Annotated in this window: 36 protein-coding genes; 15 read left to right on the top strand and 21 right to left on the bottom strand. The window is 68.9% G+C overall.

The annotated features are described in order from the left end of the window. Positions 1–125: 125 nt before the first annotated feature. From QH470_RS11695 to QH470_RS11640, 12 genes are all read right to left on the bottom strand, one after another. Positions 126–1,187 (bottom strand): alpha/beta hydrolase, encoded by a 1,062-nt coding sequence (locus QH470_RS11695; protein WP_280272338.1) that lies wholly within the window; start codon positions 1,185–1,187, stop codon positions 126–128. A gap of 277 nt (positions 1,188–1,464) precedes the next feature. Continuing rightward, positions 1,465–2,361: an alpha/beta hydrolase gene (locus tag QH470_RS11690; protein ID WP_280272340.1), complete on the bottom strand. Its 897-nt coding sequence runs from the start codon at positions 2,359–2,361 to the stop codon at positions 1,465–1,467. Positions 2,362–2,719: 358 nt separating this feature from the next. Continuing rightward, positions 2,720–3,799, bottom strand: a complete 1,080-nt coding sequence (locus tag QH470_RS11685; RefSeq protein WP_425302653.1) for an alpha/beta hydrolase — start codon at positions 3,797–3,799, stop codon at positions 2,720–2,722. Positions 3,800–4,146: 347 nt separating this feature from the next. Continuing rightward, positions 4,147–5,235 carry an alpha/beta hydrolase gene (locus QH470_RS11680; RefSeq protein WP_400180545.1) on the bottom strand — a complete coding sequence of 363 codons (1,089 nt, stop codon included), beginning with the start codon at positions 5,233–5,235 and terminating at the stop codon, positions 4,147–4,149. 188 nt (positions 5,236–5,423) lie between these two features. After that, on the bottom strand, positions 5,424–7,340 hold the full coding sequence (locus tag QH470_RS11675; RefSeq protein WP_280272339.1) for an arabinofuranosyltransferase AftB family protein: 1,917 nt from the start codon (positions 7,338–7,340) through the stop codon (positions 5,424–5,426). A gap of 52 nt (positions 7,341–7,392) precedes the next feature. Next, positions 7,393–8,325, bottom strand: a complete 933-nt coding sequence (locus tag QH470_RS11670; RefSeq protein WP_280272335.1) for a decaprenyl-phosphate phosphoribosyltransferase — start codon at positions 8,323–8,325, stop codon at positions 7,393–7,395. Between the two features lies 1 nt (position 8,326). Continuing rightward, complete coding sequence (locus tag QH470_RS11665) at positions 8,327–8,920, bottom strand: phosphatase PAP2 family protein (protein ID WP_280272334.1); 594 nt, start codon at positions 8,918–8,920, stop codon at positions 8,327–8,329. Next, positions 8,917–10,854 carry a glycosyltransferase gene (locus QH470_RS11660; RefSeq protein WP_280272333.1) on the bottom strand — a complete coding sequence of 646 codons (1,938 nt, stop codon included), beginning with the start codon at positions 10,852–10,854 and terminating at the stop codon, positions 8,917–8,919. Before QH470_RS11660 ends, QH470_RS11665 begins: the two co-directional genes overlap by 4 nt. After that, complete coding sequence (gene glf / locus QH470_RS11655; RefSeq protein WP_280272332.1) at positions 10,851–12,053, bottom strand: UDP-galactopyranose mutase; 1,203 nt, start codon at positions 12,051–12,053, stop codon at positions 10,851–10,853. Before glf ends, QH470_RS11660 begins: the two co-directional genes overlap by 4 nt. Positions 12,054–12,098: 45 nt before the next feature. Next, positions 12,099–12,548 carry a hypothetical protein gene (locus tag QH470_RS11650; protein ID WP_280272331.1) on the bottom strand — a complete coding sequence of 150 codons (450 nt, stop codon included), beginning with the start codon at positions 12,546–12,548 and terminating at the stop codon, positions 12,099–12,101. A 194-nt stretch (positions 12,549–12,742) separates the two neighbouring features. Beyond that, the gene (locus QH470_RS11645) at positions 12,743–13,528 is read right to left on the bottom strand and encodes a MerR family transcriptional regulator (protein ID WP_280272330.1); all 786 of its coding nucleotides are present in this window, start codon (positions 13,526–13,528) and stop codon (positions 12,743–12,745) included. A gap of 58 nt (positions 13,529–13,586) precedes the next feature. After that, entirely contained in the window at positions 13,587–15,089 is a 1,503-nt protein-coding gene (locus QH470_RS11640) for a SpoIID/LytB domain-containing protein (RefSeq protein WP_280272329.1), read from the bottom strand. Positions 15,090–15,314: 225 nt separating this feature from the next. On the opposite strand from QH470_RS11640, the gene QH470_RS11635 reads away from it, so the two are divergent. Then, positions 15,315–17,624, top strand: a complete 2,310-nt coding sequence (locus QH470_RS11635) for an N-acetylmuramoyl-L-alanine amidase (protein WP_280272328.1) — start codon at positions 15,315–15,317, stop codon at positions 17,622–17,624. A gap of 54 nt (positions 17,625–17,678) precedes the next feature. Then, the gene (locus QH470_RS11630) at positions 17,679–18,140 is read left to right on the top strand and encodes an AAA family ATPase (protein ID WP_280272327.1); all 462 of its coding nucleotides are present in this window, start codon (positions 17,679–17,681) and stop codon (positions 18,138–18,140) included. Between the two features lie 11 nt (positions 18,141–18,151). On the opposite strand, the gene QH470_RS11625 is transcribed toward QH470_RS11630, so the two are convergent. Further along, a complete protein-coding gene (locus QH470_RS11625) occupies positions 18,152–18,994 on the bottom strand; it encodes an HAD family hydrolase (protein ID WP_280272326.1) in 843 nt (280 codons plus the stop codon). 184 nt (positions 18,995–19,178) lie between these two features. On the opposite strand from QH470_RS11625, the gene QH470_RS11620 reads away from it, so the two are divergent. The 6 genes from QH470_RS11620 to QH470_RS11595 are packed head-to-tail and all read left to right on the top strand — an operon-like array spanning position 19,179 to position 26,981. Continuing rightward, complete coding sequence (locus QH470_RS11620) at positions 19,179–20,159, top strand: ABC transporter permease (protein WP_280272325.1); 981 nt, start codon at positions 19,179–19,181, stop codon at positions 20,157–20,159. Next, the gene (locus QH470_RS11615) at positions 20,156–21,106 is read left to right on the top strand and encodes an ABC transporter permease (protein WP_280272324.1); all 951 of its coding nucleotides are present in this window, start codon (positions 20,156–20,158) and stop codon (positions 21,104–21,106) included. The genes QH470_RS11620 and QH470_RS11615 overlap by 4 nt, the downstream gene beginning before the upstream one ends. After that, positions 21,103–22,938, top strand: a complete 1,836-nt coding sequence (locus tag QH470_RS11610) for an ABC transporter ATP-binding protein (RefSeq protein WP_280272323.1) — start codon at positions 21,103–21,105, stop codon at positions 22,936–22,938. The genes QH470_RS11615 and QH470_RS11610 overlap by 4 nt, the downstream gene beginning before the upstream one ends. A gap of 10 nt (positions 22,939–22,948) precedes the next feature. Next, complete coding sequence (locus QH470_RS11605; protein ID WP_280272322.1) at positions 22,949–24,625, top strand: ABC transporter family substrate-binding protein; 1,677 nt, start codon at positions 22,949–22,951, stop codon at positions 24,623–24,625. 29 nt (positions 24,626–24,654) lie between these two features. Beyond that, a complete protein-coding gene (locus QH470_RS11600; RefSeq protein ID WP_280272321.1) occupies positions 24,655–26,325 on the top strand; it encodes an ABC transporter family substrate-binding protein in 1,671 nt (556 codons plus the stop codon). Positions 26,326–26,381: 56 nt separating this feature from the next. After that, on the top strand, positions 26,382–26,981 hold the full coding sequence (locus QH470_RS11595; RefSeq protein ID WP_425302654.1) for a hypothetical protein: 600 nt from the start codon (positions 26,382–26,384) through the stop codon (positions 26,979–26,981). A gap of 15 nt (positions 26,982–26,996) precedes the next feature. On the opposite strand, the gene QH470_RS11590 is transcribed toward QH470_RS11595, so the two are convergent. Further along, positions 26,997–28,007, bottom strand: coding sequence for an agmatine deiminase family protein (locus QH470_RS11590; protein WP_280272319.1), 1,011 nt, complete (start codon positions 28,005–28,007; stop codon positions 26,997–26,999). A 247-nt stretch (positions 28,008–28,254) separates the two neighbouring features. Then, positions 28,255–28,857 (bottom strand): TetR/AcrR family transcriptional regulator, encoded by a 603-nt coding sequence (locus QH470_RS11585; protein WP_280272318.1) that lies wholly within the window; start codon positions 28,855–28,857, stop codon positions 28,255–28,257. Positions 28,858–29,004: 147 nt separating this feature from the next. Between QH470_RS11585 and QH470_RS11580 the strand changes: the two genes are divergently transcribed. Beyond that, positions 29,005–30,363 carry an MFS transporter gene (locus tag QH470_RS11580; protein WP_280272317.1) on the top strand — a complete coding sequence of 453 codons (1,359 nt, stop codon included), beginning with the start codon at positions 29,005–29,007 and terminating at the stop codon, positions 30,361–30,363. Positions 30,364–30,386: 23 nt separating this feature from the next. Here QH470_RS11580 and QH470_RS11575 read toward each other — a convergent pair whose 3' ends face one another. Continuing rightward, the gene (locus QH470_RS11575) at positions 30,387–31,139 is read right to left on the bottom strand and encodes a lysophospholipid acyltransferase family protein (RefSeq protein ID WP_280272316.1); all 753 of its coding nucleotides are present in this window, start codon (positions 31,137–31,139) and stop codon (positions 30,387–30,389) included. Between the two features lie 35 nt (positions 31,140–31,174). Then, on the bottom strand, positions 31,175–31,957 hold the full coding sequence (locus QH470_RS11570; protein WP_280272315.1) for a lysophospholipid acyltransferase family protein: 783 nt from the start codon (positions 31,955–31,957) through the stop codon (positions 31,175–31,177). Between the two features lie 69 nt (positions 31,958–32,026). On the opposite strand from QH470_RS11570, the gene QH470_RS11565 reads away from it, so the two are divergent. Next, positions 32,027–32,905 carry a hypothetical protein gene (locus QH470_RS11565; RefSeq protein ID WP_280272314.1) on the top strand — a complete coding sequence of 293 codons (879 nt, stop codon included), beginning with the start codon at positions 32,027–32,029 and terminating at the stop codon, positions 32,903–32,905. A 45-nt stretch (positions 32,906–32,950) separates the two neighbouring features. Further along, complete coding sequence (locus tag QH470_RS11560; RefSeq protein WP_280272313.1) at positions 32,951–34,489, top strand: Rieske 2Fe-2S domain-containing protein; 1,539 nt, start codon at positions 32,951–32,953, stop codon at positions 34,487–34,489. A 55-nt stretch (positions 34,490–34,544) separates the two neighbouring features. On the opposite strand, the gene QH470_RS11555 is transcribed toward QH470_RS11560, so the two are convergent. From QH470_RS11555 to serS, 4 genes are all read right to left on the bottom strand, one after another. Continuing rightward, positions 34,545–35,585 carry a Gfo/Idh/MocA family protein gene (locus QH470_RS11555; protein ID WP_280272312.1) on the bottom strand — a complete coding sequence of 347 codons (1,041 nt, stop codon included), beginning with the start codon at positions 35,583–35,585 and terminating at the stop codon, positions 34,545–34,547. A gap of 32 nt (positions 35,586–35,617) precedes the next feature. Next, a complete protein-coding gene (locus QH470_RS11550) occupies positions 35,618–36,577 on the bottom strand; it encodes a DMT family transporter (protein ID WP_280272311.1) in 960 nt (319 codons plus the stop codon). Between the two features lie 5 nt (positions 36,578–36,582). Further along, the gene (locus tag QH470_RS11545; RefSeq protein ID WP_280272310.1) at positions 36,583–38,370 is read right to left on the bottom strand and encodes a putative bifunctional diguanylate cyclase/phosphodiesterase; all 1,788 of its coding nucleotides are present in this window, start codon (positions 38,368–38,370) and stop codon (positions 36,583–36,585) included. Positions 38,371–38,582: 212 nt separating this feature from the next. Beyond that, positions 38,583–39,845 (bottom strand): serine--tRNA ligase, encoded by a 1,263-nt coding sequence (gene serS / locus QH470_RS11540; protein ID WP_280272309.1) that lies wholly within the window; start codon positions 39,843–39,845, stop codon positions 38,583–38,585. 100 nt (positions 39,846–39,945) lie between these two features. Between serS and QH470_RS11535 the strand changes: the two genes are divergently transcribed. The 4 genes from QH470_RS11535 to QH470_RS11520 all read left to right on the top strand — a co-directional run bounded on the left by QH470_RS11535 (position 39,946) and on the right by QH470_RS11520 (position 42,881). Next, positions 39,946–41,085 carry a septum formation family protein gene (locus QH470_RS11535; protein ID WP_280272308.1) on the top strand — a complete coding sequence of 380 codons (1,140 nt, stop codon included), beginning with the start codon at positions 39,946–39,948 and terminating at the stop codon, positions 41,083–41,085. A gap of 26 nt (positions 41,086–41,111) precedes the next feature. Then, positions 41,112–41,465: a metallopeptidase family protein gene (locus QH470_RS11530; RefSeq protein ID WP_280272307.1), complete on the top strand. Its 354-nt coding sequence runs from the start codon at positions 41,112–41,114 to the stop codon at positions 41,463–41,465. Between the two features lie 168 nt (positions 41,466–41,633). After that, positions 41,634–41,957, top strand: coding sequence for a PE domain-containing protein (locus QH470_RS11525; protein ID WP_280272306.1), 324 nt, complete (start codon positions 41,634–41,636; stop codon positions 41,955–41,957). A 57-nt stretch (positions 41,958–42,014) separates the two neighbouring features. Beyond that, positions 42,015–42,881, top strand: a complete 867-nt coding sequence (locus QH470_RS11520) for a PPE domain-containing protein (RefSeq protein WP_280272305.1) — start codon at positions 42,015–42,017, stop codon at positions 42,879–42,881. Positions 42,882–43,027 lie beyond the last annotated feature (146 nt).

Here is a 43,027-nt window from a genome sequence, read left to right as displayed (position 1 = left end):
CGCGCCCGGGGGGGGGGCGCCCCCCCCCCCCCCCCCGCCCCCCCCCCCCCCCCCCCCCCCCCCCCGCGGGGGGGGCCCGGGCCCCCCCCCCCCCCCCCCCCCCCCGAGGCGGTATGTCGTGCCGGTTATCCGGCGTTCAGTGCGGCCAGGATGCCCGGACGCGCCTTCCACAGCTCGTCTTCCCAGTACTTCCAGGAGTGCGTGCCGCTGGCCGGGAAATCGTAGGTGGCCGGGATGCCCAGCGAGTTCAGCCGGGACTGGAAGGAACGGCTGCTCACCATCGAGATCGCCTCGAGGGCCATCGCGTTGCCGGTGTTGAACAGGCCGACCGCCGAACCCGGGCTGTCGTGCGGGCCGGGCAGGCCGCTGCCGGAGGAGATGAACATCGGCAGGCCACGCAGCTGCGGGGCGAAGACCATCGGGTCCGAGCGCAGCCACTGCGGGCTCCACGGCGCGGCCATCGAGTCCACGTTGAAGCGGCCGGCGTCGAGCATCATGACGCGGATCGCCTCACGCATGCCGGGCGCGTTCCAGTTCAGCGGGCCCGAGAACGCGGCCGCGTACTTGAACTGGTCGCGGTGGAAGGCCGCCAGGCGCAGCGCGGCCGGGCCGCTCATGGACAGACCGCCGACGGCCCAGTTGTTGCGCGAGACGCCGTAGTCGGCGAGGAAGGTGGGCAGCTCCTGAGTGAGGAAGGTCTCCCACTTGTAGGTGAACTTCTGGCCGTTGGTGTTGCTGGGGGCCTGCCAGTCCGCGTACCAGCTGGACTGGCCGCCGACCGGCATCACCAGGGTGATGTCGTCGTTGCCGAACTGCTGCTGCGCGTTGGTCTCGAAGGACCAGGCGTTGCGGTCGTCGCGGGCGCGCAGGCCGTCGAGCAGCAGCATGGCGGCGTTGCCACCGTTGCGCGCCCACTGCACCTGCACCTTGACCGGGCCCATACTCGACGGGACCATCAGCTCTTCGTAGCCACCGGCCGGGGTGCGATGCACCGGGGCCACAACCGGGTTCGCCAACGCGACCGTCGGGGTCGCGGCGGCTGCCGCGAGCGGGAGAGCCAGGGCCGCTGCGCCGGCGGCGAACAGCCGTGCGCGCCAACCGAACTGAGCATTTCGCCGTCCTGGCTGGACCGTCTCCGACGCGAGCGTCGAATCGGACGCCGGCGCGGCGGATCTGCCGAAACGCATGGATCTTGCTCTCTTTCTGCTGCTGTAGTCTGCGGTTGTTGCGCTCATTCCGGATCCCGACCTCCGACCTGAGCGACGGCGCGTCCACGAACTGGTCACACTTGCGCTCGCTGGACGATATTCGACCGCCCAACCGTTAGCAAGATGGAACGAACCGCGTGACCGAAATCCGCCCGTGCACGTTTCGTAATGGTGCGGAGACCCTATCGCGTCCGGCCGGTGATTGTCGCCCCAACCGAAAATCCCACGGCGGTCCCGGCTTTCGCCGGGAAGTTCATCATCCGAGATTGGCGCTGAGGTCCGGCAGCATCTTGTAGACCTCGTCGGTCCAGTAGTGCCAGAAGTGGACTCCGACGGGGGTGTAGTCGAAAACCGCATTGGCCGCGCCGAGGCTGTCCTGGAACGCCCGGGTGTTGGCCAGGGCGACCGTCTCCAGCACTTCCGCATTGGTCAAGTGGTACGCGTCGATCGGGCTGCGCACGGCGTCGCGCGGGCCGGGCAGGCCGTTGCCCGAGGAAATCCACAGCCGGGTGCCGTTCTGCCGCAACAGCGGCGCGAAAAAGGTGGGGTCGTTGCGCTGCCAGCGCGCGTCCCACGGCGGGCCCCACATGGCGTCGATGTTGAAGCCCCCGGCATCCAGCATCGCCGCGCGCAGCGCCTCCCGCATACCCGGCCCGGAAAGATTCAGGTAGCCCGAATAGGAAGCGGCGTAACGGAATTGATCGGGGTGATAGGCCGCCAGGGCGAGCGCGGCACTGCCGCCCATGGAAAGCCCGAACACCCCGTTGCCGACGGGCTTGAAACCCAGCCGTTCGTGCAGCGCGTTGCGCAGATCCCGGGTCAGGAACGTTTCCCAGGCATAGCGCACGGTCTGGCCGTTGGTATTGCTCGGCGTCGCCCAGTCGCTGTAGAAGCTGGACTGCCCGCCGATCGGCATCACCACATTGATGTTCCACTGCGGCAGCACCCGGGATATGTCGGTGTCGATCTCCCAGCCGGACAGATCGTTACGGGCCCGCAGGCCGTCGAGCGCGTACACCACCCGATCGGTATTGCCGTCCGCCGCACGGAAAACGCGGTTCTTGATCGGGCCCATGCCGGAATCGACCCAGAAATCGAACCCGTCGGGGTTGTACGCGGCCGCCGCCGGGCCGGGCGCGACGGCGACGGTCATCGCCGCCGGAATCGCCACGGCCAGCGCCACTCCCGCGAGCCCCCGGACCAGGCGCCGAATACCCGCGCCCGGTCCGCGCCACCGAGCCGAATCCCGCACACCGGCAACCGTTCCGCACAATCGCACTGACCGCATCGAACCGACCTTTCGCCCGTGCGGCCCCGTCTGGACCGCACCCGAGATGCATGACGAGCGACAATCGCCGCCGAATGCTTCTCGTGGTGAGTGCAGGTTTCGGCGTTGTTTTCCCCGAACTTCTTCTATCGGCAGACATTCGGAACCACGGCCCGGGAAACGCGCCCCGAGACCGAATCGTGACGTAAACCATCAATTTGCCGCAGGAAACGCGGCGCGCCCGTCAGCCGATGTTGGCCGACAGATCCGGAATCATCCGATACGCCTCGTCCTGCCAGTTGAACCAGTCGTGCACACCGACATCCGGGAACGAATAGACCGCGTTCTGCGCGCCCAGCGTCATCATCCGGACCTGGAAGGCGCGAGTGTTGGCCAGCGCCATCGCCTCCAGTGGCGCGCCGCGAATGATGTGGTCGGCGGCCGCGCCGGGCGGCAGCGCCCAATCCTGCTGCGACGGAACGCCACTGCCCGCGGCGATCCACAGCCGGGTGCCGTTGGCGATCAGCTGCGGCGCGAACACGAACGGATCCATCCGCAGCCACTGCGGGCCCCACGGCGGCGCCATGGCATCGACGTTGTAGCCGCCGGCGTCGATCATGGCGGCGCGGATCGCCTCGCGCATACCGGGAGCGGAGATGTTCAGGTAGCCGGAGAAGGATCCGGCGAAGCTGAACTGGTCGGGGTGGTAGGCCGCCAGGGTCAGCGCAGCGCTGCCGCCCATGGACAGGCCGAACGCACCGTTGCGATCGGCGCGGAAGCCGAGCCGGTCGCGCAGGGCGCTGCGCAGCTGGGAGGTCAGGAAGGTCTCCCAGTCATAGCGGTAGCTCTTGCCCGGCCCGTCCAGGAAGGTCTCGGTGGCGCCCGAGCCGCTGGAGGAGCCGAAGCCGGTCGGGCCGATGCCGAAGAACGAGCTGGGCGCGTTCCAGTCGGCGTAGAAGCTGGACTGCCCGCCCACCGGCATCACGACGTTGATGTTCCAGTCGGTCAGCACCTGGGCGACGTTGGTCTCGATCTCCCAGCCGTTGAGGGTCTGCGGCGCCCGCATGCCGTCGAGTGCGTAGACCACACGGTTGGTATTGCCGTCCTTGGCGCGGAAGATCCGCGACTTGATCGGGCCCATCACCGGTGAGTCGACCCAGAAGTCGAAGCCCGACGGATCGAACGCCGCCGTCGCGGTCGCGCCGCTCCCCACCACGGACACGCCCAGTGGCAGCGTCATCGCCAGTGCCATGCCCAACACCGATCGCTTCAGCCACGAACTACGCACTCCGTCGGGCTTCGGCTTCCTCCGCGCAAATCGCATCGAGTTCGACCTTTCGCTCGAGAACGGAGCGCGCTCGCACCCTCGCTACGCGCCCGGCCCTCATCTTCGGACAACACAGACAAACCGTCGACGTACCTAGGACGTCGCTGTACTGCTGGTACCGCGTTACGAATCGAGTATCGGCGATCCGGTGTTGCAATAAAGTGATTCAACTCGGAAATGAATCAAACAGTGACCCGCGACACACGGTAATCCATCGATGCGATCGGCCGAACCCACGTCGATGACGGCAGCAAATTTTCAGCACAGGTGAGAACGAGGCCGCGGGACACGAAAAACCCCCACGGCGACCGAAGTCGCCGTGGGGGTTTCGAAGCGGGCCGGGATCAGCCGATATTGGCCGAGAGGTCGGGCAGCATGCGGTAGACCTCGCTCTCCCAGTAGCGCCAGTTGTGCACACCCACGGCCGGGAAGTCGTAGGTGACGTTGCCGGCGCCCAGGGTCATCATGCGCACCTGGAACGCCCGGGTGTTGGCCAGCGCCAGCGCCTCCAGGCCCATCGCGTTGACCGTGTTGAAGTTGGGGCCGTCCACCGGACCGGGCAGGCCGCTACCGGCCGAGATCCACAGGCGGGTGTTGTTGGCCTTCAACCGCGGCGCGAACACGAACGGATCCATCCGCAACCACTGCGGGCCCCACGGCGGCGCCATCGAGTCGATGTTGTAGCCACCGGCGTCGATCATCGCGACGCGCAACGCCTCCCTCATCCCAGGCGCGGACACGTTGAGGTAACCGGAGTAGGACCCGGCGAAGCTGAACTGCTCCGGGTGGTAGGCGGCCAGGGTCAGGGCCGCGCTACCGCCCATCGACAAGCCGAACGCCCCGTTACGACTCGAGCTGAAGCCCAGCCGGTCCCGCAGCGCGTTGCGCAGGTCGCGGGTCAGGAAGGTCTCCCACTCGTAGCGGTAGCTCTTGCCGGGGCCATCGGCCAGCACCTGCGTCGCACCCGAACCCGAGGCCGAGCCCGACGACGAACCGGAGATCGGCGGCAGCCCCAGGAAGGAGCTGGCCGCGTTCCAGTCGGCGTAGAAGCTGGACTGACCACCGACCGGCATCACGACATTGATGTTGGCCTTGGTGAGTTCGGCGGCGATATTGGTCTCGATCTCCCAGCCGCTGATGTCCTGCCGGGCGCGCATGCCGTCGAGGGCATAGACCACGCGGCTCGTATTGCCGTCGGCGGCACGGAAGACTCGGTTCTTGATCGGGCCCATGGTCGGAGAATCAACCCAGAAGTCGATACCGGACGGGTCGAACGCCGCGGACGCGGTGCCGGCGCCTGCCACCGACACCCCGAACGGCAGCAGCGTTGCCAGGGCGACGCCCAGCGCGGACCGCTTCGCCCAGCCGGTTCGCCGTGAACCCTGCCGCTGCGACCGTCTCCGACGTCTTTCCTGCGCCCAACGCACAGTCACGCCTCGCATATTCTGTTCGGCCTTTCCCTTGTGCGGCCGGGCTCGGCCGCTTCTTGCGGATCCCCCGCCGCAACGCATGCCACCACGCGCCCGCGACGGACGTACTCAGGGAGCCTATCGCTTCGGTACCGCCCCGGCGTTACCAAATCGAGACAGAGTGGCCAAAACAACTGTGTTATCGGTACCGGTTAGTTAGGTACCACGGGCGGAATCGGGTCCACCAGGCCGCAGCGTTGGATCTCGTACTTCGGCACCCGCTCGATACGGTACTTCGAGAAGTGCAGGGCCTGGATGATGTTGTGCTTGAAGCGGTCGACCGACAGGGGCGCGCGGTAGGACGCCAGCAGATCCTGGGTGGCGGGGCAGCTCAGCGCGGTCCGGGCCTGGATCACCCACTTGTCGTCCATGAACCACGGCATCCACGGATGCCGGTCGACCATGCCGGTGTCGACGACCACCCAGTCCGGGTAGAGGTTCTTGTCGTGGCCGATGCGGCCGTCCACGAGCCGGTCGGTGTGCGCGGCCAGCGGGTAGGCCAGGCCCTCCTGATCGATCACCCGCACATCCAGCGGAACGTTCATACTCGTCATTCCCAGGTTCAGGAAGTAGACGGTGTGCCCGTAGCCGCCCTCGGGGATCGGCAGCGGCGGCGGCGCGACGTACCACATCATGAACGACGGCGAATTGATCAGCAGCCCGCCGTCCGGAGTGTTCTCGATCGCCTCCACCATCGCGCGCATCCGCGGGTAGTCCAGGTAGTCCTCGGCGAGCACCGGATGGTCGTGGCCGCTGTTGAGCACGTAGTAGATCCGCTCGTCCACGATGCCGGTGGCGCTGAGCTGGCTGCCGGAGGTGTTGGCGACGGTATCGGCGGCGAAGATCGCCCAGCCCATCGTCACCGCCCAGGCCGCCAGCGGCAGCGCGAACGACCAGCGCGCCAGACCGCGCACGCCCCGCTCCGCGACGGCCTCGCCGGGCAGCTTCACCGGCAGCATCGAGACGGGCAGCAGCAGGATGAACAGCTGCGGCAGCAGCATGCGGCCGTGCATGAAGTCACCGCCGACCCGGATGTTGAACACCACCAGCAGCAGCCCGCCGACGAGCATCAGCGCGACCACCGCGCCGGGCGTGCGCAGCCGCTGCTGCACGGCACGCAGCCTGGTGATGTCGCCCGAGTCGCGCCCGGCCGCCGGGGACGAACCGCGCCGGGACCTCAGGTAGAAGACGGCGATCACCGCGAGCACCAGCAGCGGCACCCAGAGGAAGTACGGGCCGACCAGGTCCCACAGGTAGACGAAGCCCTGTCCCCACTTGGCGCCGCCGGCCTCCTTGGCGACCGCGGTGTTCGGATAGGGCAGGCCGTAGTAGCCCATTCGCCAGATCTGGTAGCCGAGCGGCACCGCGCCGCCGACCACGACCAGCAGCGCCCGAATCCAGATCGGCCGCAACCGGGTTCGCGGCATCGGCGCGCAGAAGACCAGCAGCAGAGCCAGACCGCCCAGCACGGTGATCTCGGGACGCACCAGCCACGACAGACCGGCCCAGAAGACGAGGCCGAAAACGCTTGCGAGACCGGGCCTCTCGGCCTGGCTCCAGCGCATCAGCAGGTACCACAGCACGCCCAGCCAGAAGATGACCAGGCAGTTCTCCAGTCCGGAACTGGCGTAGTCGCGGGCCGGCGGCACGGCCACATAGACCAGCGCGCCCGCCGGCAGCAGCAGCTGCCCCGAGGCGCCGCCCCACAGCCGGGCCGAGCCGAGCATGGCGAACACGACCGCCAGCAGCGAGAGCCCCAGCGCCACACCGAGTACCACGTACTCCAGTCGAGCCTGGGTGACCCAGCTGAAGAACCAGACGACGTAGGTCCACGCGGCGCTGGTGTTGGTCTCCACCCGCTCGCCCGCGTTGAAGACCGGCCCGTTGCCGGCCAGCAGGTTGCGCACGGTACGCAACACGATGAGTCCGTCGTCGGCGATCCAGCGCCGTTGCCAGGCGCCGGCCGCGAACAGGACCACGGTGAGGACTACCCCACCGACGAAGACGGCTCGGGACAGTCGCGCGAAGCGGGAGGCGCTCGCCTCCCGCTCTCCCTCGCCGACCGCCAGCGTGCTGGTCGGCGGACCCTCTTCGCGCTCTTCTCCCTCTCCCAGCCTCTCGTCAGGCGAGATAGACAGCGACACCTACCGCTCCGATCCAGGCGATGGCCAGGAGCTGCAATATGCGGTCCCCCAGCGCGATCTCTTCGGGTTCACCGGCCTCGCCGCCATCGACGTCGACCGCGTAACGCAGGATTGCGATCGTAAACGGAATCATCGAGATCGCATACCACTGGGTGTCCTTGTACTGCTGTTGCTGAAATGCCCACAGGCCGTAGAACACGACGACCGCGGTCGCCGACAACGTCCAGATGAAGCGTAGGTAGGTGGGCGTGTAGTACTGCAGCGACTTGCGGATCTTCGCGCCCGTGTCGAGCGCGATCTTCAACTCCGCGTATCGCTTTCCGGCCGCCATGAACAGCGAGCCGAACGCCATGATCAGCAGGAACCACTGCGACAGTTCGATACTCGCCGCGGCGCCACCGGCGACCGCGCGCAGCAGGAAGCCCGACGACACGATGGAGATGTCGAGCACCGCCTGGTGCTTGAGACCGAAGCAGTAGGCCAGCTGGATGCCGATGTAGACCGCCATCACCACGGCCAGATGCCAGGACGCCGCGAACGATATCGCGACCGAACCGACCAGCAGCACGACCGCCAGCATGTAGGCGAGATTGACCGGAACCACACCGGCCGCGATCGGCCGATAGCGCTTGGTCGGGTGCGCCCGGTCGGCCTCCACGTCCTTCGCGTCGTTGATCAGGTAGATCCCCGAGGCCGCCAGACAGAACACCACGAAGGCGATCCCGACATGTCCCAGTACCGAGACACTCGAGACCGCGTCCTTGCCCGCCGCCAGCGGAGCCGCCAGCACCAGGACGTTCTTCACCCACTGGCGCGGCCGCATCGCCTTGACGAGGCCGCCGGCCAGGGTCTTCGGCGGACCTTTGATGACGGCCTCGTCCAGGTCGACGCTGGTCGGCTCTTCACTCATATCAACGAGGGTTCTTTCCTGTGCGGTCACGGGTTCTCTTTTCGGCGGCGAGCACGGCGGCTGCGGACGCGGCGCCCAGCGCGGACCCGGCGAGCACATCCGAGGGGTAGTGCACCCCGAGCACGATCCGGGACAGCAGCATCGGCGGCACGAGCACCGCAGGCAAGGGTAGCCCGGTCAGTCTGCCGAGCAATACCGCCGCCGCGGTCGTGGAGGTCGCGTGCGACGACGGGAAGCTGAGTTTGCTCGGCGTCGACACGTTGACCTGCACCGACGGATCGTGCGGGCGCGGGCGGCGGACGATTCGCTTGATGATCACCGACGCGGCGTGCGCCCCGAAGGCGCCGACCGCGACCCCGGCCCACTGCCGCCGGCGCGGCTTGTCCAGCAAGGCGCCGGCGGCGCCGATGCCCACCCAGCCCAGCGAGTGCTCGCCGAAGTGCGACAGCCCGCGGGCCACCCTGACCACGGCCGGGTTCCGGCCGATGGTGCCCTGCACCGCGTTGATGATCTTGACCTCGGCGGGCGAGGCGACGGGCTCGGGCACGACGTGCAGGCGCGGCGCGTCGGCCGACTCGGGTACCGCCGCTGTCATTTCTCGCTCCCTGTGTCGCCGCCGATGCCGAACGCGTTCTCCCAGGCCGCCGTGCTGGTCAACCGCGGATGTGCGGCACGATACTGCTCGCGCAGAGCCGGGAAGCGACCGGCCAGCTCCCGGCGCAGCGCGATCGCCTCCTTGAACAGTCCCCACGCCTGCCGCGGGTCGCGCTTGCGGTAGACCACGCCGCGGCCGTCGGCGGTGGTGACCGTGACGCCGTCGACCTGCGAGAGCAGGAACCAGCGGGCGTCCAGCGTCGGGACGTTGAGCTGCGGGCGGTCGTGGTGTTCCGACTTGGCCGGACGCAGGTTGTGCAGCACGCCCTTGCCGAGGCGGACGATCTTGGCGATCGGGTTGCCCGGCTCGCCCACCGCGCCCACATCGGCGCCGCTGGGCAGCGGCAGTGTGGTGGAGGAGGGCAGGGTGACCGCGTCCGGGAAGTCCTTGCGCAGCCGCGCCACGTCGCCCAGCGCACTGGGCAACAGCTGGAACAGCCGGTCCGGTCCCGCCAGAAAGTCGCGGATCGCCTGGTTCTGGATGGCGACCGTCGAATACTCCAGGCACAGCAGGTGTTTCAGCGTCGCCTTGACCGTGTTGACGATCATCGGGCGACCGTCGTTGCCCAGGTGCAGGGCCGCCACCACGAGCCGGTTGCGCAGGTGGAAGTACGCCTGCCAGTCGATGGCGTCGTCCTTGTCGCTCCAGGCCATGTGCCACACCGCGGCGCCGGGCAGGGTGACCGTCGGATACCCGGCGGCGCGAGCGCGCAGGCCGTATTCGACGTCGTCCCACTTCAGGAACAGCGGCAGCGGCTGGCCGATCTCCTCGGCGACCACGCGCGGGATCACGCAGGTCCACCAGCCGTTGAAATCGACGTCGATGCGCCGGTGCAGCAGCTTGGAGTTGTCGCGGTCGCGCAGCGGGTACTTGGAGAAGTCGTGGTCGTACTCGACGTTCGGCGCCGCGGTCCACATCCAGATGCCGCGGTCCACGACCTCGCCCATGGTGTGCAGGTGCGAACGCTCCTGCAGGTTCAGCATCTGGCCGCCGACCAGGGTGGGCGTGCGGGCGAAGCGGGCGAAGGCCAGCGCGCGCAGAATGCAGTCCGGCTCGATCTCGATGTCGTCGTCCATGTAGACGATGTACTGGGCGTCGGTGGTCTTCAGCGCCTCGTACATGACCCGGCTGTAGCCGCCGGAGCCGCCGAGATTGGGCTGGTCGTGAATGGCCAGCCGGTCGCCCAGCACCGCCGCGGCCTCGGCGAAGCCCGGCTCGTCGACGGCCTTGCGGTTGCCCTGGTCGGGGATGATGACGGCCTTGATCTGCGCCAGCACCAGCGGGTCGGAGCCCAGGGCCGCAAGGGTTTTCACGCAGTCGGTGGGCCGGTTGAAGGTGGGCATGCCGACCGCGATGCTGCCCTCGCCCGGCGCCTCCACCGGCGCGTACCAGCCGCCGCTGCGCAGGTCGACGTGCGAATCGGTGGTGATGTCGAACCAGATCCAGCCGCCGTCCTCGAACGGGCCCAGGTCCACCTCGAACTCGATGGTGGCGACGTCGTCCGCACCCTTGGTGGCGAACTCGTTGCCCTGCACGTGGATTCGGGAACCGTCCGCCTTGGACCGGTACACGTCCACCCGGCCGTGCCCGGACAGCTCCAGGCGCAGCACGACGGACTTCAGCACCGTCCAGCGCCGCCAGTAGCTGGCCGGCACGGCGTTGAAGTAGGTGCAGAACGACACCTCGGATTCGGCGCCGATCGACAGCGACGTGCGCGTAGTCGCGTGCGCGCGACGGGCGTTGGTCTCCGACTCCTCGAGATAGAGGGTGCGCACGTCCAGCGGTTCGCCCGGCCGCGGCAGGATGATGCGCTGCAGCAGGGATTTCGCGCGGGTCTCGGTGGTTGTCGTCATCTCTTCCAGGGTGGTCGTCATTCCGCAACCTCGTCCACCAGAGGCGCGCCGGACTCCAGATGCGGCCGCAGCACGTTGTCGAACATGCTGAGCGCGCTGCCGATCGCCATGTGCATGTCCAGGTACTGATAGGTGCCCAGGCGGCCACCGAAAACCACCTTCGCGGAGGCGGTTTCGGCCTTGGCGCGGTCGCGGTAGGCCAGCACCTTCTGCCGGTCCTCCGGGGTGTTGATCGGGTAGTACGGCTCGTCGCCGGTCTGCGCGAAGCGCGAGAACTCGCGCTGGATCACCGTCTTGTCGTCCGGGTACCAGTCCCGCTCGGGGTGGAAGTGCCGCGGCTCGATGATGCGGGTGTAGGGCGCGTCCTCGTCGTTGTAGTTCATGACCGAAGTGCCTTGGAAGTCACCGGTTTCCAGCACCTCGGTCTCGAAATCGATGGTGCGCCAGCCCAGTTCGCCCTCGGCGTAGTCGAAGTAGCGGTCCAGCGGGCCGGTGTAGACGACCGGCGCGTCCGGGCTCTGCGCGCGCAGTTCCTCGCGCACCTCGAACCAGTCGGTGTCCAGCCGCACCTCGATGAGGTCGGATTCGGCCATCCGGGCCAGCCAGGCGGTGTAGCCGTCCTTGGGCAGGCCCTCGTAGGTGTCGTTGAAATAGCGGTTGTCGAAGGTGTAGCGCACCGGCAGGCGGGTGATGGTGCTGGCCGGCAGGTTCTTCGGGTCGGTCTGCCACTGCTTGGCGTTGTAGCCGCGGATGAAGGCCTCGTAGAGGGGGCGGCCGATCAGCGAGATCGCCTTCTCCTCCAGATTACTCGCGTCCTTGGTGTCGATCTCCGCGGCCTCTTTCGCGATCAGCGCGCGGGCCTCGTCGGGGGTGAAGTAGCGGCCGTAGAACTGCGAGATCAGGCCCAGCCCCATCGGGAACTGGTAGGCCTGACCCTTGTGCATCGCGAACACGCGGTGCTGGTAGCCGGTGAATTCGGTGAATTGGTTGACGTAATCCCAGACCCGCTTGTTCGACGTGTGGAACAGGTGGGCCCCGTATTTGTGTACCTCGATGCCGGTTTCCGGATCGGCTTCCGAGTAGGCGTTGCCGCCGAGATGGTAACGACGTTCGACCACCAGCACCCGCTTGCCGAGCAGGTTGGCGGCACGTTCGGCAATGGTCAGCCCGAAGAAGCCGGAGCCGACGACGATGAGATCGAAGGGGGATGCGACGGTCACGGGTGCCCAGCGTAGCCGTCCGCCCCGGCGGCGTCTGCCCGCCCGTCAGTAATACGGGTAGGGCGGTCGGCGGCCCTCCGCACACCAGCGTTTGGTGGAGCCCGCCAGGGTGAGGGCCAGTATGAGGACGGCGACGAGTACGCCGATCACACCCGGAACGGCGCTGACCGGGACCGGAGACAGGATTCCGGTGATCGTGCCGGCGAAACCGCCCAGCAGGCCGAGGGTGGCGAGAATGATCAGGATGACCCGTCCGGCATTCTTGCGGTTCATCACCAGAATGCCGCCGAGCAGCAACAGCAGGACGATGCCGCCCTCGACCGCGGCCGAGAGGTAGAACAGGTCGCGGGCCTCCTCGCTCGCCGCGTCGTTGTGGTACTGGTCGTACCCCACGCTGACCGAGGCGATTACCCCGAAGACGCCGAACAGGGCGAGCAGAATCGCGAGAATGCCCGCCGTGATCGCGGCCCCGCCGCTCGCCGGTGGTTGGTACATCGGCTGTGGATAGCCGTAACTTGGATAACCCGCGGGCGATGGATGACCGTAGGCCGGATATTCGGGCGGCGGATAGCCGTGAGCCGGGTACTCCTGGTGGCCGTATGGCTGGTGCAACGTATTTCCCCCTTCTGCACTCGGACTGTACCGGGTGCCGGTCGGCGTTTCGAAACGCCGTCCGGCCCCGAATCCGCTTACGACAGGTGGGTTTCGGCGTAGGCCCGCATGGCGTCGCGGACGAACTCGGCCGTGCCGGGGCCGTGCTTGTCGTAGTTGACGCCGAAACGTGGGTCGGCAACGTACATTTCACCGAGGTTGGTGAAGTAGTCCCGGTTCGGGCACTTGCCCTGCCAGCCGATCGTCACCCAGTCGTAGTGGCGCTGCGTGATGGCCAGCACCTCGGCGCTGCCGGGCGCGAGACCCGCGCGATGCGCCTTGCCGTAATCGGTGGCGATATCGATCTGCGTCCGCAGGAACTCCTGCTTCTCCGCCTCGCCGAGCGACCGCCACCAGCGGTCGCCCTGCTCGTAGGCGTCCTTGCCCCAGCGTTCGATCACCTCGTCCTTGTACTGCGTGTGGTCGAAACCGTCGAATACCTCGTCCGCCATGAGTGGCTCACCTGCTTCCGTCTTGCGCAATGTGGTGTGCACCGACGCGATCAGCCGGGCGATCCGGTCCTGCTCCTGGCGCAGCAGATCCAGATGCGCCCGCAGCGCGGCCGCCGCATCCTGTTCGCCCGCAAGCACTTCGGCGATGACCGGCAGGCCGAGGCCGAGTTCCCGCAGCAACAGGATGCGTTGCAACCGCACGAGGGAGTCCTGGTCGTAGTAGCGGTATCCGTTGGTCCCGATCCGGCTGGGCGGCAACAGCCCCAGTTCGCCGTAGTGGCGCAATGTCCGGCTGGTGGTACCGGCGGCCTTCGCCAGTTCCTGAATGGACCACTCACCCCGGCCCTTCCCTCCGGACCCCGCCCTGACCACCGCTTTTCCTCTCGTCCGCGTCGACACTTCCAGCTTGCAAGTTGACGCTACGTCAAGGTCAAGCCCATTCGGGATCCGACGGTGGGGTCTCACCCTCCGCGCCTTCGGCGGACGGCTGCGAATACTCGGAACCGGCATCGAAATCGCCAGGCTCCGTGGAGAATTGGGGATCTTCGGGGACGGCTCCGGTGTGCTGCGGTAGTTGCACCGCTTCGTCCGGCAGGACCGTCGGGCGCGGCGTAGGGGTCGAGGCGGTGTTGGGTGGGGCTGTGCCGCTGGGGATCGCGGCGCTGCCGGGGGCGGCGTCGGACCGGGGGCCGGGAGTGGTGGCCATCTCCGGCGCGACTTGGAGCAGGGTGTCGAAGTCGACGACGCGAGCGCCCAGGACCGGGGTGGCAATGATGACGCCGTTGTCGAACATGCGATATGTCCCGATTCGGCCGGGCAGCAACGACTCCGGGCCGCGCGCCGCGCCGAGCGGTCCGGCCGAACCGCCGGTCTCGGCGTACTTGACGTCGATGACGCTGTTGCCGCGCACGGCCTGCTGGCCGTAGTCGTCGCGAGGCGGCGGGGCGGGGGCGGGAGCCAGCTCGTCGGGACTCGGGCCGACCTCGAGGGTGTCGATGTCGATGGGCTGCCCGCCGCCCGGGGCCGCCGAGTACTCGGTGCGCAGAATTCGCCCGTCGCGCAACAACACTCGGCCGGAGGTCGCCCGGACCGCCTCGGCCGCCCGCGGATCCTCCTTCTCGGTGCCGGGATAGACCTGGCAATCGGTGATGTCGCAGGTCTGGGCGTAGGGATAGCGCTGCTCGGCCAGGGCGTAGGAGCGGGCCGCGATCGCCTGCGCGCGCAAGGCTTCCGCGCCGCCCTGGTCGGCCCAGTCGGCCTGCATCTCGGCCGGGACCACGCCCATCAGGTAGTCGTCGACGTCGACCTGGTTGACCGTGCGGGCGTCGCCGTTCTCGAGGGTGACGCCGAGGGCGCCGCGATACGTGCCGCCGCCGCACACCTTCAGGTGCTCGGCCGCCGGGCGGTCGGTGCCGGGCACGACCGGGTAGGCCCACGGGTCGGCGGTGGCCCCCTGCCAGATCACGTCGCCGTCGCAACCGGCCGTGATCACGACATTGGCGCCGCCGTCGGGCATCGGGGTGAGATGCGCGGCCTGACCGGCGACGACCCGCCGATCGGCGACCGTCAGCCCGGCGTCGGAGAAGACGTCGAGGGTCTCGTTGTCGTCGGCCGTCAACCGGACACCGACGGTGGTCGGCGCGATCGTCCCGAGGACGGCGCCCGGGTAGTAGTGCGCCAGGATGTCCTCGGCCGCTGCGCCGGCCAGCGCCTGGTCGAACGCGCCGACCTGACTCATGCCGCGGCCGTGCCCGACGCCGGCCAGCGGCCGGTACGGCGCGGGTCCGCCGGGCCACGTCCCGGTCAGCACGACCGCACCGCCCGTCAGGGTCAGCGCGACCAGTCCCGCTCCCACGGCGTGTCGCCGTCGGCGGCGGCGCGACAACTCGCCCTGTCGCTGTACCGCGACCCACCGTCGTCTCGCGCTTGCCATGTGCACTCCCACGGGTTTCGCGGGCGGCCCCTGCCGGTCGGTTCCGTTCGGCATGTCCTGCCCACTGTGCGGCTATTTGGAAGCTACATTCGAGCTATCGACCTCTAATCCTCAACTGAAGGTTTAGATTTGTGAAGATTGTGACTAGTGTGACCATTGTTCCGTCAGGAATCAACCCTGCTCCGCAGTTGACGGTCAACGGTTCTACCTGAAGGGGAGAGGCTCGTGCCGTACCGCAGACCGAAACGCCCGTACATTCTTCCGGTGGTGGCCACCCTGGTGGTCACCGCGCCGCTCGCGGGTCTCGTCCTGCGCGACACGCCCGACTATCACTCGGCAAACGAAAGCAATCTCGCGGCGATCCCAGCGCAACTCACCGAGGTGGCGCTGGCCTCCGCGCCGGACGTCGTCCTGCCGCTGCGCGAACTCACCGGCCTCGACCTGCCCGACCTGCGCCTGTCGGATCTGCGCAAACTGCCGCTGCCCCGCGCGGTCCCGGTGCCGCCGGGCCTACCCGCACCGCCGGGCGTGCAGCTACCCAGCGAGATCCCCCTGCCTCAGTTCGGTCCGTCCCAGACCACGACGGCACAGCCCACGCCGTCCCAAAAGCCCAGCGGCGCACCCGGTTTCATCGCGGCCCCACTCGAGGAACCCACCCCGGGCACCGATGCGGCCCTCCCGCCCGCTGCCGACCCGAACGCCCCGGAGCCCTCACCCGGTGCTGACTCGAGCGCCCCCGCTCCGGCCACCGACCCAGCACCCCCATCCGGTGCCGACCCGAACGCCGCTGCCCCGGCCACCGACCCAGCGCTCCCGCCCGGCGGGGACCCGAACGCCCCGGCCCCGGCCACCGACTCAGCACCCCCATCCGGGGAACCGAACGCTCCCGCTGCGGCCTCCGACCCAGCGCTCGCACCCGGTGCGGACCCACATTCGCCGGCGCTGGCTCCCGGCGCGGTCGCGCCCGAACTCGCCGACCGGGTCGGTGCGGAGGTCAAGGAACTCAGTCGTGAGACACCGTTCAGCATGGTCGCGCTGACCGCTGAAAACCTGAGCGGCACCAAGGCATTGGTGCGGGCGAAGACTTCCGACGGCAGCTGGGGGCCGTGGTTCTCCACCGAACAGGTCGACACGCGCGCCGACGACCACACGCCGCCGGGCCGGACCGGCACCGAACCGATCTACGTCGGCAAGACCAACTCGGTCCAGGTGCTCACCACCCGCAAGGCGGCCGCGCCGACGCCCGGCACCGTGCCCGCGCGCTCCGGCGACCCCGCCCAGCTGGCCGCCTCGACGCTGTCGGCGGTACTGATCGATCCGGGTCGCGGCGTGGCCGACGACAATCTGACCCGCGTGGCCGCCCCGCTCTCGGGCGGCGGACCCAAGGTGATCAGCCGGGCCCAGTGGGGCGCCGACGAATCGATCCGCTGCGAGGAACCGACCTACGACGACGGCCTCGGCGGCATCACCGTGCACCACACCGCGGGCCGCAACGATTACTCCAAGGCCGAATCGGCCGGGATCGTCCGGGCCATCTACGCCTATCACGCGAAGACCCTGGGCTGGTGCGACATCGGCTACCACGCCCTGGTCGACAAGTACGGGCAGATCTTCGAAGGTCATTCCGGCGGCCTGGACCGGCCGGTGCAGGGCGCGCACGCGGGCGGGTTCAACGAGAACACCTCCGGCGTCGCGCTGATGGGCGATTTCGAGACCGAGCCGCCCACCGACGCCGCGATCCAGGCGGCCGGGCAGTTCATCGGGTGGCGCGCGAAAGTCGGCGGCCTGAACCCGCTGAGCAAGACCACGATGTACTCCGAGGGCACCGAATTCACGCCGTACGCCCAGGGCGAGGCGGTGCAGTTGCCCACGGTGTTCGCCCACCGCGACGTCGGCAACACCACCTGTCCGGGCGATGCCGCGTACGCGCTGATGGACCGCATCCGCGAGATCGCCGCGGGCAGCGGCACACCGCTGGCCACCCGCGCGGGCAACAACACCGCGCCCGGCGCACAGCGCCCCGGCACCGATCTCGCGGCACTGGCCGGCCTGACCGGCCGGGTACTCGGCATGGTCGAGGAGAACCTCGTCGCCCGGTACTGGGCCGAACAGGGCGGGCCCGACGGGCATCTGGGCGCCGCGGCTTCCGAACCGCAGCCGACCGCAAACGGCGGCCAGTACGCGAAATTCGTCAACGGCTACGTCTACGCCGCTCCGGACGGCAATGTGATCGAGGTGGTCGGCCACATCCTGGACCGCTTCGTCCAGCTCGGCGCCGAAACCGGCCTGCTGGGCCTGCCGCTGCGCAACGCCTACCCCGTCCCGGACGGCCTGCGCTCGGATTTCGAGAACGGCTCCCTGATCCTGAACCAGGTGACAGGCATCGTCACCACGCTGCTGAAGACCTACAACGACACCCAGCAGACAGGGAACCCGATCCCCGCCCAACCGGCCGCACCCGCTCCCGAGCAGATCGCGGCCCCCGCACCCGACTCCGCGCCGGAGTACGACCCGACGACCCCACCGGCCCCATAGCTCCACCACCGCCCCCGACGACCTGAAATCGAGAGCCCACCATAGGCTTTCACCGTGACCAACGTGCTGATCACCGGCATGTCCGGAGTAGGCAAGACATCGCTGCTGGACGAACTCGCCCGGCGCGGCCACCGCACGGTCGACACCGACTACGGCGACTACCACGAAACGATTGCGGGCGAACGACTCTGGCGCGCCGACCGGATCGACGCGCTGCTGTCCGCCGCGCCGGGCGCCACCGGTGTGCTGTTCGTCCAGGGCACGACGCGCAACCAGACCGAGTTCTATTCGCGTTTCGACCACATCGTCCTGCTCAGCGCGCCCGCCGAAATCCTGGTCGAACGTCTGGCCACGCGCACCGGCAATCCGTACGGCAAGGATCCGGCCGAACTCGCGGAGACGCTGGAATACCTCGAGACCGTCGAACCGCTGCTACGGCAGGCGGCCACGCTCGAGGTGGTCACGACCGTCCCCGTCGACCGGGTGGCCGACATTGTGCTCGGACAGGTGGCCTGATCGAGGTGCGATCAGACGGCCCACCAGCGTTCCAGGACTCGCGCTACGCCGTCGGCCGAATTGGTGGCGGTGACCTCGTCGGCGGCGGCGCGGGCCTCGGGGTGCGCGTTGGCCATCGCGACGCCGTGTCCGGCCATGCGCAGCATCGGAACATCGTTGGGCATATCGCCGAAGGCGACCATGGTGGCGTGCTGAACGCCCAAGCGCTGCGCCACCATTGCCAGTCCGGAGGCCTTGGTGACACCCGGCGCCGACAGCTCGATCAGTCCGTTGTTGGTGGAGTAGGTGATGTCGGCGCGCCCGGACAGTTCCGGTTCCAGCGCCGCCCGCATGTCCGCGCTGGCCGCGCCGGGCAGCCGGATCAGCATCTTGATGGCAGGCGCGGCGAGCACCTCGCGCCGGGCCACCTGGGTGTCGTCCGGGTTCAGCCAAGCGTGTTCGTACTCCGGCGAACTCACGAACTGCGGGGTGGCCGCGTCGTGCGCGCTCGCGCCGACCCGTTCGGCGGCCAGGCCGCAACCGGGCAGCACCCGCTCGGCCAACTCGGCGATCGCGGCCAGGCTCGCCATATCGAGAACGCTGGTGTGCAGGATGCGATCGGACGCGCTGTCGTAGATCACCGCGCCGTTGCCGCACACGCACAGCGGCGCGTATCCGAGCCCCTCGACGACCGGATCGATCCAGCGCGGCGGGCGGCCGGTGGCGAGTACGAACTGCACTCCGTCGGCGATGAGCGCCGCGACCGCGGCCCGCGTGCGCGGGGTGACCTGCTCACGCTCATCGATGAGCGTGCCATCGACATCGGTGGCCACCATCTTGGGTTTGGGCAGGTGCAGACGCGTCACCTCTTCCATCCTGCCCGAACCCGCACCCCGGCCGTAAGATCAGCCCCCTTACCACGGCTGCCGAACCACCGCCGGTACGCGCGACACTGGTGCACGATGTGCTGACGATCCACGCATGTCACGGCTGTCCTCGACACGCCATGATCGCCAGCTGTCCTTATGATCAGGCCTAGCAACCGACCCGAGGGGACCGATGACCGGCTTTCTGCTACGACGCGCGCTCAATTATGTCGTGCTGCTGGTGCTGGCGACCTTTCTGACCTTCACCCTGGCATCACTGACCTTCCGCCCGCTGGACAGCCTCGAGCAGCGCAATCCGCGCCCGCCGCAGTCGGTGATCGACGCGAAGGCCGCCGAACTGCACCTCGACGAACCGATCCCGCAGCGCTATGTCACCTGGGTCAGCGGCATCACCCACGGCGACTTCGGAACCACGCTGGCGGGTCAGCCGGTGAGCGCGGAACTGGGCCGCCGGGTGGGAGTCAGCCTGCGGTTGCTGGTGGTCGGCTCGGTGCTCGGCACCGTGCTGGGCGTGCTGATCGGCGCGGCCGGGGCGATCCGGCAGTACCGGTTCAGCGACTACTTCACCACGATCGTCTCCCTGCTGGTGCTCAGCACACCGGTGTTCCTGCTCGCCACCCTGCTGAAATACGGTGCGCTGGAGATCAATACGGCCACCGGTCAGCAGATCTTCCTCTATACGGGCGAGACCTCCGCGAACGCCGTGCACGGGCTGTGGAATCAGTTCGTCGATCGCGTCCAGCACATGGTGGTCCCCACCCTCGGCCTCGCGCTCGCCGCCATGGCCAGTTACAGCCGCTACCAGCGCAACGCCATGCTGGACGTGCTGCAGAGCGATTTCATCCGCACCGCCCGCGCCAAGGGCCTCACCCGCAGCCGCGCGCTGTACAAGCACGGCCTGCGCACCGCGTTGATCCCGATGGCGACGCTGTTCGCCTACAGCCTCGGCGCGCTGATCACCGGCGCGACCTTCACCGAGAAGATTTTCGGCTGGCACGGCGTCGGCGAATGGCTGGTCGACGGGATCAACGCGCAGGACCTCTACGTCGTGGTGACCGTCACGGCGTTCGCCGGATTGGTGGTGCTGGTGTCGGGCCTGCTGTCCGATATCGCCTACGCGATCCTCGATCCACGGGTGCGAGTGGGAGCATGACCGAAGCCGAAATGATCATTCAGGGCGCGCCCGAGCCCCAGGCCGCCGGTCGCCGGAAACTGGTGTGGCGCAGGTTCCGCCGCAACAAGCCCGCTGTCGGCGGCGCGATCGTCCTACTGCTGATGCTGGTGCTGGCCTTCGCGCTGCCTCCCGTACTGTCCTACGACTACCAGGAATTGGACTACACGGCGCTGCTGCAGCCGCCCAGCCCGGATCATCCATTCGGCACCAACCAGATCGGTCAGGACGTGCTGGCGCAGACGCTGCGCGGTTTGCAGAAGTCGCTGCTGATCGGGTTCAGCGTCGCGTTCATCTCGAGCATCATCGCCGCCACCGCCGGATCGGTGGCAGGGCTGCTCGGCGGCTGGACCGACCGGGCCGTCATGTGGCTGGTGGATCTGCTGCTGGTGGTGCCGAGTTTCATCGTCATCGCGATCTTCGCCCCGCGGATGAAGGGCAGCGGCTCGATCCTGCTGCTGATCGTGCTGCTCGCCCTGTTCAGCTGGATGATCAGCGCCCGCATCGTGCGCGGGCTGACGCTGAGCCTGAAGGAACGCGAATTCGTCCGCGCCGCACGGTACATGGGCGCCTCGACCTGGACCGTGATCACCACCCACATCGTCCCGAACATCGCGTCCATTCTGATCATCGACACCACGCTGGCGATCGGTGTGGCGATCATGTCCGAAACGGGCCTGAGCTTCCTCGGCTTCGGCGTGCAGCCGCCGGATGTGTCCCTGGGCTCGCTGATCGCGTCCGGGACGAAGTCCGCGCTCACCTATCCGTGGCTGTTCATGTTCGCCGGTGGGCTGCTCATCGTCACCGTGCTGTGCGCCAACCTGGTCGGCGACGGGCTGCGCGATGCCTTCGACCCTACCGCCAAGCGGGCGCGGGCGCGGCGGAAGAAGTCCGACCGGGGCACCGCGCCGGAGGGAGAGGCCGCATGACCGCGCCGCTGCTGGAGGTCTCGGACCTGCACGTGTCGTTCCCCGGTGAGGAGGGGCGGATCGACGCGGTGCGCGGGGTGAACTACACGGTCTCCGACGGCGAGGTGCTGGCCATCGTCGGCGAATCCGGTTCGGGCAAGTCGGTGTCCTCGCTGGCGGTGATGGGCCTGCTGCCCGAGCAGGCGCGGGTGCGCGGCTCGATCCGGCTGCGCGGCAAGGAATTGCTGGGGATGACCGACCGGCGGCTGTCGACGCTGCGCGGCAGCCGGATCAGCATGGTCTTCCAGGACCCGCTCTCCGCGCTGACGCCGGTGTATCGGGTGGGCGACCAGATCGCGGAAGCCCTGCTGGCACACAAGAAGTTGAGCAGGCAGCAGGCCGCGGCGCGGGCCGTGGAACTGTTGGACCTGGTCGGCATTCCCGAACCGGAGGCGCGGGCCAAGGCGTTCCCGCACGAATTCTCCGGCGGCATGCGCCAGCGCGTGGTGATCGCGATGGCGATCGCCAACGACCCGGAACTGATCATCTGCGACGAACCCACCACGGCGCTGGACGTCACGGTGCAGAAGCAGATCCTGAACCTGCTGCGCAAGGCCCGCGACATCACCGGCGCGGGTGTCGTGATGATCACCCACGACATGGGGATCGCCGCCACCCTGGCCGACCGCGTGGCGGTCATGTACGCCGGCCGGGTCGTCGAGACCAGTACCGCCACCGACCTTTTCCACGCGCCCCGGATGCCCTACACGGTGGGCCTGCTGGGTTCCATCCCGCGCATCGACGGCCCGGCCCGCACCGCGCTCATCCCCATCACCGGCGCGCCGCCCGCCATGCACGCGCTGCCGCCCGGTTGCCCGTTCGCCCCGCGCTGCCCGGTCTCGATCGACGACTGCCGCACCGCCGAGCCGCCGCTGCTGGAGACCGCACCGGGGCATCGCGCCGCGTGCATCCGCACCGACGAGGTCGGCACCGAGGACTTGTTCACCGCCTACCGTCGCGAGGTGGCCGAGCCCGAGGCCGAGCCGCCGGTGGATGCCCGTGTGGTGCTGCGGGTTTCGGAGCTGACGAAAACCTTCCCCATCACCTCCGGCGTGTTCTTCAAACGCCGCAAGGGTGAGGTTCGAGCGGTCGACGGCATCGGTTTCGAGGTGCGCGGCGGGCGCACCTTCGCGCTGGTCGGCGAGTCCGGCTCCGGGAAGTCCACCACCCTGACCCAGATCATGGATCTGGTAGCGCCCGAGGCCGGGAGCATCGAGGTGCTCGGCAGTGACGTCGCGACCTTGACCAAGGCCCGCCGGCGCGAGATCCGGCGCAAGATGCAGATCGTCTTCCAGGACCCCTCGGGCTCGCTGGATCCGCGGCTGCCGATCTTCGACACGCTCGCGGAACCGCTGCGCGTCGACGGCCGGTCTCGCGACGAGGTGCGCAAGCGGGTTCCGGAACTGCTGAAACAGGTCGGCCTCAGCCCCGAGCACGCCGACCGCTATCCCCCCGACTTCTCCGGCGGCCAGAAGCAGCGCATCAACATCGCGCGCGCCCTGGCGCTGGACCCCGAACTGCTGGTGCTCGACGAGCCGGTGTCCTCGCTGGACGTCTCCATCCAGGCCGGTGTGCTGAATCTGTTGCGGGAGTTGCAGGCCGAGCGGGGGCTGTCGTATCTGTTCGTCTCCCATGATCTTTCGGTGGTGCGCAACCTGGCCCACGACATCGCGGTCATGTATCGCGGCAAGATCGTGGAATCCGGTCCCGCGGAGCAGATCTTCGAGGCGCCGCAGCACGAATACACCCGCGCGCTCATCGACGCGGTTCCCGTTCCGGTCGTCGCTGGGTAGGAGAGACGCTATGAGGATCAGGTCGCTGACGGCGTGTGCCGTCGCCCTGACGGTCGTCGCGACGGCCGGCCTGACGGGCTGCTCGGCCGGGAACCAGACGGTTCCCGGCGGCGACGTCGCGCTGGGCACGAGCAACGACATCAATCCGCAACCGCGCGAAGCGCTCCGCGACGGCGGCAACCTGCGGCTGGCGACCACGGAGTTCCCGCCCAACTGGAACACCCTGTCCAACGACGGCAACAATCTGGAGATCGCCCGCATCGTGTGGCCGATGATGCCGCGCGCGTTCATCACCGACGCGGGCGGTCGGCTGTCGGTGGATCCGGACTACTTCACCGACGTGCGATTGACCGGCACCGAGCCGCAGCAGGTCACCTACACCATCAACCCGAAAGCGGTGTGGAGCGACGGCACCCCGATCACCTGGGAGGACATCGCCGCGCAGGCCAACGCGCTCAGCGGCCGCGACAAGCGGTACCTGATCGCGGTGACCAGCGGGTTCGACCGGGTGGAGAAGGTCGAGCGCGGCGTCGACGACCGGCAGGCGATCATCACCTTCAAGCAGCACTACGCGGAATGGCAGGGGCAGTTCGCCGGTAACTCGATGCTCTTCCCGAAGTCGGTGACCGGGAATCCGGAGTCGTTCAACCACGGCCTGGTCGACCACATCACCGAGACGGCCGGTCCGTTCAGGGTGCGGTCGACCGACCGCACCCAGGGCCGGATCGTGCTGGAGCGCAATCCGAAATGGTGGGGCGAGACACCGAAGCTGGACACCATCACGGTCAGCGTGCTCGACCAGGCGGCGTGGCCGGCCGCCCTGCAGAACAACGAACTCGATGCGGCCCAGCTGTTCTCGATCTCCGACCTGGCGACCGTGCGCACCGCCGCCGGGCTGACCATCCGGCACGCGCCCGGAACCCTGTGGCGGCATCTCACCTTCAACGGCTCGCCGGGCGCCATCCTGTCGGATCCGAAACTGCGCGTGGCGATCTCGAAGGCCATCGACCGGCAGACCATCGTGAACGCCGTCTCCAACGGGCTGGAGAACGACCCGAAGCCGCTCGGCAATCACATCTACGTGCGCGGCCAGCAGGGTTACCGGGACAACAACCCGCCCTTCGATCCGGACGCGGCCGCGCGCGAACTCGACGCGCTGGGCTGGCGGTTGGAGGGTGACGTGCGCGTCAAGGACGGCCGCCGCCTCGAGATCCGGGATGTCATGTACAACAACGACGTCTGGGTGAAGGTCGCGCAGATCATCCAGCAGAATCTCGCCCGCATCGGCGTGAAGCTGACCATCGACGCGCGCCCCGGCCAGAACATCTTCTCCGACGTCTTCATCCCGGGCGACTTCGATCTGGCCCAATTCCAATGGCAGGGTGACGCTTTCCCGCTCAGCGGGGTGTCGCAGATCTACGCCTACCACCCCGACGACGTGCAGGGAAACTTCGGCCGCATCGGTTCCCCGGAACTGAACGAGCTGATCGACAAGACCCTGTCGGAACTCGATCCGCAGCGAGCGATCGAACTGGCGAACGAGGTGGATCGGGCGGTCTTCGAGGAGGGCTTCTCGCTGCCGCTGACCCAGGATCCGGGGAATTACGGCGTGCGCGCCGATATCGCCAATTTCGGGGCGCCCGGAATGGCCTCCTACGACTACACCAAGATCGGCTTCACGAAGTGATGCACCGGCCCCGACGGAAGGAGCGGTCCATGCGGATTCGTTCGACAGTTGTCCGGATAGCGGTCCCCGCGGTCGCGATCGGATTGGTCTTGTCCGGGTGTGCGGGCTCGGATGATTCAGGGGGTGGCACGTCCGCGATCGGCCTCACCAACGACATCAACCCGCACGATGTGAGCGAGTTGCGGGACGGGGGGAATCTGCGGCTGCCGTTCTCGGGCTACCCGAAGAACTGGAACAACCTGCAGATCGACAGCGACAACGACGTCACGAGTATCGAACGCCCGACGATGCCGCAGGCCTTCCGCATCGACGCCGCGGGCGAGGCCAGTCTCGACACCGACTACTTCACCAGCGTCGAACTCACCAACGCCGAGCCGCAGCAGGTTACCTACACCATCAACCCGAAGGCGGTGTGGAGCGACGGCACCCCGATCACCTGGGAAGACATCGCCTCGCAGGCCAACGCACTGAGCGGGCGCGACAAGGCGTTCCTGATCGTGGCCAACCAGGGCTTCGACCGGGTGGAGAAGGTGGAGCGCGGCGTCGACGACCGGCAGGCCGTCCTCACGTTCAACAAACCCTTCGCCGACTGGCGCGGGCAGTTCGCCGGTAACAGCTTCCTGTTTCCGAAGTCGGTGACCGCCACACCCGAGTCGTTCAACAAGAGTCTCGTCGACAACATCACGCTCACTGCCGGGCCTTTCCTCGTCCAGTCCACGGACCGCGGGCAGGGACGTATCGTGCTCGGCCGCAACCCTTTGTGGTGGGGGGAAAAACCGAAACTCGACACGATCACCTGGAGCTTGCTGGACAGCGCCGCCGACCTGCCTGCCCTGCAGAACAACGAACTGGACGCGGCCGGAATAGGGAGCCGCGACGAGCTGAAGACCGTGCAGGGCATTCCCGACGTCACCATTCGCCGCGCGCCGGCCAATCAATGGTCGCACCTGACCTTCAACGGCGCGCCCGGGTCCATCCTTTCCGATCCCAAGGTGCGCGTGGCTGTTTCGAAGGCCATCGATAGGCAGGGTATCGCCACGGCCATCGACAACGGCCTGGTCGCCGATCCCAAACCGCTGAACAACCACATCTATCTCGAGGGCCAGAAGGGTTATCAGGACAACAGCCTCGGCTACGACCCCGACGCCGCCGCCCGCGAACTCGACGAGGCGGGCTGGAAACTCAACGGCGACGTGCGGGAGAAGGACGGCCGGAAACTGGAGATCCGCGACGTCATGTACAACCAGGATGTCTGGGTACAGATGGCGCAGATCATGCAGCAGAACCTCGCCCGCATCGGCGTGAAACTCACTATCGACACCAAGCCGGGCACCGGATATTTCACCGACTTCATCCAGCCCGGTGATTTCGATGTCGCGCAGTGGTCGTGGGTCGGCGACCCGTTCCCCTTGACCAACCTGTTCCAGATCTGGGGCTACAACCCGAACGACCTGCAGGGCAACTACGGGCGCATCGGCTCTCCCGAGCTGAACGATCTCATCGAGAAGACGGTCTCCGAACTGGATCCGGCCAAGGCCATCGAGCTGGCCAATCAGGTGGACCGCAAGATCTTCGAGGAGGGGCACTCGCTCCCGCTGCTGCAGACGCCGGGCATCGTGGCGGTGCGCGCCAACCTCGCCAACTACGGCGCCCGCGGCCTGGCGACCTACGACTGGACGAAAGTCGGCTTCCTGAAGTGATTTCCGGCTCGGGCCATCCCCTGGCCTATCCGGTTCTGACGACGATCGGCGCCCTGGTGACCTGCCTCGCCTGGGCGCCGTTCGCCGATTCCGAGGAGCTGAGCATGCTGGCGGCGGTGGGATTCGTCGTGCTGGGGTACACGGCGGTGCGGCTCGCCGTCGCGTTCGCGGTCCTGCCGGTGCGCGGCCTCGCCCCCGGTATCGCGGACTGCAGGCGGGTCCGCCAGCAGCACCGGCTGGTCAGCCGTTCCTGGCTGGAGTTGGCGGCGGACGGCCGGACCCGGTGGCTGCCGGTGTATTTCGATCCGGCGCTGGTCACGCTCCAGGCTGCGCCGGCCCGATGCGGCAGCGGGGCCTTGCGTATCGGGAGTCTGCGCCTGTATCCGTCCGGCCCGGCGCGGGATTCGGAGCCGCCGGGCCGCTTGGCGGACAATCCCACGCGACCGGATCCGGACGGCCCGGCGCACGCCGAACAGTCGGCCCGGTTCGGTCGGCGGCTGCTGCTCGATGCCCAGTCGGCCATCGCCGCGCCCTTCGCCGGACTGCTGTGGGTCTATGTGGCGGGCGGCGGTTTCGTCGCGTTCATCGGCGCGACCACGGTGGCCGCGGCCGTCGCGACGTGGCTCGCGGCGATCCGGGGCTCGGATCCGAGCTGACCCTGCACTTTTCGATCACACCGCGGGTTGCTGCTGCGTGGAGCAGTGGATCCCGCCGCCACCCTCGACGACCGCGTTGTACTCCACCGGCACCACCTCCCGGCCGGGGAACGCGTCGGCCAGGATCCCGGCGGCACGGTCGTCGCCGCGGCGGTCACCGTAGGCGGGCATGTAGACGGCCTCGTTGCCGACGTAGAAATTGACGTAGGAGTACAGGAAGTCGGGGCCGCGGTCGCCGGTCAGCGCGGTCGCATCCGGTTGCGGCAGTTCGATGATCTCGAAGCGGCGGCCCGCGGCGTCGGTGGCCTCGCGCAGGATCTCGCGTGCCCGCACCGCGGCGCGGGCGAAGACGTCGCCCGGATCCGGGTGCACCGGCCAATCCACCAGCACCACGCCCGGCTCGGCGAAACGGGCGACGGCGTCGACGTGACAATCCGTGACATCCTCGCCCGCGACACCCTGCAGCCATACGACTTTGGTGACGCCGAGCATTTCGTGCAGCGCCTTTTCGATCTCCTCGTGCGCGAATCCCGGATTGCGGTTCGGGTTGACCAGCGCGCTCTCGGTGGTGAGCAGGGTCCCTTCGCCGTCCACCTCCAGTGCGCCGCCCTCGGCGACGATCGGCGCGACCACTCGCGGAATACCCGCGTGCTCGAGCAGTTTTCGCGCGACCTTCGCGTCCATGTGGTATTCGGACTTCTGTCCCCAGCCGTTGAAGTTGAAATCGATTCCGGCCGGTCCGTCCGGACCGGTGACGAATATCGGCCCGGTGTCTCGAATCCACAGATCGTCCAGTGGCGCGGGCACCACCTCCACGGTCCTACCGCACGCCCGGCGCGCCTCGTCGACCTGCTCGCGCCGGGCCAGCAGGGTCACCGGCTCGTGTGCGGCGATCGCGCGGGCCAGTCGCACGATGTCGGCGCGCACCAGCGGTAGCAACTCTTCCCACACCGATTCCTTGGCCGGCCATGCTAGCCAGGTTCGGGCGTGCGGAGCGGTTTCCGCCGGCATCACATAGCGCGTCATGCGCTCGACGCTACCGACTTTCCGGGCACGCACCAAAAGAAGTTCGCAATTCGGCGAAGCGACCACTCTTTCGCTCCGGAAACATTCTCGGCGGCTGAATCTTCAATCACATGGACATATTCGCGCCCTCGAATTCCGTGACTGAGACAGAATGTCTCCCGAGGTACGGATGAGTGCGTCCGCCGGGGGCCCAAAATGCAATAGTGCGTTTGCAATTCCCGTTTCGAAACCACGAATCCGCTGGCGTTCAATCGGTTTCGGCGTCGGGGCCCAGCACGGCGTCGAGCAACCGCCGCAGCGCCCACTCGAACTCGGCGGGCGCGTCGGCGGCGGCCAGATGGGGTCGCGCGGTAACGAGAGCCGGATACCGCCCGGCATCGATGTCGAAGCCCGGATGCCCCAGCGGATGGTCGTTGACCACGTATCCGAGCAGTAGGTGCCAGACGGCGCGGTAGGTGCGCGCCGCGACGTCCGGGGTCAGGCCCGCCGCCAGCAGGGCGTCCAGCGTGGCATCGGCGAACGGCAGGGCGGTGGCCGTTACCGACGTGGCCTCGATGATCACCCGGCCCGCCCAGGGATGGTCGAGCAGCACCCGATGCGATCCCAGCCACAGCCGCAGGATCCGCTCCCGAGGCCGGCCGGTCCGCACGACCGGAAACGCCTGCGCCAGATCCTCGTTCAACAGCGCCAGCAGTTCGCGCCGGTCGGTGATGTGCCGATACAGCGAGGCCTGGCCGGTGTTCAGTTCCTGCGCCAGCCGCCGCAGCGTCAGCGCGGCCAGGCCCTCCGCGTCGGCGACGCGGCGCGCGGCGGCGACGATGGCGTCCCGGGTCAGCGGTTGTGCGCGCACCTCACTCCCTTCAGCCGTGCCGCCGAGCCTAGGCGGAGGCGACATGGACCCGGCGGCGGGGCGCGGCCGCACCTCTTGCGAACAACGTTCGCGTGTAGTTAGGTAAGCCTTACGCGAACAACGTTCGCGTTATCTCAGGAGGCTTGTGTGACCATCCGAACCCTGACCACCACGTCCCCGCCGACGCACCGCGCCGCCATGCTCGCGCTGGCGCTCGGCGTGCTGTCCTACGGCCTGATGCAGACCATGCTGGTACCGGCGATCGGCGTGCTCCAAGCGGCGCTGCACACCAGCACCACCGCCGCGACCTGGGCCGTGATGAGTGCGCCGTTGCTCGCCAGTGCCATTCTCACGCCGCTGGTGAGCAGGCTCGGCGACCGGTACGGGCGGCGGCGGACGCTGCTCGTCGTGCTGACGCTCTATCTCGCCGCGACCGTCGTGGCGATGCTCGCCCCGCACATCGGCGTCCTGATCGCGGCGCGCGCGGGACAGGGCATCAGCCTCGCGGTGCTGCCGCTGGCGTTCGGCTCGGTGCCGGACATCCTGCCGCCCGAGCGCGTGCACGCCGGGCTGGGTCTGCTGTCCGGCCTGGTGGGCGGGGCGGCGGGCATCGCGCTGGTGTGCGGCGGGCTGATCGTCGACCATGCCTCGTGGCGTTGGCTTTTCGTTGTCGGCGCCGGGCTGATCACGGCCGCGCTCGTGCTGACCCAGCGGTATGTGCCGGACGGTCCGGGCACCGGCGCCGGGCGGCTCGACCCGGCGGGCACCACGCTGCTGGCGGGCGGACTGTGCGGCGTCCTGCTGGCGCTGACCGTCGGGCCGACCGGCGGATGGCTGTCCGTGCCGACGCTGGCGCTCGCCGCCGGTGGCGTGCTGCTCCTGCTCGTGTTCGGGTGGGTCGAGCGGCGTTCGCGGCAGCCGCTCATCGATATGGACCTGGTGCTGCATCGGCCGATCGGCGTGGCCCATCTCGCGGCGCTCACACTGGGCGCGATGCAGTTCATGTACTACGTGCTGGTGCCCAAGCTGGTCGAAACACCCTCGGCGGCGGGCGGTTTCGGCGGGTCGGTCACGGCGGCCGGGCTGGTGATGCTGCCGTCGACGCTGGTGGTGCTGCCCGCCGGGGCGGTGGCGGGAAAGGTGATCGCACGCCGCGGACCGCGCCTGCCGCTGGCCGCGGGGCTACTGCTGGTCGCCGCGGGCGCCGCGCTGCTCGCCGTCGCGCACGGAACGATGTGGCAGGCGGCGGTGTGCGCGCTACCGATCGGCCTCGGCACGGGCCTGGTGATGACGGCGCTGCCCTCGCAGTTGCATCGCGTCGTCGATCCGGGCCGGACGGCCACGGCCAACGGGATCAACACGGTGTCCCGGACGGTCGGCGGTGCGCTGGGTAGCCAGTTGGGCGCGGCGCTCGTCGCGGGCTCGGCGACCGGCGGCTTCCCGACCGCGTTCTGGATCGCGACCGGCATCGGAATCGCCGGGGCCGCACTGGTTCTCGGTGCGTAACCGGGCGTGACCCAGCGGCGCTGTCAGGCTTCGCGCGCCGCCTTCTTCGCCCGCCGGCGTTCCAGTTCCCGCTGGTCCAGCACGGCGGCCTGCTCGGGGGTCGGGGCGCTGCCGCCGAGGCGGGCGGGCACCCAGCGCGCGCCCGCGGGCATGTCGTAGGACTGCTGGGCCCGGTCTAGCAGTTCTCGCATGCGCGAACGCAACTCGGCGGTGAGATCGTCGACGGGCTCGTGCGCGGGGATCGGTTCGCCGAGGCGGATATTGATCGGGAAGCGGTGGCGGCCGAGCCGTCTGGGCATGTCCTTGGTCCACACCCGCTGCGCGCCCCAGATCACCATCGGGACGATCGGCACCTCCGCCTCGATCGCCATGCGGGCCGCGCCCGACTTGAACTCCTTCAGTTCGAAGCTGCGGCTGATGGTGGCCTCCGGGTAGACCACCACGATCTCGCCGTCGCGCAGCGCCGCCACGGCCCGCGCGAAGGATTCCGCGCCGGCGCTGCGGTCCACGCCGATCGCCTTGCAGTGCTTCATCAGCCAGCCCACGATGCCGCGTTCCAGTTCGGCCTTCATCATGTACCGGACATTGCGGCCCGATTCGCGGCCGACCAGGCCGACCTCCATGAAATCCAGATAGGCCGTGTGGTTCACGGCGAGCACGGCGCCGCCCGACCGCGGAAGGTGCTGCTGCCCAGCGATATCGATGCGCAGCCCCTGCGCCCGGAACAGCGTCCGGACCAAGCCGGTGAGCACATCGAAGACCGGTTCCCGCGCCATATTGTCGAAACTCCCTGTACCTACTGCCGCCGGTCCTACTCCACGGCGTCGTCCGCGGCCGCCCGGCGCGCGGCCTTCTCCGCGGCCTCCGCGGCATCCATCGCGTCGGCCTCGGCCAGCGTCGGGGCACTGCCGCCGAGCCGGGCCGGGACCCAGTATGCCCCCGGTTCGTGCACATAGTTCTGTTGTAATCGCGCCAGCAGCTGCTGCATGGTGGTGCGCAGCGTGCCGGTCAGCTCCGCGGCGGCCGCGGCGATATCGCCGTCGGTCACGGCGGGCGGCCGGATGGGCTCGCCGACGGCGATCGAGATCGGAGTGTTGGTCCGCCCCAGCCGCTTCGGATGTCCCTTGGTCCAGACCCGCTGCGCGCCCCAGATCACCATCGGGACGATCGGCACGTCCGCCTCGATCGCCATCCGGGCCGCGCCCGACTTGAACTCCTTGATCTCGAAACTGCGGCTGATGGTCGCCTCGGGGTACACGCCCACCAGTTCGCCCCGCCGCAGATACTCCACCGCGGCTTGATAGGAATCCGCCCCCGCCGCCCGGTCCACCGGAATATGCTCGAGCGCGCGCATGATCGGACCGGAGATCTTGTCGTCGAAGACCTCCTTCTTCGCCATGAAACGGATGTAGCGCTTCGGCGTCCGCGCGGGCAGCCCGGCGTAGGTGAAGTCCATGTACCCGGTGTGGTTGATCGCGATGACCGCGCCACCGGTCGCGGGGATGTGTTCATCCCCGCTGACCTCGAACTTCAGTCCCTGTGCGAAGAAGACGGTCCGGGCCAGGCCGATGATCGTCCGGTAGACGGGTTCCACAATTCCGCTAGCGTAGTCCCTGTCACAGACGACGCTCCCGGCGCACGCACAGGAAAGAGGTTCACCGCAGTGAAATGCCCCCGACCAGCATCGCGGGAACGACGCCGCCGGGCAGGCCGGGGAGCGCTACTCGCGGGCCTCGCCGCGCTGGCCGTCGCGGCGGCGACCGGATGTGATTCGCGCGTCGGGATCGAGGGCACCGACTACGACGACGGCGAGACCGCGGCCGCGGCACCGGCCGCCGCGCAGCCGGTGTCGCCCGCCGCGAGCGAGACCGCGGTCACCGTCTCGCTGGAGACCGCCGACTCCGCCGCCGCGGACGCCCTCACCCATTGGGCGATCGATCTGCAGGAGCTGCCGCAGGCCCGACTGGTGGACAAGTGCTGGACCATGGCCCCGCGCAATGTGGAAACGATGTACGCCGACAAGCAGGCGATCCTGGCGGCACTCGCCGAACCGGGCGTCGACGACGGCACCGCCCTCGTCTGGAAGAGTCCCGCCACCACCGCGAGCCGGTCCGCCGTCACCGTCGTCGCGCAACGCTCCGATATCGACACCGGCTACGCCTGCCCGCGGGTGTTCCCGTCCGGCACCGAGATCGGCTTCACCGATGCCGATGCCCGCCACACCGTCCGGCGCTATCTGGCCCGCGCCGCGGGCACTCCGCTCGACCCGGCCGACCGGGAGGCGACCCACCCGCTGGTCTGCGCGGCGAACTGGGATCCCACCGGCACCGGCCGGGCCGCGACGCCGCCGCTGGCCACCAACCCGAACAAACTCACCGGAGTGAAGTCCTTCGTCGACGACTCGATCACCTCCGAGCAGCTGCGCACCGGCTATCTGACCGTGTCGGCGCCGGTCACCGACAGCACGGGCGCCCAGCAGGAACGGACATTCACCGTGAAGGCGACGGACCAGGGTTACTGCGTCGGCGACGTCTCCTCCTAGCGGCTACCCTGGTTGGCTGGTAACGGTTCAGGAGGGACTTTCTTCGTGCAGATCACCAGCGTCGGACACGCCGGATTTCACATCCGCACCGCGGCCGGGACGATCCTCTGCGATCCGTGGGTCAACCCGGCGTATTTCGGTTCGTGGTTCCCGTTTCCCGACAACACCGGGCTGGACTGGGACGAGCTGGGCGACTGCGATTTCCTGTACGTCTCGCACCTGCACCGCGACCACTTCGACGCGCGGAATCTGATCGACCACGTCAACAAGGACGCGACCGTCCTGCTGCCGGACTACCCGGTGCCGGATCTGCGGCGGGAACTGGAGAAGCTGGGCTTCCACAAGTTCTTCGAGACCGAGGACTCGGTCAAGCACACGGTGCACGGTCCGGGCGGCGACCTCGATGTGATGATCATCGCGCTGCGCGCGCCCGCCGACGGGCCGATCGGCGACTCCGGTCTGGTGGTCGCCGACGGTGAGACGGTGTGCTTCAACATGAACGACGCCCGGCCGGTGGACATGGACGTGCTGCACGAGCAGTTCGGGCACATCGACATCCACCTGCTGCAGTACTCGGGCGCCATCTGGTATCCGATGGTCTACGACATCCCGAATCGCACCAAGTCGAACTTCGGCAAGCAGAAGCGCCAGCGCGGGATGGACCGGGCGCGCAGCTACATCGAGCAGGTCGGAGCGACCTGGGTGGTGCCGTCCGCGGGGCCGCCGGTGTTCCTCGACCCGGAACTGCGCTACCTCAACGACGACCGCGGCGACGAGGGCAACATCTTCCCCGACCAGATGGTGTTCCTGGAGCAGATGCGCATCCACGGCAATGCCGGTGGGGTGCTGATGATCCCGGGCTCGGTCGCCGACGTGCGCGGCGCCGAACTGAACCTCACCCACCCGGTCGATCCGGGCGAGATCTACGACGACAAGGCCGGGTACATCGAGCGGATGGCGCAGCGGCTGGCCCCGGTGCTGGCGGCCGAGAAGGCCACCTGGGCAACGGATGACGGCCCGCTGCTGCCGCGGCTGAAGGAGCTGTTCGAGCCGATCATGGCGCAGAGCGACCTGATCTGCGACGGCATCGGCTACCCAGTCGGCCTGGTGCTCGGCGACGAGACCGTGGTGCTGGACTTCCCCAAGCGGGTGGTGCGCGGGCCGATCGACGGAGAAGGCAAGTACCGCTACGGGTTCCGCATCGAACCGCAGCTGGTGCGCACCGTGCTGCGCGACGGCGAGCCGGACTGGGTGAACACCATCTTCCTCTCCACGCGGTTCCAGGCGTGGCGCATCGGCGGGTACAACGAGTACCTGTACACCTTCTTCAAATGCCTCACCGACGAGCGCATCGCCTACGCCGACGGCTGGTTCGCCGAGGCGCACGACGATTCGGCGTCGTGCGAGATCGCCGGCTGGGAGGTACAGCGCCGCTGCCCGCACCTGAAGGCCGACCTGTCGAAGTTCGGTGTGGTGGAAGGCAATACGCTGACCTGCAATCTGCACGGCTGGCAGTGGGATCTGGAGACCGGCCGCTGCAAGACCTCCAAGGGCCACGAGCTGCGCTCACGCAAACTGGTCTGAGCGCGAAACCGGGACAGCGCAACATCCTTCGCGCCGCCCTGTCACGTGTGCGAGGCTAGGGCCGCCGTCCGGCGAACGCGCGGGCTTTTTCGAGTATGCGCAGGGTGGCGACCGCATCGTGCGGGTCGACCGGCACCGGGGCGTCGTCGAGCAGGGCGGCGGCCACGGCGGCGTAGAAGGCGGGATAGTCGCCGGGTTCCGTGGGCGTCGGGCGGGTGTCACCGTCGGTGCCCAGCAGCCCCCACCGCGCGGGTTCGACCGTGCCCCACGGCTTTCCGTCGTCCGGGCGGCGGCCCGAGCGCAGTGCGTCCTCCTGGGGATCGAGGCCGTAGGTCACGTAGCCGCTGCCCGAGCCGAGGACGCGGAACCGGGGGCCGAGTTGCGGCGCCACGGCACTCATCCACAGGTGTGACCGCACGCCCGACGCATGGGTCAGCGCCAGGAAGGCGTCGTCGTCGGTGGGCACGTCCGGCCGCCGGGAATCCAGTTCGCAGTACACGTCGGTGACCGGGCCGAACAGGGTCAGCGCCTGATCGACCAGGTGACTGCCGAGGTCGTAGAGGATGCCCGCGCCGTCGGCCACGCCGCCCACCTCGCGCCAGCCGCCCTTGGACACCGGTCGCCACCGTTCGAAGCGGGACTCGAAGCGCCGCACCGTGCCCAGCTCGCCGTCCGCGATCAACCGGCGGACGGTGCGAAAGTCGCTGTCCCAGCGGCGGTTCTGGAATACGGTCAGCGGCCGCCCGGCCTGTTCCGCGGCGGCGATCAGCCGCTCGCCCTCGGCGGCGGTGAGGGCGAAGGGCTTGTCCACGACCACCGGCAGACCGGCCGCCAGCGCCTGCGTCGCGAGCGGCGCGTGGGTGCGGTTGGGCGTCGCCACCACGACGAGGTCGATGCCGTCCGGGTCGGCGAACAGCTCGTCGGCCTGCGGCACCACCCGGACACCCGGATGTTCGCCATGCGCCTGCTCGGCTCGATCTGCCGACGAGGTCACCACCGCGGCCACCCGCAGCCGCGGCTCGGCGGCGATCAGCGGCGCGTGGAACACCGACCCGGCCAACCCGTACCCGATCACCGCGACACCCAGTTCGCGCATACCGTTCCTCTCCTGTCGTCGGTCTCCGGACATCATGCTCCCGTGGTGGGGCGACGCGCCGCGACGCCGACCGCGAGGAGGGTGAGCGCGCTGCCCACGAGGGTCGCGGCGGACAGTCCGGAGCCGGTGGGCAGCGCGAGATCCAGGATGACGGCCGCGAGAAGTTGCCCGGCCACCGAGGTGAGGCCGAGCAGCAGCACTCCGATCCAGCGGACCGCCAGGGCCGCGAGCGCGATGAACACGACACCGATGACGCCGCCGAGATACAGCCACGGCGTCGTCGGGAATCGGTCCGGCCATCCCGTCCGGGCCAGCACCAGCGATTCGACCGCGACCAACGCCACCACACCGGTGGCGAAGTTGACCAGCGTCGCCGAGTAGGGACCGCCCACCACGCCGATCCGCCCGTTCATCGCCTGCTGCCAGGCCAGCCCGATACCGGACAGCGCGGGCAGCCCGATCAACGCGACCGGAGGCACGTTCCGCAGCAGGTCACCGGCCGCCGACGCCGGATGCTCGGCACCGGAGCCACCGACGGCCGCCACGGACACCGCCGCCAAGGCCAGCATCGCCCCGGCGGCGCGCGGCGCGGTCACCGGCGTCCGCCCGCTCGGGCCGAGCCCCAGCCGATCCACCACCAGGCTGCTCACCAACTGCCCGGCCACCGTCGCCACCGTGAACGCCGCCACCCCGATCGCCGCCACCGTAAGCCCTTGACACGCAACGAAGAACGCCCCGCACACCCCGCCCAGCAACTGCCACCACCGCAGGTCGCCCTCGGCGACGGCCCGCCACACCCGCCCTACCCCCGCCCGCAATCGGCCGCTCGCCGCTAACACCACGCCCAGCGCGAGCAGCCCGGAACCGAAGCTGATCACCGCCGCGGCCACCCCATCGCGCAACTGCTCCCCGAGCGCCCCGTTCAGCCGGCCCTGTACCGCCACCCCCGCACCGATGCACAGCCCGGCCGCGATACCCCATTCCCTGCGCACCCGGCTCAGTTCTGGCCGAGGGTCCCGGTGTCGTACGGATTGTCGACCGGAACCCACCCGTTGGTGGAGAATTCGCGATCCGCGCCGGCGCCGACCAGGCCGCGCCGTTCGTTCAGGTCGTCGATCAGTTCGGACACCGGGTGCGAATCGCTGTAGTGGTAGCCCTGGGCGAGCGCGAAGCCCAGCTCGGTGAGCACGGCCGCCTGATACTCCGTCTCCACACCCTCGGCGATCACCTGCAGATCCAGCGACTTGCTCAGCGCCGCAATGACTCCCAGCAGCGGCGGGGCGGGCGTATCGGAGCGGATGGCGGCGACGAAGGATTGATCGACCTTCAGGATGTCGCTCGGAATGGTCGCCAGGCGGCTCAGCGAGGAGTACCCGGTGCCGAAATCATCGATCGCGATCCGCACGCCGCGCTCGCGCAGGGTGTGCAGATTGGCGATGGCGGTCTGGGATTCGGCGGCCAGCTCGCTCTCGGTGACCTCCAGGACGAGCTGGTCGGCGGGCCAGCCGGTATCGGTCAGGATGCCGGAAACCCGGTCGGCGTAATCGGTTTCGGCCAGTTCCAGCCCGCTGACATTGACGTTCAGGGTCAGGTCGAGCTGGGCGAAGGTCTCCTGCAGGCGGGCGGCGTCGGAGCAGGCGCGCCGCAGCACCAGCTCGTCCAGGTCGGAGATCAGGTCGTATTCCTCGGCGACCCGGATCAGCCCCTCGGTGGTGACATCCGGCTGGGCATTCGACGACCAGCGCAGCAGCGCTTCCACCCCTACGGCTTTGCCGCCGCCCTCGGTCAGGCTGACGATCGGCTGGTAGTGCACGTCCAGCGCACCCTTGTCGATGGCCTCGCGCAGCTCGACCGCCAGCGGCAGCTGCCGCGACGACTCCAGCACCGTGCGGTTGCGCCCGGCCTGCTTGGCCCGGTACAGACCGACATCGGCGCGGCTGACCAGCAGCGATCCTGATTCGCCCGGCTGCCAGGAGGTGACACCCGCCGAACATCCGGTGGTCACGGCCGCGCGTAGCTGCTCGGTGAGCAGGATCGCGGCCTGCTCGGTGGTGTTGGGCAGCAGCAGCGCGAAGGCGTCGCCGCCGTAGCGGGCCAGCCGCTGATCCGGCTGAAGCAGCTTCTGCCAGGTGTCGGCGACCCGTTGCAGCACGGCGTCACCGGCGCGGTGGCCGAGATGGTCGTTGATCTTCTGGAACCGGTCCAGGTCCACCAGCACCAGCGCCAGGCCCTGCCCGCTGCGGGTGGCGTGCGCGATGGCGGCGTTGAGGGCGCGGTCGAACCCGCGGCGGTTGAGCAGCCCGGTGAGCACGTCGATGTCGGCGTCGGACGCCATCCGGGTCAGGATTCCGACCACGATGCCCGCGCCCACGGTCACACCCGCCGGGATCATTCCCGACCACCACGGCAGGCCGCGCGAGGGCACCACCCACAGACACAGCACGACGGCGAACAGCACATGCGCGGCAACCCACTGCCAGGCGAAGAAGATCGCGGCATCGCAGGCGACGAAGACATAGAACGCGGCCAGGCTGATACCGCCGACCGTATTCGGGAACCAGTGCACCGCAACGGTGACCAGCACCGTGGCCATCGCGACATAGGCGTGGTGAATCGAATGCGGCAGCCGCGGACCCCAGATGAGCAGACTGACGCCGAGCAGCAGCGCGATCGCCGCCGCGATGCCGACCAGTGGCCGATTCCCCTCGTCACCCGGTGCGATGACAGTGATGAGCAGGCCCAGCACCCCACCCATCACGTAGAACGCTCCGGTGGTCCGAGCCATCACCATTGCCGTCGCAAGCGCCGATGCCGTCCGCACCCGCGTGCGGGTATCGCCGCGAGACCCGATTCCTCGCACGCTGCCTAGCCTAGACACAGTTGTCCCATGCAGTAGTCACATCCGCAGGAATCGACCGGCAAAGTCGCCGATTCACGTGTTCGCAACGCACGTGCCGCCGCACGTGCGGCAGTAAGCCCGTTCCCGCGAATTCTTGGTTAACGCAATGGTTCCAGGATTTCGCGGCCGACGAACGGCACCAGCGCCGCCGGTACCCGCACCGATCCGTCGGCTTGCTGATGGTTTTCCAGCAGCGCGACGATCCAGCGGGTGGTCGCCAGGGTCCCGTTCAGGGTGGCCGCGATCTGTGGCTTGCCCTTGTCGTCGCGGTAGCGCACCGACAATCGGCGGGCTTGGAAGGTGGTGCAGTTCGAGGTCGACGTCAGCTCGCGATAGGCGCGCTGGCTCGGTACCCATGCCTCGCAGTCGAATTTGCGCGCCGCCGAGCTGCCCAGATCGCCGGCGGCCACATCGATCACCCGGTAGGGCACCTCGATGGCGGCCAGCATGTCGCGCTCCCAGCCCAGCAGCCGCCGGTGCTCGGCGTCGGCGTCCCCCGGCTTGCAGTAGACGAACATCTCGACCTTGTCGAACTGGTGCACTCGGATGATGCCGCGGGTGTCCTTGCCGTAGCTGCCGGCCTCGCGCCGGAAACACGACGACCAGCCCGCGTAGCGCTTGGGACCGGCGCCGAGATCGAGGATCTCGCCGGAGTGGTAGCCCGCCAGCGGCACCTCCGAGGTGCCGACCAGGTACAGGTCGTCCTCCTCGAGGTGATAGATCTCCGCGGCGTGCTGACCCAGGAATCCGGTGCCCGCCATGATCTCCGGGCGCACCAGCACCGGCGGGATCATCATGGTGAAGCCGTTGGCCACCGCCCGCTGCGCCGCCAGCTGCAACAGGCCCAGCTGCAGCAGCGCGCCGTAGCCGGTGAGGAAGTAGAACCGCGAGCCCGAGACCTTCGCGCCGCGCTCCATATCGATCACACCGAGCGCCTCACCCAGCTCGAGATGATCCTTGACGTCGAAGTCGAATTCGGTTGGCGTGCCGACAGTTTCGAGCAGGACGTAGTCGTCCTCGCCACCGGCCGGCGCGCCGTCCTGCACGACGTTCGACAGGGCGCGCTGGGCGGCGTCCAGCTCGGCGTCGGCGGCGTGCTCGGCGGCTTCGGCCTCCTTCACCTTGGCGGCCAGCTCCTGCGCGTACGCGAGCAGCGCGGGCCGCTCGTCGGCGGCGGCCTTGCCGACCTTCTTGCCCATCGCCTTGTGCTCGGCGCGCAGATTGTCGGCGGTCGCGACCGCGGCGCGGCGGGCGGCGTCGGCCTCGAGCAGAGCATCCACCAGCGCCGGATCCTCGCCGCGAGCCCGCTGGGAGGCGCGCACCGCATCCGGATCTTCGCGCAGGAATCGGAGGTCGATCATGGGTAGCCAGCCTAGAACCTGGCACGGGGCGCGGCACCACGGGACCCGCCCGCGGGAGGGTCGTGGCGAGGCCGAACGGGCGCTGTCATGATGGAGCGCGATGTCCACCGATGATGCGCCCCACGCGCCCGAACCCGAAGCCGAACCGGCCGCCACCCCCGGTCACTCCGGCCGGCGGCGGGCGCCGAAGCGACGCTCGCCCGCGCTCGCCGCGGTCGGCCGGATGCATCTGCCCGCGCACAAACTGCGCTGGGGCCTGCTGGCGGTGGCGGTGGGCGCGGTGGTGGCCGCGCTGGTGACGCTGTTCATCTCCGGCTTCCGCAGTTCGCACGGGCTGGAGGCGCACAACCCGGCCTCCCCGCAACTCGGCGGGCGGGCCGGCAGCGCGTTCGGCAGCGCGCACCCGGGCGACTGCCTGTCCTGGACCAACGCCAAGACGCTGGACCTGAACAAGGTCAACTGCGGCGACAAGCATCTGTTCGAGGTCACCGCCGACATCGACCTGAGCCGGTACCCCGGCCGCGAATTCGGCCCCGGCTCCCGCTTCCCCGACTCGCTGCGCTTCGCCGAGCTGCGCGACGAGCACTGCGCGCCCGCCGCGGCCGCCTATCTGGGCGGGCGGCTCGATCCGCGCGGCCGGTTCGTCGTCGGGATGATCAATCCGGGAGAACCGGGCTGGCGCAACGGCGATCGCACCATCCGCTGCGGCCTGCAACTGGTCAGCGCCACCGGCAACGCCACCCAGCAGGCCGTCGGCAAGATCCGCGACAGCGACCAGTCCCGCACCTTCGAGTCCGGCACCTGCATCGGCATCAACCAGAGCCTGCCCACCAACGAACCGGTCGACTGCGCCAAACCGCATGCCTACGAGGTGATGTCGGTGGTGGACCTGGGCGCGCACTTCAGCGGCGGACCGCCGAACAACGCCGACCAGGACAAGTACATGCAGGACGAGTGCGCCCACGCCGCCGGCGACTATCTCGGCGGGCAGGACGCGCTGATCAACAAGACCCTCACCATCTTCTGGGACAACCTCGACACCCGCAGCTGGCTGGTCGGCAGTCACAAGCTGAACTGCCTGGTGGGCAAGGGTTCTCAGGACGGCTTCTCGACCATCACCGGCACCGCCCGCGGCGATGTCCTGATCGACGGCCAGGCCCCGGTGCCGCCGCCCACCGACGGCCGCTCCACGCCGACGCCGCTGCCCGGAGCGGCCCCCGCGCCCGCTCCGCCCCGGTAGGCGAATCTCCGTGGGGAAGCACTGATATGCCGGTCTCGATGTCCGACGAACGGTTCGAGGAACTGGTCGGCGAGGCGCTCGATCTGATCCCGCCCGAGCTGGCCCGCGCCATCGACAACGTCGTGGTGCTGATCGAACCGCGCAACCCGGAAGACCCAGGGCTGCTCGGCCTTTACCACGGCATCGCCCTGACCGAACGCGTCGACAGCCAGTACGGCGGCGCGCTGCCCGACACCGTCACCATCTACCGCGAGGCGCTGCTCGATGTTTGCGGTAGCGCGGCGGAGGTGGTCGAGGAGGTCGCCGTCACCGTCATTCATGAGATTGCCCACTACTTCGGCATTGACGAAGACCGCCTGCATGAGCTGGGATGGGGCTAGTCTTGACCCGCGAAGCGGGTCAGGCCGAATAAACTTTGGACTAGAGGGAACCGCAGCGCGGGCCGTCGCGTCCAATCAACTCGTAGGGGGAATTCTCGTGGTTCCACCGAAGGGCAGGCGGATGCCGGCCCGACTGTCGCACAGCCGCCACTAGAAGGAGTTCGAGTCATGGTTGGCCACGTACTCATCTCACCCGAACTGATGCTCGCAGCCGCGGCAGAACTCGATCTGCTCGCCGAACGCCTCGTCGCGGCGTCCACGCTCAGCGGCCCGGCGACCCATGTGCTTCCTTCCGGCTGTGAAGAGGTCTCCCTGCTCGCCGCGGGACACTTCAACCACGCCGCGGCAACTCACGACGGCGCGGTCGCCCAGGGGGCACTCGAACTGCACCACGCCGCACACACGCTGCGCATGCAATGCGCCACCTTCCTGGCCGACGACACCGTCCAGGCCGCCAGCGTCGCCGCCGTCGGCGGCGCGATCCAAGCCTAGCTCCGGATTCCACTACCACCACAGCGATCTCGAGCCATACACAGGGGAGTAACGACCATGGTTGCAGGGATTACCGGGGCTATCTGGGAGCTCCGCCCGGCCGAAATCAATTGCGCCACACTGCACGGCGGCGCGCACGCCATTCCGATCTCCGCCGCCGGCACGGCATGGGGCGCGCTGTCCGCCGTCTGGGCCGAGGCCGGCGTCACCGTCGCCCGCACCATGGCGGAGCTCGGCGTCGGCATGGAGGGCCTCGGCGGTCTCGCCGCGCTGGGCAAGCTGACGGGCTTCCTCGGCTGGGCCGGTCAGCAGACCGCCATGGCCGCCACGATGGGCGCCAAGGCGGCCGGCAACGCGACGGCCTACGCGGTCGCGGCGCTGGCGATGCCGAGCCCGCCGGAGATCACGGCCACCAACGCCGCCGTGGTCGCCGCGCACACCCCGCCCGGGATCGCGACCGGCAGCTTCGCCGCGGCGGAGGCCGCCCGCTTCGCGATGGACACCCGCGCCGCGCTGGTGATGGAGACCTACGAGGCCGCGACGACGGCGATCGTGACGGCGCCGGGCGAGTTCCTGCAGCCGCCCCCGATCGTCCCGGGCGCCGGGTCGGCCGTCGAGGGCGGGCAGGCCGCCCAGGGCGCGACGCTGCAGGCCTCCCCGAGCGACCCACTGCAGGCCACCATCGCCGCGGCGCAGGCCGCCGCGAGCAACCCGGCCGTGGTGAGCGCCGCCACGCAGGCCGCGCAGTCGGCGGCGTCCATGGCCGTCAGCGGCGTGAGCACCGCGGGCAACGTCGCGGGCACCGCGATCACCTCGGCCGTGCACGCCGGTTCCGGCGTCCCGAGTTTCGCGACTCCGATGATGTCGTCGATGGGCGCGGCCGGTGTGGGCGGCGGCGCCGCGGCGGCCCCCCGCCCCGTGTAGCTGACCGGTGGCGCCCGCGACGAAGTCGAGCGCGATGCCCTCTACGCCCATGTCCGCCAGCGCGGGCAGCGCCGCACCCGGACGCCCGAAATAGGTCGCCACCAGGATCGCCGGGCGCTGGGGCACGCCCGCCAGCTCGGCATACG

It is taken from the genome of Nocardia wallacei, from assembly GCF_029868745.1.
In the GTDB taxonomy this organism is placed as follows: Bacteria; Actinomycetota; Actinomycetes; order Mycobacteriales; family Mycobacteriaceae; genus Nocardia; species Nocardia wallacei_B.
The sequence above is the reverse complement of the archived record's forward strand: the minus strand, read 5'-3'. Positions and strand labels throughout refer to the sequence as shown.

What these genes read in the sequence shown, in the direction of transcription:
- QH470_RS11695 (WP_280272338.1), bottom strand. Translation starts at nt 1,187, where the DNA reads ATGCGTTTCGGCAGATCCGCCGCGCCGGCGTCCGATTCGACGCTCGCG.
- QH470_RS11690 (WP_280272340.1), bottom strand. Translation starts at nt 2,361, where the DNA reads ATGACCGTCGCCGTCGCGCCCGGCCCGGCGGCGGCCGCGTACAACCCC.
- QH470_RS11685 (WP_425302653.1), bottom strand. Translation starts at nt 3,799, where the DNA reads ATGCGATTTGCGCGGAGGAAGCCGAAGCCCGACGGAGTGCGTAGTTCG.
- QH470_RS11670 (WP_280272335.1), bottom strand. Translation starts at nt 8,325, where the DNA reads ATGAGTGAAGAGCCGACCAGCGTCGACCTGGACGAGGCCGTCATCAAA.
- QH470_RS11665 (WP_280272334.1), bottom strand. Translation starts at nt 8,920, where the DNA reads ATGACAGCGGCGGTACCCGAGTCGGCCGACGCGCCGCGCCTGCACGTC.
- QH470_RS11660 (WP_280272333.1), bottom strand. Translation starts at nt 10,854, where the DNA reads ATGACGACCACCCTGGAAGAGATGACGACAACCACCGAGACCCGCGCG.
- QH470_RS11650 (WP_280272331.1), bottom strand. Translation starts at nt 12,548, where the DNA reads ATGTACCAACCACCGGCGAGCGGCGGGGCCGCGATCACGGCGGGCATT.
- QH470_RS11640 (WP_280272329.1), bottom strand. Translation starts at nt 15,089, where the DNA reads ATGGCAAGCGCGAGACGACGGTGGGTCGCGGTACAGCGACAGGGCGAG.
- QH470_RS11625 (WP_280272326.1), bottom strand. Translation starts at nt 18,994, where the DNA reads ATGGAAGAGGTGACGCGTCTGCACCTGCCCAAACCCAAGATGGTGGCC.
- QH470_RS11620 (WP_280272325.1), top strand. Translation starts at nt 19,179, where the DNA reads ATGACCGGCTTTCTGCTACGACGCGCGCTCAATTATGTCGTGCTGCTG.
- QH470_RS11615 (WP_280272324.1), top strand. Translation starts at nt 20,156, where the DNA reads ATGACCGAAGCCGAAATGATCATTCAGGGCGCGCCCGAGCCCCAGGCC.
- QH470_RS11610 (WP_280272323.1), top strand. Translation starts at nt 21,103, where the DNA reads ATGACCGCGCCGCTGCTGGAGGTCTCGGACCTGCACGTGTCGTTCCCC.
- QH470_RS11605 (WP_280272322.1), top strand. Translation starts at nt 22,949, where the DNA reads ATGAGGATCAGGTCGCTGACGGCGTGTGCCGTCGCCCTGACGGTCGTC.
- QH470_RS11600 (WP_280272321.1), top strand. Translation starts at nt 24,655, where the DNA reads ATGCGGATTCGTTCGACAGTTGTCCGGATAGCGGTCCCCGCGGTCGCG.
- QH470_RS11590 (WP_280272319.1), bottom strand. Translation starts at nt 28,007, where the DNA reads ATGACGCGCTATGTGATGCCGGCGGAAACCGCTCCGCACGCCCGAACC.
- QH470_RS11575 (WP_280272316.1), bottom strand. Translation starts at nt 31,139, where the DNA reads ATGGCGCGGGAACCGGTCTTCGATGTGCTCACCGGCTTGGTCCGGACG.
- QH470_RS11555 (WP_280272312.1), bottom strand. Translation starts at nt 35,585, where the DNA reads ATGCGCGAACTGGGTGTCGCGGTGATCGGGTACGGGTTGGCCGGGTCG.
- QH470_RS11545 (WP_280272310.1), bottom strand. Translation starts at nt 38,370, where the DNA reads ATGGCTCGGACCACCGGAGCGTTCTACGTGATGGGTGGGGTGCTGGGC.
- serS (WP_280272309.1), bottom strand. Translation starts at nt 39,845, where the DNA reads ATGATCGACCTCCGATTCCTGCGCGAAGATCCGGATGCGGTGCGCGCC.
- QH470_RS11535 (WP_280272308.1), top strand. Translation starts at nt 39,946, where the DNA reads ATGTCCACCGATGATGCGCCCCACGCGCCCGAACCCGAAGCCGAACCG.
- QH470_RS11530 (WP_280272307.1), top strand. Translation starts at nt 41,112, where the DNA reads ATGCCGGTCTCGATGTCCGACGAACGGTTCGAGGAACTGGTCGGCGAG.
- QH470_RS11525 (WP_280272306.1), top strand. Translation starts at nt 41,634, where the DNA reads ATGGTTGGCCACGTACTCATCTCACCCGAACTGATGCTCGCAGCCGCG.
- QH470_RS11520 (WP_280272305.1), top strand. Translation starts at nt 42,015, where the DNA reads ATGGTTGCAGGGATTACCGGGGCTATCTGGGAGCTCCGCCCGGCCGAA.